At 63.7% G+C, this 52,933-nt stretch carries 65 protein-coding genes (1 of these 65 cut by a window edge); 12 read left to right on the plus strand and 53 right to left on the minus strand.

From position 1 onward, the window contains the following. Positions 1–91: 91 nt before the first annotated feature. The 6 genes from V7Q53_RS06675 to V7Q53_RS06700 are packed head-to-tail and all read right to left on the minus strand — an operon-like array spanning position 92 to position 7,064. Positions 92–1,585 (minus strand): class I adenylate-forming enzyme family protein, encoded by a 1,494-nt coding sequence (locus tag V7Q53_RS06675; protein ID WP_333827695.1) that lies wholly within the window; start codon positions 1,583–1,585, stop codon positions 92–94. A gap of 35 nt (positions 1,586–1,620) precedes the next feature. Continuing rightward, entirely contained in the window at positions 1,621–2,076 is a 456-nt protein-coding gene (locus V7Q53_RS06680; RefSeq protein ID WP_333827698.1) for a MaoC family dehydratase, read from the minus strand. Beyond that, positions 2,070–3,098 carry an NAD(P)H-quinone oxidoreductase gene (locus tag V7Q53_RS06685; protein ID WP_333827700.1) on the minus strand — a complete coding sequence of 343 codons (1,029 nt, stop codon included), beginning with the start codon at positions 3,096–3,098 and terminating at the stop codon, positions 2,070–2,072. The genes V7Q53_RS06680 and V7Q53_RS06685 overlap by 7 nt, the downstream gene beginning before the upstream one ends. A 6-nt stretch (positions 3,099–3,104) precedes the next feature. Continuing rightward, positions 3,105–4,088, minus strand: a complete 984-nt coding sequence (locus V7Q53_RS06690; RefSeq protein ID WP_333827702.1) for a fumarylacetoacetate hydrolase family protein — start codon at positions 4,086–4,088, stop codon at positions 3,105–3,107. A gap of 20 nt (positions 4,089–4,108) precedes the next feature. Beyond that, on the minus strand, positions 4,109–6,088 hold the full coding sequence (locus V7Q53_RS06695) for a TRAP transporter permease (RefSeq protein WP_333827704.1): 1,980 nt from the start codon (positions 6,086–6,088) through the stop codon (positions 4,109–4,111). A 37-nt stretch (positions 6,089–6,125) separates the two neighbouring features. Then, positions 6,126–7,064, minus strand: a complete 939-nt coding sequence (locus V7Q53_RS06700) for a DUF6282 family protein (protein ID WP_333827706.1) — start codon at positions 7,062–7,064, stop codon at positions 6,126–6,128. A gap of 116 nt (positions 7,065–7,180) precedes the next feature. Here V7Q53_RS06700 and V7Q53_RS06705 point away from each other — a divergent pair, with 116 nt between their 5' ends. Further along, positions 7,181–7,963 (plus strand): DNA-binding transcriptional regulator, encoded by a 783-nt coding sequence (locus V7Q53_RS06705; protein WP_333827708.1) that lies wholly within the window; start codon positions 7,181–7,183, stop codon positions 7,961–7,963. Positions 7,964–8,081: 118 nt separating this feature from the next. Next, positions 8,082–8,336, plus strand: a complete 255-nt coding sequence (locus V7Q53_RS06710) for a hypothetical protein (protein WP_333827710.1) — start codon at positions 8,082–8,084, stop codon at positions 8,334–8,336. Positions 8,337–8,597: 261 nt separating this feature from the next. Here the strand turns inward: V7Q53_RS06710 and V7Q53_RS06715 are convergent, their stop codons facing one another. Together V7Q53_RS06715 and V7Q53_RS06720 are read right to left on the minus strand one after the other, a co-directional pair. Continuing rightward, positions 8,598–10,217, minus strand: a complete 1,620-nt coding sequence (locus tag V7Q53_RS06715; protein ID WP_333827712.1) for a phage portal protein family protein — start codon at positions 10,215–10,217, stop codon at positions 8,598–8,600. Continuing rightward, entirely contained in the window at positions 10,217–11,623 is a 1,407-nt protein-coding gene (locus V7Q53_RS06720) for a terminase large subunit domain-containing protein (RefSeq protein WP_333827715.1), read from the minus strand. Before V7Q53_RS06720 ends, V7Q53_RS06715 begins: the two co-directional genes overlap by 1 nt. Before the next feature lie 98 nt (positions 11,624–11,721). Between V7Q53_RS06720 and V7Q53_RS06725 the strand changes: the two genes are divergently transcribed. After that, positions 11,722–12,189, plus strand: coding sequence for a hypothetical protein (locus V7Q53_RS06725; protein ID WP_333827717.1), 468 nt, complete (start codon positions 11,722–11,724; stop codon positions 12,187–12,189). A gap of 11 nt (positions 12,190–12,200) precedes the next feature. Here the strand turns inward: V7Q53_RS06725 and V7Q53_RS06730 are convergent, their stop codons facing one another. The 22 genes from V7Q53_RS06730 to V7Q53_RS06835 all read right to left on the minus strand — a co-directional run bounded on the left by V7Q53_RS06730 (position 12,201) and on the right by V7Q53_RS06835 (position 23,386). Beyond that, on the minus strand, positions 12,201–12,740 hold the full coding sequence (locus tag V7Q53_RS06730; RefSeq protein ID WP_333827719.1) for a phage protein Gp27 family protein: 540 nt from the start codon (positions 12,738–12,740) through the stop codon (positions 12,201–12,203). Positions 12,741–12,742: 2 nt separating this feature from the next. After that, positions 12,743–13,045, minus strand: coding sequence for a VpaChn25_0724 family phage protein (locus V7Q53_RS06735; protein ID WP_333827721.1), 303 nt, complete (start codon positions 13,043–13,045; stop codon positions 12,743–12,745). After that, the gene (locus tag V7Q53_RS06740) at positions 13,042–13,383 is read right to left on the minus strand and encodes a DUF2730 family protein (RefSeq protein ID WP_333827723.1); all 342 of its coding nucleotides are present in this window, start codon (positions 13,381–13,383) and stop codon (positions 13,042–13,044) included. Before V7Q53_RS06740 ends, V7Q53_RS06735 begins: the two co-directional genes overlap by 4 nt. After that, complete coding sequence (locus tag V7Q53_RS06745) at positions 13,380–13,895, minus strand: hypothetical protein (RefSeq protein WP_333827725.1); 516 nt, start codon at positions 13,893–13,895, stop codon at positions 13,380–13,382. The genes V7Q53_RS06740 and V7Q53_RS06745 overlap by 4 nt, the downstream gene beginning before the upstream one ends. Beyond that, entirely contained in the window at positions 13,895–14,800 is a 906-nt protein-coding gene (locus tag V7Q53_RS06750) for a glycoside hydrolase family protein (RefSeq protein ID WP_333827727.1), read from the minus strand. The genes V7Q53_RS06745 and V7Q53_RS06750 overlap by 1 nt, the downstream gene beginning before the upstream one ends. A gap of 78 nt (positions 14,801–14,878) precedes the next feature. Beyond that, positions 14,879–15,247 (minus strand): helix-turn-helix domain-containing protein, encoded by a 369-nt coding sequence (locus V7Q53_RS06755; RefSeq protein ID WP_333827729.1) that lies wholly within the window; start codon positions 15,245–15,247, stop codon positions 14,879–14,881. Next, on the minus strand, positions 15,244–15,513 hold the full coding sequence (locus V7Q53_RS06760) for a hypothetical protein (RefSeq protein ID WP_333827731.1): 270 nt from the start codon (positions 15,511–15,513) through the stop codon (positions 15,244–15,246). Before V7Q53_RS06760 ends, V7Q53_RS06755 begins: the two co-directional genes overlap by 4 nt. Then, on the minus strand, positions 15,510–15,944 hold the full coding sequence (locus V7Q53_RS06765; protein ID WP_333827732.1) for a gp16 family protein: 435 nt from the start codon (positions 15,942–15,944) through the stop codon (positions 15,510–15,512). Before V7Q53_RS06765 ends, V7Q53_RS06760 begins: the two co-directional genes overlap by 4 nt. 1 nt (position 15,945) lies before the next feature. Beyond that, positions 15,946–16,275: a hypothetical protein gene (locus tag V7Q53_RS06770; protein WP_333827733.1), complete on the minus strand. Its 330-nt coding sequence runs from the start codon at positions 16,273–16,275 to the stop codon at positions 15,946–15,948. Positions 16,276–16,286: 11 nt separating this feature from the next. After that, entirely contained in the window at positions 16,287–16,937 is a 651-nt protein-coding gene (locus tag V7Q53_RS06775; protein ID WP_333827734.1) for a DUF3164 family protein, read from the minus strand. Next, positions 16,930–17,160 (minus strand): hypothetical protein, encoded by a 231-nt coding sequence (locus V7Q53_RS06780; RefSeq protein ID WP_333827735.1) that lies wholly within the window; start codon positions 17,158–17,160, stop codon positions 16,930–16,932. The genes V7Q53_RS06775 and V7Q53_RS06780 overlap by 8 nt, the downstream gene beginning before the upstream one ends. Then, positions 17,157–17,372, minus strand: coding sequence for a hypothetical protein (locus tag V7Q53_RS06785; protein ID WP_333827736.1), 216 nt, complete (start codon positions 17,370–17,372; stop codon positions 17,157–17,159). The genes V7Q53_RS06780 and V7Q53_RS06785 overlap by 4 nt, the downstream gene beginning before the upstream one ends. Further along, complete coding sequence (locus tag V7Q53_RS06790; protein ID WP_333827737.1) at positions 17,362–17,745, minus strand: hypothetical protein; 384 nt, start codon at positions 17,743–17,745, stop codon at positions 17,362–17,364. The genes V7Q53_RS06785 and V7Q53_RS06790 overlap by 11 nt, the downstream gene beginning before the upstream one ends. Beyond that, positions 17,742–18,233 (minus strand): hypothetical protein, encoded by a 492-nt coding sequence (locus V7Q53_RS06795; protein WP_333827739.1) that lies wholly within the window; start codon positions 18,231–18,233, stop codon positions 17,742–17,744. The genes V7Q53_RS06790 and V7Q53_RS06795 overlap by 4 nt, the downstream gene beginning before the upstream one ends. A 59-nt stretch (positions 18,234–18,292) precedes the next feature. Beyond that, positions 18,293–19,048, minus strand: a complete 756-nt coding sequence (locus tag V7Q53_RS06800) for an ATP-binding protein (RefSeq protein ID WP_333827741.1) — start codon at positions 19,046–19,048, stop codon at positions 18,293–18,295. A gap of 62 nt (positions 19,049–19,110) precedes the next feature. Then, on the minus strand, positions 19,111–21,213 hold the full coding sequence (locus V7Q53_RS06805; protein ID WP_333827743.1) for a transposase domain-containing protein: 2,103 nt from the start codon (positions 21,211–21,213) through the stop codon (positions 19,111–19,113). Next, a complete protein-coding gene (locus V7Q53_RS06810; protein ID WP_333827745.1) occupies positions 21,210–22,046 on the minus strand; it encodes a ParB N-terminal domain-containing protein in 837 nt (278 codons plus the stop codon). Before V7Q53_RS06810 ends, V7Q53_RS06805 begins: the two co-directional genes overlap by 4 nt. Then, positions 22,043–22,237, minus strand: coding sequence for a hypothetical protein (locus tag V7Q53_RS06815; RefSeq protein WP_333827748.1), 195 nt, complete (start codon positions 22,235–22,237; stop codon positions 22,043–22,045). Before V7Q53_RS06815 ends, V7Q53_RS06810 begins: the two co-directional genes overlap by 4 nt. Further along, positions 22,230–22,460, minus strand: a complete 231-nt coding sequence (locus tag V7Q53_RS06820) for a hypothetical protein (protein WP_333827750.1) — start codon at positions 22,458–22,460, stop codon at positions 22,230–22,232. The genes V7Q53_RS06815 and V7Q53_RS06820 overlap by 8 nt, the downstream gene beginning before the upstream one ends. 2 nt (positions 22,461–22,462) lie before the next feature. Then, entirely contained in the window at positions 22,463–22,810 is a 348-nt protein-coding gene (locus V7Q53_RS06825) for a hypothetical protein (protein WP_333827752.1), read from the minus strand. Then, positions 22,807–22,929, minus strand: a complete 123-nt coding sequence (locus V7Q53_RS06830) for a hypothetical protein (protein WP_333827754.1) — start codon at positions 22,927–22,929, stop codon at positions 22,807–22,809. Before V7Q53_RS06830 ends, V7Q53_RS06825 begins: the two co-directional genes overlap by 4 nt. A gap of 154 nt (positions 22,930–23,083) precedes the next feature. Further along, positions 23,084–23,386 (minus strand): hypothetical protein, encoded by a 303-nt coding sequence (locus V7Q53_RS06835; RefSeq protein WP_333827755.1) that lies wholly within the window; start codon positions 23,384–23,386, stop codon positions 23,084–23,086. Positions 23,387–23,417: 31 nt separating this feature from the next. On the opposite strand from V7Q53_RS06835, the gene V7Q53_RS06840 reads away from it, so the two are divergent. The 6 genes from V7Q53_RS06840 to V7Q53_RS06865 all read left to right on the plus strand — a co-directional run bounded on the left by V7Q53_RS06840 (position 23,418) and on the right by V7Q53_RS06865 (position 27,801). Then, on the plus strand, positions 23,418–24,089 hold the full coding sequence (locus V7Q53_RS06840) for a S24 family peptidase (protein WP_333827756.1): 672 nt from the start codon (positions 23,418–23,420) through the stop codon (positions 24,087–24,089). Positions 24,090–24,099: 10 nt separating this feature from the next. Further along, the gene (locus tag V7Q53_RS06845; protein WP_333827757.1) at positions 24,100–24,612 is read left to right on the plus strand and encodes a PH domain-containing protein; all 513 of its coding nucleotides are present in this window, start codon (positions 24,100–24,102) and stop codon (positions 24,610–24,612) included. A gap of 557 nt (positions 24,613–25,169) precedes the next feature. Beyond that, entirely contained in the window at positions 25,170–25,673 is a 504-nt protein-coding gene (locus tag V7Q53_RS06850; RefSeq protein ID WP_333827758.1) for a YbjN domain-containing protein, read from the plus strand. Positions 25,674–25,700: 27 nt separating this feature from the next. Next, on the plus strand, positions 25,701–26,513 hold the full coding sequence (proC, locus tag V7Q53_RS06855; protein WP_333827759.1) for a pyrroline-5-carboxylate reductase: 813 nt from the start codon (positions 25,701–25,703) through the stop codon (positions 26,511–26,513). Further along, on the plus strand, positions 26,510–26,845 hold the full coding sequence (locus V7Q53_RS06860) for a tRNA-binding protein (RefSeq protein ID WP_333827760.1): 336 nt from the start codon (positions 26,510–26,512) through the stop codon (positions 26,843–26,845). The genes proC and V7Q53_RS06860 overlap by 4 nt, the downstream gene beginning before the upstream one ends. Continuing rightward, on the plus strand, positions 26,845–27,801 hold the full coding sequence (locus V7Q53_RS06865; protein WP_333827761.1) for a 2-hydroxyacid dehydrogenase: 957 nt from the start codon (positions 26,845–26,847) through the stop codon (positions 27,799–27,801). The genes V7Q53_RS06860 and V7Q53_RS06865 overlap by 1 nt, the downstream gene beginning before the upstream one ends. A 192-nt stretch (positions 27,802–27,993) precedes the next feature. On the opposite strand, the gene V7Q53_RS06870 is transcribed toward V7Q53_RS06865, so the two are convergent. Beyond that, on the minus strand, positions 27,994–29,043 hold the full coding sequence (locus V7Q53_RS06870) for an aldo/keto reductase (protein ID WP_333827762.1): 1,050 nt from the start codon (positions 29,041–29,043) through the stop codon (positions 27,994–27,996). A 438-nt stretch (positions 29,044–29,481) separates the two neighbouring features. On the opposite strand from V7Q53_RS06870, the gene alr reads away from it, so the two are divergent. Genes alr through V7Q53_RS06885 form a run of 3 tightly spaced genes read left to right on the plus strand, consistent with a single transcriptional unit; the run spans position 29,482 to position 32,047 of the window. Continuing rightward, positions 29,482–30,525: an alanine racemase gene (gene alr, locus V7Q53_RS06875; protein ID WP_333827763.1), complete on the plus strand. Its 1,044-nt coding sequence runs from the start codon at positions 29,482–29,484 to the stop codon at positions 30,523–30,525. Continuing rightward, positions 30,522–31,310: an MlaE family ABC transporter permease gene (locus V7Q53_RS06880; protein ID WP_442954421.1), complete on the plus strand. Its 789-nt coding sequence runs from the start codon at positions 30,522–30,524 to the stop codon at positions 31,308–31,310. Before alr ends, V7Q53_RS06880 begins: the two co-directional genes overlap by 4 nt. Next, the gene (locus V7Q53_RS06885) at positions 31,307–32,047 is read left to right on the plus strand and encodes an ABC transporter ATP-binding protein (protein WP_333827764.1); all 741 of its coding nucleotides are present in this window, start codon (positions 31,307–31,309) and stop codon (positions 32,045–32,047) included. The genes V7Q53_RS06880 and V7Q53_RS06885 overlap by 4 nt, the downstream gene beginning before the upstream one ends. A 47-nt stretch (positions 32,048–32,094) precedes the next feature. Here the strand turns inward: V7Q53_RS06885 and V7Q53_RS06890 are convergent, their stop codons facing one another. From V7Q53_RS06890 to V7Q53_RS06995, 22 genes are all read right to left on the minus strand, one after another. Further along, the gene (locus tag V7Q53_RS06890) at positions 32,095–33,063 is read right to left on the minus strand and encodes a FliM/FliN family flagellar motor switch protein (protein WP_333827765.1); all 969 of its coding nucleotides are present in this window, start codon (positions 33,061–33,063) and stop codon (positions 32,095–32,097) included. Between the two features lie 129 nt (positions 33,064–33,192). Next, on the minus strand, positions 33,193–34,866 hold the full coding sequence (locus tag V7Q53_RS06895) for a ribonuclease J (protein ID WP_333827766.1): 1,674 nt from the start codon (positions 34,864–34,866) through the stop codon (positions 33,193–33,195). Further along, positions 34,867–35,637, minus strand: a complete 771-nt coding sequence (locus V7Q53_RS06900; RefSeq protein ID WP_333827767.1) for a type III pantothenate kinase — start codon at positions 35,635–35,637, stop codon at positions 34,867–34,869. Between the two features lie 24 nt (positions 35,638–35,661). Beyond that, positions 35,662–36,411, minus strand: a complete 750-nt coding sequence (locus V7Q53_RS06905; protein ID WP_333827769.1) for a biotin--[acetyl-CoA-carboxylase] ligase — start codon at positions 36,409–36,411, stop codon at positions 35,662–35,664. 129 nt (positions 36,412–36,540) lie between these two features. Next, on the minus strand, positions 36,541–37,980 hold the full coding sequence (gene nuoN / locus V7Q53_RS06910) for an NADH-quinone oxidoreductase subunit NuoN (RefSeq protein WP_333827770.1): 1,440 nt from the start codon (positions 37,978–37,980) through the stop codon (positions 36,541–36,543). Positions 37,981–37,993: 13 nt separating this feature from the next. Continuing rightward, positions 37,994–39,535 carry an NADH-quinone oxidoreductase subunit M gene (locus tag V7Q53_RS06915; protein ID WP_333827772.1) on the minus strand — a complete coding sequence of 514 codons (1,542 nt, stop codon included), beginning with the start codon at positions 39,533–39,535 and terminating at the stop codon, positions 37,994–37,996. Then, complete coding sequence (gene nuoL, locus V7Q53_RS06920; protein WP_333827774.1) at positions 39,535–41,499, minus strand: NADH-quinone oxidoreductase subunit L; 1,965 nt, start codon at positions 41,497–41,499, stop codon at positions 39,535–39,537. The genes V7Q53_RS06915 and nuoL overlap by 1 nt, the downstream gene beginning before the upstream one ends. A gap of 5 nt (positions 41,500–41,504) precedes the next feature. Continuing rightward, complete coding sequence (nuoK, locus tag V7Q53_RS06925) at positions 41,505–41,810, minus strand: NADH-quinone oxidoreductase subunit NuoK (protein ID WP_333827777.1); 306 nt, start codon at positions 41,808–41,810, stop codon at positions 41,505–41,507. 71 nt (positions 41,811–41,881) lie between these two features. Continuing rightward, positions 41,882–42,496 carry an NADH-quinone oxidoreductase subunit J gene (locus tag V7Q53_RS06930; RefSeq protein ID WP_333827778.1) on the minus strand — a complete coding sequence of 205 codons (615 nt, stop codon included), beginning with the start codon at positions 42,494–42,496 and terminating at the stop codon, positions 41,882–41,884. Next, the gene (locus V7Q53_RS06935; protein ID WP_333827779.1) at positions 42,493–42,951 is read right to left on the minus strand and encodes a carboxymuconolactone decarboxylase family protein; all 459 of its coding nucleotides are present in this window, start codon (positions 42,949–42,951) and stop codon (positions 42,493–42,495) included. Before V7Q53_RS06935 ends, V7Q53_RS06930 begins: the two co-directional genes overlap by 4 nt. A gap of 6 nt (positions 42,952–42,957) precedes the next feature. Next, entirely contained in the window at positions 42,958–43,449 is a 492-nt protein-coding gene (nuoI, locus tag V7Q53_RS06940) for an NADH-quinone oxidoreductase subunit NuoI (RefSeq protein ID WP_442954422.1), read from the minus strand. A gap of 1 nt (position 43,450) precedes the next feature. After that, positions 43,451–44,488, minus strand: coding sequence for an NADH-quinone oxidoreductase subunit NuoH (gene nuoH / locus V7Q53_RS06945; protein WP_333827783.1), 1,038 nt, complete (start codon positions 44,486–44,488; stop codon positions 43,451–43,453). A gap of 13 nt (positions 44,489–44,501) precedes the next feature. Further along, positions 44,502–44,933, minus strand: coding sequence for a hypothetical protein (locus V7Q53_RS06950; RefSeq protein WP_333827784.1), 432 nt, complete (start codon positions 44,931–44,933; stop codon positions 44,502–44,504). A 3-nt stretch (positions 44,934–44,936) separates the two neighbouring features. Then, positions 44,937–46,943 carry an NADH-quinone oxidoreductase subunit NuoG gene (nuoG, locus tag V7Q53_RS06955; RefSeq protein ID WP_333827785.1) on the minus strand — a complete coding sequence of 669 codons (2,007 nt, stop codon included), beginning with the start codon at positions 46,941–46,943 and terminating at the stop codon, positions 44,937–44,939. 3 nt (positions 46,944–46,946) lie between these two features. Further along, entirely contained in the window at positions 46,947–47,399 is a 453-nt protein-coding gene (locus tag V7Q53_RS06960; protein ID WP_333827786.1) for a DUF5333 domain-containing protein, read from the minus strand. Between the two features lie 5 nt (positions 47,400–47,404). Then, entirely contained in the window at positions 47,405–47,773 is a 369-nt protein-coding gene (locus V7Q53_RS06965; protein WP_333827788.1) for a hypothetical protein, read from the minus strand. After that, positions 47,770–48,147, minus strand: a complete 378-nt coding sequence (locus V7Q53_RS06970) for a hypothetical protein (RefSeq protein WP_333827790.1) — start codon at positions 48,145–48,147, stop codon at positions 47,770–47,772. The genes V7Q53_RS06965 and V7Q53_RS06970 overlap by 4 nt, the downstream gene beginning before the upstream one ends. A 2-nt stretch (positions 48,148–48,149) precedes the next feature. Further along, positions 48,150–49,445: an NADH-quinone oxidoreductase subunit NuoF gene (gene nuoF, locus V7Q53_RS06975; RefSeq protein WP_333827791.1), complete on the minus strand. Its 1,296-nt coding sequence runs from the start codon at positions 49,443–49,445 to the stop codon at positions 48,150–48,152. A gap of 10 nt (positions 49,446–49,455) precedes the next feature. After that, positions 49,456–49,692 (minus strand): DUF5337 domain-containing protein, encoded by a 237-nt coding sequence (locus V7Q53_RS06980; RefSeq protein ID WP_333827793.1) that lies wholly within the window; start codon positions 49,690–49,692, stop codon positions 49,456–49,458. A gap of 11 nt (positions 49,693–49,703) precedes the next feature. Next, on the minus strand, positions 49,704–50,876 hold the full coding sequence (locus V7Q53_RS06985) for an NADH-quinone oxidoreductase subunit E (protein ID WP_333827794.1): 1,173 nt from the start codon (positions 50,874–50,876) through the stop codon (positions 49,704–49,706). Between the two features lie 12 nt (positions 50,877–50,888). Next, the gene (locus tag V7Q53_RS06990) at positions 50,889–51,827 is read right to left on the minus strand and encodes a hypothetical protein (protein ID WP_333827795.1); all 939 of its coding nucleotides are present in this window, start codon (positions 51,825–51,827) and stop codon (positions 50,889–50,891) included. Beyond that, a protein-coding gene (locus tag V7Q53_RS06995; protein ID WP_333827797.1) for an NADH-quinone oxidoreductase subunit D crosses the window boundary here: on the minus strand, positions 51,824–52,933 show its 3' portion. It continues 114 nt past the right edge of the window; the window shows 1,110 of its 1,224 coding nt (coding positions 115–1,224); its start codon lies beyond the right edge, outside the window; the stop codon is at positions 51,824–51,826. The genes V7Q53_RS06990 and V7Q53_RS06995 overlap by 4 nt, the downstream gene beginning before the upstream one ends.

Raw genomic sequence — 52,933 nt, forward strand, 5'->3', positions numbered from 1 at the left:
AGCGCGGTGGCCCGCCCGATGCCACTTCCCCCGCCCGTCACCAGCGCGACCTCAGGGAAGATGTCTCCTTGTGTCGTGGTCACGGTTGCATTCATGGTCTTTCCTCCCGATAGGCGTTGCGCAGTTCGGCCTTGGTCACCTTGCCCAGAGTGTTGCGCGGCAGCGATGTACGCAAGACCACAGCCGAGACATGCTGCATCCGCCCCAGCCTTGCATTGACCCAGACCATCAGCGCCGCCGGGTCCGGAGCGGGGCCGGGATGAGGCACCACCAGCGCCAGCGGCGTCTCGCCCCAGCGCGCGCTTGGCACGGCGATCACCGCCACCTCGGCGACGGCAGGATGTTCCAGAAGCTTCTCTTCGATATCGCTGGCATAGATGTTGAACCCGCCCGAGATGATCACATCCTTCTTGCGATCCAGCAGGATCAGGAAACCGTCCTCATCGAACCGCCCGATATCGCCGGTACGGTGGAACAGCACGCCCGCCGCGTCACGCCAGTAAAAGCCCTGCGTGGCCTCAGGGTTGCGGAAGTAGCCTGACATCATCATCTCCGAGCGCCCGACAATCTCGCCCGGCTGGCCCGGCGGCACATCGGCGCCGTTTTCGTCAATCACCCGGATCTCGTTGCCGGGGGCCGGTCTGCCCACGGTATGGGCCTTGTCCGGGTGGGCGGCGGCATCCAGAATGCAGGTACAGCCCCCCTCGGTAAGCCCGTATATCTCATAGAATTTGCCGGGCCAGCGCGCTGCGATCCCGCGTTTGAGCGCGGCTGAGAGGGGCGCGCCGGTGCATTGCTTGACCTTGAAACCCGACAGATCGCGCGTATCAAAGCCGGGCACAGCCAGCAGGCGCTGGTATTGCACCGGCACCAGCATCGTATGACTGGCGCGCTCAGCTTCGGCCAGATCCAGATACCCGGCGGCATCGAATTTCGCCATCAGGATCACCCGCCCGCCGTGATACAGCGTGGCCAGAAGTGGCATCAGCGTGGTGTTGGAATAGAGCGGTGTGGCCAGCAGCATGGTGCTGCCCGCATCCAGCCCGAACAGCCCCCGCGTGGCCTGCCGCTGGCGCATCGCGTGGGAATGGACGATGCCCTTGGGCTGGCCGGTGGTGCCCGAGCTGTAGATGATGTTGAAATCCGCATCAGGATCAACGGGTTGCGGGGCATTTTCAGGCGGATGGCCGCGCAACACTGCGGGCAGCTGCAGGGCGGTGGCATCCAGCAGAACGGTGCGGGCGGCCAGTTCCGGCGCCAGAAGTCCGGCATAGGCCGTGTCGGCAAGGATCAGCGAGGGTGCGCAATTGGCGATCATGCCCGCCAGCGCATCAGGGTGCGCCGAGACCGGCAGCGGCACCGCGCAGCCCCCCGCCGCAATCACCGCCAGATAGCCGGTGACCAGCGGCAGGCCTGATGCCCCCAGCAACGCAACCCGCCCCGGCGCATCGCCGCAGCGCGCCCGGATCGCCGCGGCGGCGGCCAGCACATCGTGGCGCAGCGCACCCCATGTCATCCGGTGCGGGCCGCAGACCAGCGCCACATCGCCGGGCCGGTCCATCCCGTGGCGAAGAAGCTGCGCCATCAGGCCTGTTTCAGCGGGGGAAGGCGCAGCATTGCTCATGGGTTCATGATCAGAAGGATGTTATGCGCCGTGACCGCCGGGCGGCCAAGGCCCTCGCATTTGATTGCGACCGAGGTTTCCAGCCGCGTGCCCTGTGCATGAGGCGTAACCGCGATCAGCGACTGTGCCAGCCGCACCCGGCTGCCGGTGCTGACCGGCTCGATGAAGCGCACCCGCTCATAGCCATAGTTCAGGCCACGCCCCCGGTGTTCCACCGCCCAGATTTCGCGCTGCAACACCGGAACCAGCGACAGCAGGTACAAGCCATGCACGAGGGTGCGACCGCCGGGCAAGGCCTTTGCGCGCTCCGGGTCGGTATGGATCCACTGATCGTCGCCGGTGATGCGGACGAAATCATCGACCACATCCTGCGTGATCTCCCGCCACCCGGAATGGCCCAGAAGCTGGCCGGTATGCACGGCCAGATCGGCGGTGCGGGTGAGCGTCAGCATGCCGCACCTGCGGGAATGGTTTCAGCCAGCGCCGGGTCAACCGCCAGCACCACCTTGCCGATCTGCGCATTGGCATCGAGCACCTCATGCGCCCCGGCCACATCCCCGAACGGGAAGACCGCATGAATGCGGGTGCGGATCGCGCCGCTTTCCAGCAGGGGCCAGACCTGCGCCACCAGTTCCGCCGCCAAAGCGCCCTTGTAGGCAGCCGGACGCGGGCGCAGGGTTGAGCCCGTCAGTGTCAGCCGACGGCGCACGATTTCGCGGATGTTCACCTCGGCGGTGGGGCCCAGATGGCTGGCGATGAACACCAGCCGCCCATCGGGGCGCAGGAGGTTAAGCTGGCGCTGGGTATAGGGCCCCGCCTGCGCATCAAGGATCACATCCGCCCCGCCGGTCAGGGCGCGCACCGCTTCATCCCAGTCGCCGCGATAGTCAAATGCGGCCTCGGCGCCGGTTTCCAGACAGACCCGGCGCTTTTCGTCGGTGCCTGCGGTGGCAATGACCCGCGCCTGACGCAGCGCGCGGGCAATCTGGATACCCGCCAGCCCCACACCGCTGGTACCCCCCTGAATCAGCAGGGTCTCACCCTCGGCCAGACGGCCCAGCCAGATGATGTTGTTCCAGGCGGTAAAGAACACCTCGGGCAGGGACGCCGCCTGCACGAAGCTGAAGCCCCTGGGCACCGGCATGCATTGCACGGCGGGAACCACGCAATACTCGGCATAGCCGCCGCCATTGGACAGCGCGCATACCGCATCGCCCGGCGCCCATTGGCTGACACCCGCGCCAATGGCTTCAACCACCCCGGCGATATCAAGCCCGGGGATCGGCGTGGTGCCGGGCGGCGGCGGATAGAGGCCACGGCGCTGCTGGATATCGGGGCGGTTCACCCCGGCGGCCAGCACCCGCACCAGCACCTCGCCCTCAGCAGGGGCCGGGCGCGCGGCCTGCTCCATGCGCAGAACCTCAGACCCGCCCGCCCCCGAAAACGCAATCCGGCGCATCATTTGTCCCGGCATCCTGCCTCATTCCTCCCAATCGTGCACCACGGGGTTGGACAGACGGCCCAGACCCTCGATCTCGATATCAATAACGCCCTTCATCTTGTGCATATTGACCGAGCGGTGGCCGTTGGGGAACTTGCCCATGCCCTTGGCCGAGGTGCCGAAACAGACCATATCGCCCGGCTCCAGCGTGAAATAGCGGCTGGCCTCAGCCACGACTTCGGCAATCTTGAAGCGGTAGCTGGCGGTGGAGTCCACGGCGAAGGGTTCGCCGTCCAGCCAGCCTTTCACTGCCAGATTATCCGGGTCGGCAACCTCGTCGGCGGTGGTGATCCAGGGGCCGGTGGGGCCAAAGGTATCGGTCGCCTTTGAGCGGGTGTGATAGACGAAATACACATCGCGGTCGTCTTCGCCATGCAGGTTGCGCCATTGCAGATGGTGCGGGCGGATCAGATCAGGCTCGCGGGTGGTGGCGATGGAATCCATGCCGAATTTCATCCCGTGCGAGGTGACGTCATTGGTGATGGTATAGCCGAAGATCGCCGCGCGCGCCTCCTCGACCGAGGCTTTGCGGCAGCGCTTGCCGATGATGCCCGCCAGTTCCAGCTCAGGGATCGTCTCGCCGTAATGCTGTTCCATGATGATCGGCTTGCCATGCCCGGTCAGGCAGGAGGGCGCCTTGAGAAAGAAATTCGGCACACCCGGATCACGATGCGCGGCCTTGCGGATGCCCATGTTGTTGAAGGCCACACCCAGAATCTTGCTGGGGCGGGGCTGGGGCGGCAGCCAGTCAGGCGTGGCGATCACGGCGTCAGCATCGGTCACCGACAGCGCCCTGGCGGCGCGCGCCAGTTCTTCCGCGCCCCCTTCGATCAGCGTGTTCATGCTGTCAGGCGCAGCGCCCAGACCGGCCTTGGCATAGAGGGGGGCCAGCAGCACAACGTCTTCGCCCTGCTTGACGACAAGGGCAGCTTTGCCCTGATGGTTCACGGTTCCGAACTTCACTTGAGTTCTCCTTTTGAAAGTTATGCCAGCCGCGCCGAGGCACGGTTGATCAGAAAGGCCGCCGCCAGCACCGGCAGACCAAGGACAGCCGCCGCGCCGACCAGTTGCATATCGGACAGGCCCGCCACCCCTTCGGCCGGAAGTGCGATCAGAATCGCGGCAAGCAGCAACACAATGCGCAGCGGCAGTGCGAACCAGCGCCCCGGAAACAGCGGCCCGATCAGCGGCAGGTAGCCCTGCATGGCGCAGGCAAACAGCGCGATTCCGACCAGCGCGAAGCCGGTTGCGGTTATGATGGTCATCGCATCGCCCTGAAGCACCAGAGCCGGTTCAAAGACAAAGAAGAACGGGATGAAATAAATCACGCTGCCCAGCCGCATCGCCTCGAACCCGGTTTTCATCGGCGGTGTCCGGGCGATTGACGCAGCGGCAAAGGCCCCCAGCGCCACAGGCGGCGTGATGAAGGACAGCATCCCCCAGTAGAAGATGAACATATGCACCGCCATCGGCTCCAACCCCACGCGGATCAGCGCGGGCGCCAGCAGGATCGCCAGAAAGATATAGGCGGCGGTCGCGGTCATGCCGACGCCCAGCACCAGCCCGGTCAGCGCACCCATCAGCAGAAGCATAAAGGCATCACCACCGGCCAGCCGCAGCAGGTCATTCACCAGCGTCGCGGCAACCCCAGTCATCGACAGCGCGCCGACGATCATGCCCACTGCCGCCAGAATCGCCACCAGATTGGCGAAAAGCGAGGCCAGCGTATCAAAGAACTTGCCCACATCGCCCCAGCCCCAGCGGTGGTTCTTGTTGAAGATCTGGTTTAGGATCAGCAGGAGCGGTGTCGCGTAGTAGGGCGCCAGCGCCTCACGCTGCATGACCAGCAGCATGTAGATCAGAAGCGCGAAGGCAAAAATGTAATACCAGCCGTCCATCAGGGTCTTGCCCAGTTTCGGCAGTTCCTCTTTCGGCAGGCCCTTGAGCTTTTCGCGCCCCGCCATGGCGTCGATCTGCACAAAGAGGCCAAAGAAATACAGCACTGACGGAATGATCGCGGCCAGCGCGATTTCGGCATAAGGCACGTTCATGATGCTCGCCATCACAAAGGCCGTGGCCCCCATCACCGGCGGCATCAGCACGCCCCCCGTTGACGCGCAGGTTTCAACCGCCGCCGCCGTGGTGCCCTTGATGCCGGTGCGGCGCATGGCGGGGATGGTCATCACGCCGGTGGTCATCACATTGGTGATCACACTGCCGCTCATCGAGCCCATCAGCCCGCTGGAAAAGATCGCCACCTTGGCCGGTCCGCCCCGCACCTTGCCCAGAATGGCAAAGGCAAGGTTCATGAAGAACGCCCCCGCCCCGGTCAGTTGCAACGCTGCGCCGAACAGGATGAAACCGATGATCAGCTGCGCGAAAGTCCGCAGCGGGATGCCCAGAATGCTTTCCGACCCCATCGCATGATAGGCCGCCACATAACCGGGAGAGGAGGCGAAACCGGCAATCGCGCGGGGCAGGTATTCGGTATAAACCGGATAAAGTGAGATCACGCCGACGATCAGCGCCAGGGGCAGCCCCCCGGCGCGGCGCCCGGCCTCAAGCACCAGAACCCAGAGCGCGGCGGAAAACCAGATCGCCAGATCAGGCGGCGCCATCTCCCAGCCGCGCTGCAGGATGTTGAAGGCATTGGCGAAGAAATACCCGCAGACCACCAGCGCGGCGATGCCGAACGCCCAGTCATACCAGCCCGGGCCGCTGTGACGGCGCGCGCCATGCGAGGGATAAATCAGAAAACAGCTGAACAGCGCCAGCGCGACGATGGAATAGTAAAAGCGCAGGTCAATCAGCGTGTAGCCGACCAGAAACCCCAAGCCGAAGGTCTGGTTGATCGCCAGCAGCAGAATGATACCGGCACCGATCCGTGTAACCCATTGCGCAGGCCCGTGAAGGCCGCGCGGCCCCGCCTCGAACACGGCGGCTTCCCCGCTGGTGCTGCTCATCCGTCATCTCCCCCCTGCCCCGCGCCAAAGCGCCGGGTTATTTTCCGTCAATACCGATCAGTCGCGCCGGGTTGTCGCACATCATCGTGCGCACATCACCCTCACTGAAACCAAGCGCAAGGCACAGCTTGGCCGCCTGCCGCATCCCTTCAACCGGGGTCGGGTTATCGACCTGCCCCAGATCAGAGCCGATGGACGAATGCGCCACGCCAGCCGCAAGGATATGTTCCTTCAGCTCCTCCGGTGCGTAGACATTGAAGCGCGAGTCGACATAGAGGCAGGCGGACTGCTCGATCAGCACGCCCGCCGCAGCCATCTCGCGGATATCGTCGAGCGTGAAATGCAGGCCATACATCGGATGGTTGATCAGAAGCCTGCGCACGCCGCGGCTGCGCGCCTCCTCAAAGAGTTTCCAGATCTCCCAGACGTGCAGATGGCCCGAAGACAGGACCGCGTCAAACTCGGCCACCGAGTCCAGGATCTGCTTGACCGGATCAAGGATCGCGCCGTTGGCATCCACCGGCGTCAGCCCCGGTGACGCCTTAAGCTGGACATTCGCCGCCAGCCGCTTCTTGCGGTGCGAGCTGCGGATATGGTTGGCGGCATGCGCTGTCGGCATGAAAACCAGTTTTGTTCCCTGCTTGAGCTGGGCATCCACCACAAAGGGGTCAAAACCGCCCGTGGAATTGTTCAGCACCAGCCCGCCGAACATGGCGATGCCCCGGCCTTCCATCAGTCGCTCCATCATCGGGATGAAGGGCGCGACGGAATAATGGTGGTCCTTGAACAGGATACCCACAAAACCGGCATCTGCCGCCTGCTCGGTTGCCTGCAGATGATCAACCTGACGCGCCATGGTCGACGGGCCGGAATGCACATGCAGATCGACAGCCCCCTTCAGCAGGCGATCCACGACCGCATCATCAATTCCTGCAATCAGTTCACGGACTGCGGCGCGGTTTTCTTCGGTGCTCATGCTATGCTCCCCCTTCAGTGGCGTCCAGTTAGGCCTTGACCGGGCGCGGCGGCAACGGCTACCAGAAGCGTGTTTCGCCTGATGGAATGGCCCGGGCTGGAACACGAGGGGGGATAATGGGGATCAGAGCGGTCGAGCGCGCGCTGCGCGTGTTGCAGGAGCTGAACCTGCAACCCTACACTTCCATCGCCCATCTGCATGCCCGCACCGGCCTGCCCAAACCGACGCTGGTGCGCATGCTCAAGACCCTTGAAGACGCGGGTTATGTCGAAAATGACGCCCGGCTGGGCGGCTATCAGGTCAGCGCGCTGGTGACCTCGCTCAGTTCGGGGTTTCACAAGGAGCCCATGGTGGTCGAGGCCGGGCGCCCCTGGGCCATCGCCATCACCCGCAAGCATCAGTGGCCGGTGTCCATCTCGCTGCTGGACCGCGACGCCGTTGTGGTGCGCTTCAGCACCGTGCCCGACAGCTCGGTCTCGCCGTTCCACAAGACGATCAACATGCGCCTGCAGATGATCACCCGCGCCATGGGGCTGGCCTATCTTGCCTTCGCACCCGAGGATGAATGCGCGCTGATCATTGATATGGTGCAGAAATCTGCCGATCCAGAGAACCGGCTCGCCCATCAGCCGCAGATGCTGGAGCGCATCATCGCCAAGGTCCGTGCTGACGGGTTTGCCATCCGCTCCCCGGATGTGGAGCCGCGCAACTCCAACACCATCGCCGTGCCGATCTTCAATGAAGAGGGCCGCGTAAAGGCCAGCCTTGGCCTGACCTATTTCAAAAGCGCCTTCGATTCCGAAAGCGAGGCCTGCGCGCGCTATGTGCCGGTGCTCAGGTCCGCGTCGCGCGAAATCACCAAAGACCTTGCCCGCCTCAACAGCAACCGCCTGAGCTGAGCGCGATTGCCGCTTTGCAGAGCGGTTGATGCGTGGCCAGCCGCATGCGACACTGCCTGCGTTTGCCGCCCCAAAACGCACCCGCCGCGCGCAACCGGAACCGGAAAGGAAGCTGCCCATGGCCACCCCCTCCCCCCTTGAAATCGAAGGCCGCCTGCATGGCCAGCGCGAGGTTCTTGCCGTGGTCGTCGCGCATCTGCTGGCGCAGCCCGGTGATGACTTCCGCCGCCTGATCGAAGCGCAGCAGGTAATTGCCGATCACCAGGAAGACCCCGGCGCCGTCCTTGACCCGGCCTTTGTCTTTCAGGCCGCCGCCGCGCAGGAGGTCCGTCAGGTGCTGGACCGCGCCGAGGCGCTGCGCGCAGGCCAGTGAAGGCGGCAGAGAACCTCTGCGGGCGCCCGGCGGTTGCATTCCGGTAGGCCTGATGATGAACCGACTGATCCGGAGCACCGTCGCGCTGACCGCCCACAGCCGGGCCGCCTTTCACAGGAAACCTGCCGCTGCGATGCGGCTGGTTGGCATCACCCGGCTGCCCTCACGTCTCTCTGACCGAGGATCACGAAAGCCAACTCTCCGGCAATCACGCTGCCACAATTGCCTGGCCGGCGATCAGTTATCCCAAGCGGGGCGTCGTCACGCGCTGTCCTGTTGTTCCAGCCAGCGCAGAACAAGCGCCTCATCGCGCCGCAACCCGGCGCGCGGTCGCCGCAGCCGCTTGTCCAGCGCCGTGATCCGGGGGGCAAGGGTGCCCTCCTGCCACCCGGTAATCACCAGCGGATGCACATAGCATTTCCGGCAGACCGTGCGCGTGTTGCGCAGGGTCTTTGCCACGTCATCAAGCACCCTGTTCAGCACCACGGCCTGCTCGCGCTGCGTTGCCGGAATGCCGCCCATGCTGATCCGCTGAACCGTCTCCATCATGCCCGCCGGGATCACGCGACCGGGACTGTCAGGCATGAAGAATTCCTGCCCCTGCTCGTTGATCTCATAGAGGAAGCCGGGCCGCACCGGGCCACCCAGTGCGCGGCTTCCATCTGGCCTGCGCCAGCCTGCGGCTTCGGAGCGCTGGACGATCTCGGCCTGCGCGGGCGGCAGGTCGGTATTGGCCGCACCCCCCAGAAAAGACGGCATTGAGGGCCAGCGGATCGCGCTGGTCAGATCGATATTGCCGATCGCCTCAACGATGCGGCCGGGGATGCCGCTCACCCAGCTGAGGAATTCGTTGAACTTCGCCACCGCACCATCCCAGAGCGACTGGATCAGCGCGGCACCAGCATTCCACACGGCAGCGGCACCACCGGCAATCGCGGTGCCAATCCCGCTGGCCATGGTCTGGCCCAGAACCGCCTTTGACGTCTGCTCATCCAGATAGCGGGCAAGGTTCTCAAAAAGCTGATCGCCTGAAGCACCGCCAGCGGCATTCTGAAACTCGATTTCCATCGACTTGGGCAGCACAGCGGCAGCATCGGTGCCGATATTGGCCACGGCCAGAAACAGCTTCTCGACATCTTCGCGCGTAGCCTCAGGGCCGTAGCGGCCCAGACGCAATGGCAGGCCATAGGTTTCGGCAAAGCTGACCCAGTCCTTCAGCGCGAAAGCCTTGCACATCCAGGTGAAGGCGACCAGCCGTGCCAGCCCGCCGCGCAGGGGGATCCCGGATTTCAGGCGCGGGGTGTGGAACAGGAATTTGAAGGGCGCAAAGGGCTCACCCTCGACCAGGGCGGTATCGGTCAGCAGGCGCGGGATGCGCAGGGTCTCGCGGTCGAACCGGATGAAGCGCGGTTCAACATGCTCAAACCGCTCAGGCCACCATTCGCGTGCCGAACGGCCCCAGTCGATCTCGACGACAGACCAGCCCTTTCCCAGCCCGTCGAGCATGTCTTCAACCAGATCGGCAAAGCCCTCGTGTTCAGTGATCGCCTCGCGCACCGCATCGGCGATCTTCTGGGCCTGCGTATCGTCGCCGCCTGCCTTCACCACCGGCTCCACGCCTGAAACCGCGCGCTTGCGGGTGCCAAGGACCGAGGCGTAATGCGGGTCGCGCTCCTCCATCTCCTCGGCCAGGATGACATAGTCTGTGTGCTCGCCCTGGTCGCAGGCCGACAGGATCGACGCCAGCTTGACGGGCGTCAGACCAGAGGCGGCGCTACCCGCCCAGACCTGACGCACGCCGGTCATGCCCGGGCGCGCGGTGCCGGTCTCTACCAGCGCCTGCGTTTTGACGGGGCGCCCATAGGCATCCAGAAGGGCCATCAGATCACTCCTCGAATCGCCCGCAACCCGCGCGTGGCGCGGACAGGCCGGTCAATGTCAGACCCGCCCGAACGGACCGGGCGGTAGTCATAGGGCTGGTAGGTCAGGCGTGCGGCCGAGGCCGCCAGCGCCCCGGCCCAGAAGCGGTCGGCATGGCCGTCTGTGTCGCCATCGGCGATCAGGCGGCGCTGGCCGGTCAGGCCCACCTGGCTCTTGATCGAATGCAGATCCGCGCGCAGTGTCACGTCACCCGCCGGAATGCGCATCGTGCGATCCTCGAACCGCTCTTTCAGGGCGGTCGCCAGATCAAGCCGCGCGGCAGAGGTGAACAGCACCCCCTCCACCCGGCTTTCGCCATAGCGCCGCTTGGCATCCTCAACAGGCTTCTCACCCATGCCGGTCTGATCCATCGCCACGCGGATCACGCGGTAGCGGTTCATCACCTCATCGAGCAGCCGGTCCTGTTCGGCAAAGCTGATACGCCGCCGCGCGACAATCTCGCGGGTCCAGAGCACATCGCCCACCAGCTCGGCCACCCAGATCACGAAGAAATCGCGCCGGGCGGCGATATCGACACCCACGAAGCACGGCCCGCCCTGGTAAAGCCCCGGCAAACCGGCAGCCGGGTGTTCAACCGGCGCGATCAGATCATAGGGCAGCCAGCTCGACGCCTCGTCCAGCCACTTGAGTTCGTATTCCTGTGCCCAGGCGTCTTCGTCGGCCATGCCCCGGCGCAGCATGTCGATGTCGCGCTCAAGGCCCTGCCGCACGGCCTCATAGATGTCGATCACATGGCGCGACCACACGCTGTCCTCGGCGGTCATCAGCTCGAAGAACTTGTTGCCCTTGCCATTCGGGGTGGAGATGACGCGCAGCTTCAGGCCCGTCCTGCTGATCACCGGAAAGAGCGCGGCCCAGATGTCACGGCTCTTGGCGTGAAAGGCGAACTCATCAAGGATCACATTGGCGCTGAAGCCTCGCGCCGTGTCCGGGTTCGCGGGCAGCGCCGTGATCCGGCTGCCGTTCGGAAACTTGACCTCCAGCGCCTTGTAAATGGCATCCGGCCCCTTTTCCTGCGGGGCGCGGAACTCGCCTTCGTGGTAGGTGGGCTCGCCACCTTTTACGAGGGTGTTGTAGACCTCGTAAAAGGCCTTGGTGAAGGGCTTGATCACCTCGGTCATCATCTCGGCCGCCTGCCGCTCGCCGCGTGACAGGATCACCCAGCGCGCGCGCCGGTCCTCGGCCCAACCCTGAAAGCAATCGTCGGCGCATTCGCCCCCGGTCGAGAAGGTCTTGCCGGTCTGGCGCGCGAACATGCCGATCTTGAACCGGCTGTCATCGGCGATCCAGGCACGCTGGTAGGGCAAGAAGTTGATGACCGGCGAAACCGGATTGATGACGCTCATTCAGTCCTCGTCCCCCGGCAGCCCCTTGAGTTTCTGGCCTGTGGGTGTCGCGCGGTATACTCTAGCGACCGAATCTCATTTTCTTTTCGGAGCAGGTCATGGATTTCGATTTCGAGAGTTTGAATAGTGCCGTTGGCCTTGCCGGTGATGCTGGCACTGCGACCGGGAAGATCGCCAATGCCATCTCCACGGTTCAAGGACTTTTCAAGAAATCGGAGGCGGCTGGAAACGCCGATATCAAACTTGCTCTGAGCGATCTGACTTTGCAGGTAGCAAACGCGCAGGTGGCGAATGCGGACCTGAAACTCCAGCTTTCGGCGCTTCAGGACAAGCTTCGTGAGGCGCAGGCATTCAAATCCGATCTTGATCGCTATGCGCTCTGGGAAACGCCAGCCGGTGCGGTTGTGTATCGCCTCGAAAAGGACATACGCAACGGCGAGCCCCGTCACTACCTTTGCCCCAACTGCATTGAAACCAAACGCAAGTCGATCCTTCAGGGGCACAGTGGCTTTCGTGACTGTCCGAATTGTCAAAGGGGGTTTAGCTTCGACGAAATGAGGTTCTAATTTGGGGCTTCTCATCCGAACCCCATGATCCTGCGCGCCTTGGCTGCCGCCTCGGCATCGATATCGCCTGACGCGACCGCCGCTTCCAGTTTCTCGGATTGTGCCTTGCGCTCAGCAACGATCAGGCTTTCGCGGATCCCCGACGACGCCATCACATCCTTCAGCATGCGGCCAAGGAAGTGCAGCTCCTTCGGGTCGATATCGCCGCCCTCTTTGATCATCTGCGCCTGCATCACCTTGAAGGCGAGCGTGGTGATCATCTGAAACAGCACGTTGTGGCGCTTGGCCTCTTCGGCCAGCCCCTGTTCCTGCATCCAGTCGGCGGCCCAGGCGCTGGCCTGTTCCTGGTATTTGACGAACTCTTCGTATTCCTGACCGAAGGCATGCAGCGCGGATTTGCGGATGCGCAGATCCAGCCCTTCTTCTTCCAGCCGAAAGTTCAGAGCCTCAGCCAGTTCCTCGTAACCGCCGAAGCCGCGCGCGCGCAGCTCCTCCTGAAGCCAGCCCTTCAGTTCAGCAGGCAACAGATCGACCTTCCTGGGGGGCGGCATGCTCAGACCCCCCGGGGGCGCGGGCGCTGAATATCAGGATGCGTGGCCAGCCCTTGGGCCACTTCGGCGCCGCGATCGGTCGCTGTGGCGATGACGAAATCACCGCGATCATCAAGCGTGGCAAAGCCATTCTCTGCCAGCCAGGCCAGTTCGGTGATCACCTGCGACCGCGTCGAAGTCACGCCGACCCCGCGCAGCACATCGACAAGGATCGAGGCGTTCGAGGTGTATTCAGCACAGGCGGCCAGATGACGCAGGATCGCAAGGCGGCGGTGGCGGCGCAGGGTCACTTGATAATCGCTCATCGCTTGTTCCCGTCCAGCAGGTGGTCTTCGTGACGCGTCAGGACCGATTCCATGCGTGTCATGATCTCTTTCATGGTGCTGACATCGCCGCTCATCTGCACCATCCCCAACTGGAGCTGGTGCAGATCTTCCTTGACCGGCGTCGCGCGCAGCGCCAGCTCAACACTGGTGACGCGCTGATCCAGGGCCGTCAGACGACTTGCGTGTCCTTCGATGCGCTTGGTGTTCTCGCGCGAACCCGACGCCACCAGGTTCCAGACCGTCAGCGCGAAGTTGAGCAGGAGCGAAAGCGCGGCCACCCAGGCGACAAGGCTCGACAGGTCCAGCACCTCTGTCACTGCGCACCCCCGCGCGTCACCCGCGCCAGATCCTTGAGGGTGTGGCCGCCCATGTAGAGGGCCATGTAGATCCCCGTCAGGCTGAGCAGCGAGGTGAAGTCGGTCGGCGGCAGGGCGATGCGCCAGACCGCATTCGCCACATGCAGGATCACGATATTCCAGAGCCAGAGGAACGCCAGAAGCCACATCATGAACGGCCGCCACGCCCAGCCCCACCACGGGCCATTCTGCTCGGCCTTCAGCAGCGCATGCTGCTGTTCCAGACCCTGCGCATAAAGCGCGATCATTTCGGGCATCATGGCCTCGGTCTGACGCACCGCATCCACAATGCGCGGTGCGTCTTCTTCGGCAAGACGCTCCAGATCACCCACACCGATGCCTGCCCGCCGGGCAACGGCCTCGGCCACGCTGGTGGCAAGGTCGGCATTCTGGGCACCGAGGCGGTTTGTCAGAACCTGCCGGATCAGGGGTGCGCCGATCTGGGTGGCGACGGCAAGAAGGGCTGCGGACATCAGAGGCTCCAGAGCTTGCGCGCCAGGCGCGGCAGATAGGGGTTGATCGCGGCGGCCAGCGTGTCGCGGTATTGCCAGGCCAGCCACGCGAGCCAGATTGCGCCCAGCCCAAGCAAGACCGGCCCGACCAGCGCGACACCCGGCAGATCGGCGGCGCTGGCGATGGCATCGGTGCCGGTTTCGGCACCGCCTGCCGCTGCGGGCACTGCCGCGCTGGCGGCCTTGCGGCGGCTGTCGATCACGCGCTGCAGGGCGGAAAGGGTGGCACGGCCGACAATGCCGTCCACCGTCAGATCATGATCGCGCTGGAAATCGCGGATCGCGGCTTCCGCAAACCCGGCCGAGTTGTCGCCGACCGCATAGCCCAGGGATTTCAGTGCGTCGCGCGCGGCCGCCAGTTCGTCGCTCGAAAGGTCGATCACGATGCGGGCAACACCCGGTGCCTGTTGCCATTGCGCAAGCGTGCCATATTCACCATGCGCCAGCAGCCGGTATTCCCCTTCGCGCCGACGGGTCAGCCCGGGCAGCACCTTTCCGCCCCCCTTGTTCCACGCCAGCATCGCCTCGCGCACGCCGGAGGCCTTGTCACGCCAGCGCACAACCCAGGTGGCGCGGTGGATGGCGCCGGTGTTGTAGTCAAAGCTCACGCCCGCGTCGAATTCGTGCTGCTTTGCGCCGGTCATCGCGCGCTTCACGCGCGGCTCATAATTCTGACGGAGGGCTTGCTGCAAAAGGCGCGTGGCCTCGGCATGCGTGATCACCATGCCCGCATGCGGGCGCACGACCCCCGAACCGGCGGTCAGCCCCGCACCGATCGTCCAGACCCCCGCCGGACAGCGATAGGCCTTCAGCACCACGCCTTCGTCGTGCTCCAGCTTCGTGACACCCTTGCTGCTTGTCTGCATGACCCGCGCCCCCATTATGACGCGCCAAGGGTCGCGCGGATGGGCGCGGGCTTATAGGCACAACGGATTGTGGGGAGGTCAGATCAGGCGGGGCTGGCGGGGATCAGCGGTCTGGTGGGTGCGGCCCTTGAGCCAGCCGCGCACGGCAACATCGCTGGCATGCAGTCTGCGCGCAATTTTTGTCGCGGACAAGCCCTGTGCGTGCAGCACCTGCGCCAGCCAGGGCTTGGCGGTCGGCACCCGCTTGGGCAGGCGATCTGCGGCATCGCCAAGGGCACGGGCGGCTTCAAGGCCCAGCAAACCGGCGAGCGCGGATCCTTCCACAGCACGGCGCGGGATATACAACTCGCCGCCGCCATAGGTCAGGAAAAAGGTGATCGCACCCTCGACACCGAGGATGCGAACATAGGGTTCAAGATGGGCGGGCGGGCGCGGCAGGTCCGTCATGACGTCCCGCCACGGTTGCGGGCCTTGCGCCCCGTGCGGATATCCGGGCCAGAGGCCTTGCGCACAGTGACCACGGTCGACACGCCCGCATCATGGATCATCCGGTAAGCCATGCCCTCAATGATGATTGCGCTGGCCCCCTGCGAAGCAGCCTGATCGACCTTCCGCCCGATATCGCGGCGGCAGGTCTCGACATCGAGCTTCAGAACGCGCTCCAGATAACGCAGGACAGCATGATCGGTGACGCGGGTTCGGGGGTGTTTCATGGCTCCAGCCCCACCCCATGACGGCGGCACATGGCCTTGAGAGCGTCAATCACATCCGCGATCTGACCCCACTCCCGCAGCATGTCCACATCGGCAGGCACGCTGCCCCAGACCTTGCCGAACCGCACGCGGATGAAGGCGTTCAAACCGGCACGGCCCGGCTCGCGCAAGGCGCCCGCCGCGCCCAGCAGCGACCACAGCTTGTGGACATAGCGCAGATCGGCGCGTGGCGCGGGCGCGTGACGCCCCTTCGGCGCAGGCTTGAAGCCACGGTTCTCCAGGGCCTTCAACACCCCTTTCAACTCCGCCTCGCTCATGGCCGAAAGGCTGTCTTTGCCGGTCACCTGGCGCTGAAGATCGCGCCGGGTGTCCTCGTCGATCCCAAGCTGGCGACAGCCGACATGCACTTTGCGGATCAGCGCGGCGCTCATGTCAGTGGGCCTTTCCGGTCGAGCCGAAGTGATGCTCCGCAAGGGCCTCATCAGGATCAGCCGGGGCGCGGCTGGCAAGGATCCGCGCTTGGATTTCCCCGCGCAGATGCGCCTCAACTGACAGCGCAGCCGTCGCGGCAAGATCCATGACGGAAATGGCGAACCGGCGGCTCCCCACCGTCAGATCGAGGGTGTCGCCGTCGCCACTGGTGCGCACATGGCACAAGGTGCCGAGGATCTCGAACCGGCACAGATCGTGCAGGACATGCGGCCCGGGAGTGCCGGTGGTCTCATAAACGGGGACTTCAATGAGGGCGACCTGTTCAGGCATTCTCTCTCTCCTCAAGCTTTTGCAAGATCGATGGTCACCGCTTCCCAGCCCGCCTCCAGCGTGGGCCGGTGATAGAGGCGGACATAGGTTTTCGAGCCGACGACACGCATGGCATCGCGGATCGCGCGCATTGCCTCCTGCCAGCGCGGATCCTCGATCTCGAGCCGCAAAAGCATGAAGACTTCCGAGCGGTTGATCTGACCGGCCTTGTCGGTATTGAAGGCGCGCGTGACGATCGCGCGGATCTCCGGGCGGCTGTCAGCCGACCATTCCGTCAGGCACTCGTCGGTCAGTTCCTTGGCGATCTGCAGCTGGGGGCCGAAGTCAATGTGATCGGCCACTTGCACCTGGACCTTCCACAACCCGTCATAGGTCATGAAGGTCTTGTTGCCCTTGGCGCCACCCTTCGCGGCCCCGTATTCCTGCGCGAGCAGGGCCTCGAAATCACCGAGGTCCTCGAACGTGTGGGCTTTGAACCGGGCCACCTGCTCAGATAGCGCGAGGCCGTAACCGGCGATCTTGCGCACCGTTTCGTCTTCCAGCACGGCGGAAGGATCGATCAGTTCCACAGGCACCAGCTTGCCCTTGGCATCCGGCATGTAGGATTTGCCCGCGACAGTCACACGGCCATCGGGGATAGGGGCGGGAGAATGCTCAGTCATCAGCAGGTCCTCTCAGGGGTTTGATGGTCGTTTCAACCTGCGCGGGTTCATCCGCGCCGGGATGGATGGCGCGCAGGCCAAGGGCAGCAAGCGCCCCAGCCATCGCCTCGATTTCGTCACGGCTGACCATGGTCGCGCCACGCGGGCCAAGGGCATCGACCTTGCCCATGCCGCGCGCAGCGAGGGTCATCATTTCGGGAAGGGTCCAGCGGGGCGTCGTCATTCACCGATCCCCGTAGCTGGATGGCGAAGCGGAAACCGGGCATAGACCGTCTCGTCTTTTCCGCCCATGTCGATGCCAATGAACACCACATTTTCCAGAGAAATACGCGGAGGAACCGGAAAGCCTGCCGCGCGCGCCTGTCGCGCCTCCTCGACCCGCTGGCGTTGAAGCTCTGTTTTGCCGTAGCGGCGACTCTTGAACTCAACCTTCATCACTCTCCCCCTTCACAAACCGTGGGCAGCGGTGGCAGGCGCGGTACATCCGCACCCGCAGGGCATTGGTGTTCTGAAAAGCCCGCGCCTTGGTCATCCAGACCCGGCACTCATGCAGAGGCACTACACCCAGCGCCGGGCAGGACGCGGTCCCGGCCAGCAGATGGCCGCGCACCAGCTCTTCAATGGCGCGCATGTCGCCGGGGTAGCTGGCACGCAAGACGCCGCTGATCAGCGCCCCCGATCGGCCAAGCCGCCGCGCGATCTTCGCCTGACTGGTTGCGTCGCAGGCCAGCGCCAGCGCCTCGATCCAGTCGGGCAGCGGGGCACCCCAATGTGCCCGGGCGATCTGACAGAAATGGCCCCCGCTCATGCCTGATCCCCCGGCAAGTGGGTGAACTCAGAAAGGTTGTCATCCCAGACGGCGCGCACCCGGCGCTCGCGAGGGGGCTTTGGCCCGGTGTCCCTAACCAGCCGGTAGATGGCCTCGCGGCGGGGTGGCGCAGCCTTGCGCGCTACCCGCAGATATCCGGCGCGAACGAGCATCTGGCAGAACGACTGAGCATCGCTGGCCGCGATCTTCACAACATCCGTCGTCGCATGGGCGGCGATATCGGTGGGTGAAAACGCATTGCGCAAACCACGCATGGCGCGCCACATATTCCCTTCGGCAGTTTGCGCGCGCGGCATCGCTGGAGGTTCATCCAGCGTGCGGCAGACCCGAAACATCAGTTTGTTCGTTCCTGCCTTTCCCAGTTCCTCAACCGCACCGGCCCGGATCCAGCCGCGCACCAGCTTTGTGGTTCGCTCGAGCGGGACACCCGCTTCAGCAGACAATGCGGTATAGCTGAACTGCGCCATCCGACGCGCGGCATTCCATGCTGCCTGATCGCTGGCCAGGCGCTGTGCGTGGACCCCCATCAGCCCAGCCCCACAACTTCGGAGCGGCGCGGCACCGGCGCTGCCCCGGTAAAGAATGCCCGCTGATCGAAGTCACCCTTACCCATGCGCTCCACTCCCAGCACCTGGGCGCGTTCAGCCAGCTGGGCGAGGTTCACGCACACGCGCCGGGTTGAGCCATGCGACATCCGCAAAAGATCGGATTTCAGGGCATCGTCAATCGCCAGCCCCGGCGCATAGATCGCAGCAAGATGGTTGAGGTCCGACATGTCAGCGGGCTGAGCCGCAACCCAGTCAAGCATGCGGCCATGGACGCGCTCCCATTCCTTCAGCTTCTGGGGCAGAAGTTCCTCACCGATCAGGATCACGGGCGCCTGCGAACCCTCATAGATATCGCGCACGATTTCGACCATTTTGCGGGCTACGACATGGTCGGCCTCGTCGATGATCAGGGGAACGCCCTGCACGGCCAGCTCCGCCGCGATGCGATCGACCATGTCAGCGGTATTACCTTTTGCAGGCAGGCCCAGCTCGGCCAGTATTGCGCTACAGACTGTTTTCTTGGTCCATGCGCTCTTGCATTGCACCAGAACCGCCTGAAACTTGTTCGCAGCATAGATCGCGGCAGTGCTTTTGCCGAAGCCTGACCAGCCATAGAAACATGCCATTCCCGGAAGGCCGATTGCCCGGTTCTGCACCCGGTCGATCAGCGCCGTCAGTGCGGCCACGTTCCGAAGCGGTGCTACACTGTTGTAAAGCCTTTGTTCGTCTGCCATTCTAAACTCCTATCTACCGCTCTTCCCGCCGGTGGGTGTTGCAACCACCCCCGGCGGTTTCCTCATCCGAAATACGCGTCCCCAAAATCGGTCCAGAGCGTGCGCTCTGCCCGGTATTCGGGGGTGGATTGGTAAACCTTCAGCCAGCGCAGCTGCTCGTCAGTGATTGCGCCGCCTTCAGTCGCCTGGCGTTGCTCCAGCTCCAGCGCGCGCCGAAACCGCTCGCGCGGGGTTTCAGAGGCTGGCGGCGGATTTCGGCGCGCGGCCAGATCGGCCACCACGGTTGCCTGCGCGGCCTCAAAACCTTGCTGGGGCGGGGGCGCGGCAGGTCGCGTTGCGGCCTTGAACATCGGCCGCACAACCTTTGCCTCGGGGGTATGTGTCGCCTTGGGCGCGACCGCATCCAGATCGACACCCAATTCGCGGGCCGACAAGGTCTTGTGCGCCTTCAGCGCTGCCCGCTCCGCCTTCAGCCAGTCGCCGCGCGCCTTGGCATGTAGGCGCGCCTCTTCGACCGACAGGAACCCGGCTTTCTGGCGGCATTCGGCAGCACCGAGATAGCGATTGTCGCTGGCGTAAACATGGACCCCGGTGTGCAGATCGGCAGGATCAAAGCGCACGATCACCCTCTCGCCCGCAATCTCGTGCATCCAGTCCGCCCAGTACTCGTTCCCCATCAGTTTGACGCGGCCCGTGCGGGCGTCGGCCTTCAGACCTTCCGCACCAAGCAACCACAACCGTTGCTGCGCCTCTGTCGCTTTACGGATTGGCGAACGCTCGTAGCTCTCGTTGAATACCTCGGCAAAGGACCGCCCCCATGCCACTTCGGACCGGCGCCCCTGGCGCAGATTGTGCTCCTCGATCCCTTCAGCCACCACGCGCAGGAACTCTTCAAACGGCACTGCGCGGCTGCCATAATCCTCGGGCTTGGCTTCGGGCTTGTTCCCTGTCCAGGCCCCGTCAAAGCGCGGATCCTTGGCGATCGCATCGCACATGTCGCGGAATGCCCGCTCGATCGGCTTGGATTGCCCCGCATAGGGGGTGGCCCAGTGGATCTCGCATCCAAGACCCACGAACAGGCCGGGAATATCGTCTTCACGGACCTTGAAACGGAACCGGGTCTTGGCTCCGCCGGTGAGCAGCTTGGCGGCGAATTCGCGCCCGTTGTCGAGAACGACATGCTCGGGAATTCCCCAGTCGCTGATCATGTCGCCAGCGCACAACAGGACAGCGTTGGAATTCGCAGTCAGATCCAGGCGCCAGGACAAGATGCGGCCGGAATAGACATCCTGAAATGCCACCATCTGCGGGCGCACCGGCTGGCTGAAGCCGGGCCAGCTAACGAATACGTCGAAGCGGTGGAAGTCACCGTTGACGACTTCAAGCGCATGCAGCGCCGTCTTGTCGCGCACCTGCGGCGGATACATCCGCTTGAGCGCTTCCAGCCCCTTGCGTGCCAGAACCTGCACCGGCTGGCTGACCCGCGCATCCAGATAGCGCCGCATCGTGCGTTCGGGGGCCAACGTCCAGACCTTCTCACGGGCAACACGCGCCGCGCGCCGGTAGCAGCTGGAAAAGGATGGCCCGGCAAGGCGCAGGTAATCCGATTTCAGCCAGTCGAAGGCCTCTTCATCGAAATCCGCCCGCACAACCTTCCGCTGAACGGCACGATGGCGCGGTGCCAGATGCGGCAGGCGATCATCGCGGCGCACCCCTTCGATCAGGCCCATCCAGTTCCAGAGTGTGCGTGCGCCGACACCTTCGGTTTGCGCCACTTCGCGCACCGCCAGATCGCGCGAAAGATGCGGCTCAAGGGCCTCGACCGATTGCACGCAGCGCAACCGTGCGCGCGCCCGGTCCTGCACTGCCTCGGGCAAGCCTTCGAACCATGCCCACAGCGCGCCCCGGTCGATCACGGGTGCCGGTGCTGGCATCTGTGCCTCGGCAAGCAAAGCCTTGCGTGCGGCCAGCGGCAGAGCCGACCAATGATATTCCCATCCCCCGCCACGACCCGAACGCCGCCGCGCCAGAGACGGGTTCGCGCGCAGGTTTACCCGAGAGATCCAGCGTTCAATGTTTTGACGGGTGCTGGGCATGTCTGGAAAACGCGCTTCTGCCAGCTCATTCGCGGTCCACCAGATCCGGGCGGGGGATAGCGTGGTCATTCTTGCGCACCCTCGTACAGCAGCGCGGCCAGCGCCTCTCCGTGATCACGCACGAACCGGCGGCGGGCCTCTTTGGGTGCGCGCGACCATGCGGATTTCAACGCTTTGAGGGCGGTTTCAACGGGGTCTTCAAGCGGGGCGGCAAAGCCTTTTTCTGCCTGAAACGACCGGCGCGCCTGCGAGGCCGATTTTGCATTTCCGCTTGCCAGTCGAAACACGACTTCGGCTCTCTCGTCGGAGTCGGCTATTTTTCCGATGGCCTCGATATCGGCAAGCTTGACCTTGACCGGCGCAGCGCGCAGTCGGGCAACTTCGGCGCGTGTGATCGCGCGGCCTGCTGCTGCGATCTTGCGGACTTGTCGAGGCGTGATAGCACGCTTTTCGGCGATGGTTTCAGCAAAGGAATTAAGTTCCGTTGCTAAACCTTGCCTTGCCAACCCTCCTGCAACACCGCGCGCGGTCTCGGGATGCAGCTTCTCATAGGCGGCACTGTAGGCCGCGAGAAACACCGCATCATCCAGTGGTGACAGGCTCGCCCCGGCAAGGTTCTGACTGCTTTCCAGCGCCGCCGCTTCGTCATCGGTGCAGCTCACGGCGACCACAGGGATTGCCTCGTGCCCCATTCTCTCCATGGCAGCGACGCGGTGAGCGCCATCAATCAGGATGAAACCCTTGCGCGTCTTACGCACCAGAACCGGCACGGTAAAACCGTGTTCTTTGATCACCTGCATAAGCACGCTTACCGTCGCCTCGGAAACCGGGCGCAGGCGATCCAGCAGGACCGTAATATCCCTAATGGGCAGTTCCGTTGTCGTCGGGTGAAAGGTAATCATTTCCGCGCGGCCCTCTTGAGATCGTCGACGCGGAAATTCAGGGAACTCAGGCTCTCGTCGATCATCGCAAGAACGAACTCAACCTCGCCATCTGTTGTCGCGTGATCAGCCAGCGCACTTGCCCGCGACGACAACTCCAGCGCCTTGGTGTGGATGATCTGCGACAACTCACGCAGGGTAACGTCAGCCATTTTTCGGCCCCTTCGTCATCTTGTAGAAAAACACCCGCTTGCCGCCCACGATCACCGACCAGCATTCGATCTCCGCGCCGTGATGGCGCAGCTCTGATACGCAGGCGCTGACCGCCATCACCCGCCCCTTGCGAACAATCTCGCGCGTGGTGTGCGGCTTACCATCCGCCAGGACAGCCAGCACACGTTGCAGGCGCGGCGATGAAAGGGGGGCGGCGTGCATGGTCACACCCGTGCCGCGCGGCGGGGCTTGCGCCCGTCCTGTTCACCGGCAAAAGCAATCTCGGCCATGTGATCCGAACGCCCGCGACACGGTGTGCACATGCGGTTGTGAATGCCCTCGGAAAAGAAGGTCTGACCGCAGCACATGCAGGGGCGCGGGCCGCGCCTGGCTTTCCTGTCGGCCTCTGCCTGCAAGGCGTCGCGCCGCTCTTCCGCAAGATCCCGGTTGAGATGCACCCCGGGAAGATGGGCACCGTCGGGCGCACAGATCACATACCCGGCCCGCGTGATGTATTCGATGCGATAGCGCGCATGGCGAGGGGCGGGCAGGTTCCAGTCACGATCGCTCATTGCAGCACCGTTCCGGCCACCAATGCCAGCCACAGGAGCCCGAACAGGCAGAACGCACCGATCAGGTCGCCCAGCCAATGGTCATCGAGCGCCCTCAGCGCCCGCACGAAAAGCTTCATGCGTCACCTCCATCATCAAGGATTGCGTTGATCAGGTTGTCGGCTAGCACTGGGATTGCCGCCCGAGACCTGTGCCGCGCTGGCGAACCTTCCGGATCAGGGATGGATACCGATGCAGCCAGGATGGCTTGGAATGAGCAGGAGCTGACCAGCATCACGCGACCCTCCGCTTTGCGGCAGGGCGCGGAACGTCACGCGGCCATTCAAGATCGGGTGGCCAGTTGTCAGAGAACCATGCCAGCACACGAGCGGCGCGGCGCAGCGTGCAGCCAGAGCCTTTCTTGAGCTCAGGAAAGAATTTCCCGTCAGTCGCCGCATAGGTCGACACCGTTGAAAGCGTCAGTCCACGGTGCGCCGCAAAAGTCTCTGCTAAGGTAACCAGCGTTTCGGTTTTCATCCGGCTTTCCGAGTTGGAGAATTCTCCGATAATAAAGACGGAGAAAACACCGATTGTCAACTGGTCCGCTCTTCGGTATTTTCTCCGATTCGTGGAACATGCAGAAAGAACCTTCGCAGAGCACGTAGCCCAGCGCCTTAAGGCGCTGGATACAAACGCATTTGCGTTCGAGCGCGCGAACGGCCTCCCGTCCGACGCGATCCGCAGCATCCTGAGAGGTGAAAAGAAGTCAGGAACGACGCTCAACAAAGCGCGGGAGATATGCGACGCCCTTGGGCTCGAATTCTACATCGGGCCACCTCGTGACACCGGCACCATCCATGCTGTCGAGATTGAAGGCGGAGATTTCGCTGCCATCCCCCGTCTAAAAGCTGAGCTGTCAGCCGGTGATGGTACCTTTGACAACCACAACAGCATCTCCGAGCTGATAGCCTTTCGCCTCGATTGGCTGGCACGCCTTGGCGTCTCTCCTGGCAACTGTTGCCTTGTAACCGTGCGCGGTGACAGTATGCGGCCGAACCTGCACTCAGGTGATCTCGCTTTAATCGATACGGCGCGCACCAACATGCGCAATGGTCATGTCTATGCCTTCAATGACATAGATGGCCAAACGCGCGTTAAGCGCCTGGAGCGTCCGGAAGGAGAAACCTTATTGCTTCGCTCCGACAACCCCGAGTTCTCGACCGAGATCCGGCGCGGTGTTGATATGAACCGAATTTCAATCCTCGGCCAGGTGGTTTGGTCAGGTCATACTTGGAAATAGAGGTGTAGCAATGGCTGACAAATCTTTTGAAATAGAAGAGAAGGCGAAAAGCCTCTCGCTCGTAAACCGGCTTTTTGCGCGGAAATCTCTGAAGGGTCTCGCATCAGCTTTGGCTGACGACGAACCAGTCGTTGCTTTGGCTGTCGGTACGTACGGAAACTGGGCGGGTTTGCTATGCTGTACTGACCGGCAACTGCTCATCCTCCAGAAGCGCATGCTCGGCGGGGCGCGCGTTGAACGCTTCCCGTTCGAAAAGATTTCTTCGGTGGAACACGGCGCGCTGCTTGGGTTCGGAAAGCTTACGATCAATGCCGGGGGCCACCGCAGCACGATTACCCAAATCGCTACCGCCGAGCTGAACCCTTTTCTGGAAGCACTGGAAGCTCAGCGCGCACGCTATGCGCACGCCACCCCTTCATCGGCCACATACGTTGAGCAACTCGAACGCCTGGCCAAGCTGCACGACGCCGGGGCGTTATCCGCAGAAGAGTTTGTTGCTGCGAAGTCCCGCCTGCTCGTATGAAATTGCGTGCATGTTCAATGGCGCAATCCCGAACCGGGAAGCCACGCTTTTTCCAAATTTTACAGTGCCTTAAGCCGAACCTGCACGGCGTATCCTGAACTTGCACGCAAACGTGCATGTTCCAATTTCATTTACCCCCACGAGCTTCCGTGAAAACCCCTTTAAATACAGGCTTTAAGGGCGCTTTCAGCCCGATGGCCAGAAGTCCTCGTTGAAGCCTTTGGAGCACTGATCAGGCTTTTCTGCAACTTTGCCCGCAGCCAGAGCGCCACTGCACCATACGGCTCAAAGCCCCTTATTCCATTGGCCTATCCGCGATCTTCCGCCCTAGTCCCGCCTCTTCCGGCATCACTGCAGATATTGGTGTCAACGCACACAGGTGACGGTCACGCCTGACAGCCACAGGGGTTGTCCACAGATATTTTCCTTTACAGGCTTTCTCTTTTCCCACACCATATCTAGTAAGGCACACACATACTTACGCCGCCCCTTGTTAATACATCAGCTTCTTGCGGGCAGCGTCGCGCAAATGGCTAGATCGGAGAAAGGCCCGGGCCATGCCCCTGTCCATCGAACAGTTCCTGACTGATGAAATCCATCCGATCGATATTGTCGAAACCCTTGCCGAGCATCGCGCCTGGGAGTTTGACCGGGTCGGCGAGGATCAGATCGCCATGGCGGTTGAAGGCCAGTGGCGCAGCTATTCGCTGACGCTGGCATGGTCCGGCATCGACGAGACTTTGCGCCTGATCTGCACCTTCGAGATGGAGCCACCCGAAGCGCGTCTGCCCGAAATCTATGAGGTCATCAACGCCGCCAATGACCTCAGCTGGTCCGGCAGCTTCACCTATTGGGCAACGCAGCGGCTGATGGTCTGGCGCTACGGGCTGCTGCTGAGCGGCGAGCAGATGGCCGCCCCCGAACAGATCGACCAGATGATCCGCGCCGCCGTCGCCAGTTGTGAGCGCTTCTATCCGGCGTTTCAACTGGTTGCATGGGCCGACCGCAAACCGGAGGATGCGCTGAAGCTGGCCATTGCACAGGGCTACGGGCGCGCCTAATCTGCCCCCGAACCGATGGGGGATGCGATGGAATTGAGCGAACTGAACACCCGCGGGCTGGTGCTGCTGGGCTGCGGTAAGATGGGCTCGGCGCTGCTGGAGGGCTGGCTGAAGGGCTTTCTGCAGCCACAATCGGTGCATGTGATCGAACCCCACCCCTCGGACTGGCTGCGCGCCACGGGCGTTCATCTGAATGGCGATATCCCCGATGCGCCCGCGATGGTGGTGCTGGCGGTCAAGCCGCAGATGATGGGCGCCGCGCTGCCGCAACTGGCGGCCATGGGCGGGGGGCGCACGGTGTTCCTGTCCATCGCGGCGGGGATCGGGCTGGCGCGGCTGGGGGAAGCCCTTGGCGCCGATACGCCCGTTATCCGCGCCATGCCCAACACCCCCGCCGCAGTGGGGCGCGGGATTACCGCGCTGATCGGCAATGCCCATGTCACCCCCGCCATGCTGGACATGGCACAGGCCCTTGTAGAGGCGGTGGGGCAATCGGTGCTGCTTGACGATGAAGGGCAGATGGATGCTGTCACCGCCGTTTCCGGGTCCGGCCCGGCCTATGTTTTCCATCTGATCGAAGCGCTGACCGCCGCCGGTGCCGCGCAGGGCCTGCCGCCGGAAATGGCGCTGAAACTGGCGCGCGCCACGGTGGCGGGCGCAGGCGCGCTGGCCGAGCAATCGGGCGAAGAGCCGGGGCAGTTGCGGGTCAATGTCACCAGCCCCGGCGGCACCACCGCCGCCGCGCTTTCGGTGCTGATGGACGCGCAAACCGGCTTCCCGCCCTTGCTGAAGCGCGCCGTCAAGGCCGCCGCCAACCGTTCGAAGGAGCTTGGCCAGTGACCATCAGCTTCGATGACTTCCTCAAGGTCGATATCCGCGCAGGCACGGTGATACAGGCAGAGCCCTTCCCCGAGGCGCGCAAACCGGCACTGAAGCTGCGCATCGATTTCGGGCCTGAGATCGGCGAAAAGAAATCCTCGGCGCAGATCGTCGCGCATTATGCGCCCGAGGCGCTGATCGGGCGGCAGGTGCTGGCGGTGGTCAATTTCCCGCCGCGTCAGATCGGACCGTTCATGTCGGAAGTGCTGGTGCTGGGGCTGAGCGATGATCAGGGCCATATCGTACTGCTGTCTCCCGAACGCGCGGTGCCGGACGGCGCGAGGATGCATTGATGAAACTGCTGATCACCCGCCCCCTGCCCGAGGCTGTTTTGGCCCCCGCCCGCGCCGCGTTCAATCTGACAATGCGCGACAGCACCGCACCGATGAGCGAGGCCGAAATGACTGCCGCGCTGGCAGAGCAGGATATCATCCTGCCCACGCTGGGCGACCGTTTCAGCAGTGACATTTTCGCCGCCGTCCCTGCCCCGCGCGCCCGGCTGCTTGCCAATTTCGGCGTGGGCTACAACCATATCGACGTGGCCGCCGCCCATGCCGCCGGCCTCAGGGTCACCAACACTCCCGGCGCGGTCACCGATGCCACCGCCGATATCGCGCTGACCCTGATGCTGATGAGCGCGCGCCGCGCCGGTGAGGGTGAGCGGCTGGTGCGCGCCGGCCGGTGGGAGGGCTGGCACCCCACGCAGATGCTGGGGTTGCATATGAGCGGCAAGGTGCTGGGCATCATCGGCATGGGCCGGATCGGCCAGGCGATCGCGAAGCGCGCGCATTTCGGCTTTGGCATGCAGGTGGTCTATCACACCCGCACCCCGCGCCCGTTGCCCGCCCTGCCTGAGGCGCGCGCCCTGCCCGGCCTTCACGATGTCATGAAAGCCGCCGATATCGTGGTGATCGCGGCCCCCGCCAGCGCTGAAACCCGCCATATGATCGACGCCAGCGCGCTGGCCGCCATGCAGCCGCATGCGCATCTGGTCAATATCGCGCGCGGCGATATCATCGACGAACAAGCGCTGATCGCCGCGTTGCAGGCAGGACAGATCGCCGGTGCCGGGCTGGATGTCTATGAGCACGAACCCGATGTGCCCGAGGCCTTGCGCGCGCTGGAGAATGTGGTTCTGCTGCCCCACCTCGGCACCGCCGCACTGGAGGTGCGGGTGCAGATGGGGCTGATGGCGCTGGAAAACGCGCTGGCCCTGCGCGATGGTCGCCCCCTGCCCAACCCGGTCTGAAACCTGCGCATCCTTCCTGACCGGATTGACACAGAAGAAGGGGGCGCTGCCCCCGTCACCCTGCGGGCGACTCCCCCGGGATACTTAGTGACAGAAAATGAAATACGGCGGCTCGTCCCATTTTCTGTCTGAAAATATCCTCGTGGGGAGCCGCGCAGCGGCGTGGGGGGCAGACAGCCCCCCTGCCCGGCCTCAATAGGGCATTGGCATCGCTTTATGCAGGGCGTCGATCGCCTCGATCAGGCCTGCCGGAAGCGTCAGCTCTGCGGCGGGCAACTCACGCGCCAGTTGCTCGGCAGTGGTGGCACCGATGATCGGAATGGTGGTGAAGGGCCGGGTCCGGCACCATGCGATTGCCATCTGCACCGGGTCCAGATCCCAGTCACGCGCCAGCCCCAGATAGCCCGCCACAGCTTCGAAAACGCGCGGCGTGATCCGCCCGCCCAGATCTTCCCGCCCAGCCCGGCGCGAGCCCTCGGGGATGACATCGCCCGCGTATTTCCCGGTCAGCAGCCCTGCCGCCAGTGGCGAGAACGCCAGCAGCGGAACATCCTCCAGCGCGCAAAGCTCGGCCAGATCGGTATCGAAATGGCGGCACAGCAGCGAATATTCGTTTTGCAGCGTGGCGGGGCGCGGCAGGCCATGCGCCTCGGCCAGCGCGATCCAGCTGGCCATGCCCCATGCGGTCTCATTCGACAGGGCGAAATGGCGGATCTTGCCCTCGGTGACCAGTCGCCCGGCCTCGGTCAGCACCTCCAGCATATTCGCCCGGACATCTGCGCGCGCATCCGCACCCGGCGGGGCATAGCGCCAGTTCTGCCGGAAATGATAGGAGCTGCGGTTGGGCCAGTGCAGTTGGTAGATGTCGATCACATCGGTCCCCAGCCGCCGGAGCGAGCCTTCGACCGCCGCGCGCAGCCGCGCCGCGCCGATCTCGGGCGCGCCGCCGGCGATGGCCTCGCTGCCCTTTCCCGTGACCTTGGTCGCAATCACCAGCCGCTCCCGGCTGCCGCCAGCGGCCAGCCAGGCGCCGATAACCGCCTCGGTGCGCCCCATCGTCTCGGCGCTCACAGGGTTGACCGGATACATCTCAGCCGAATCAAGGAAATTCACGCCGTGATCCAGCGCCAGGTCGATCTGGCGATGCGCATCGGCCTGAGGCGTCTGGTTGCCCCATGTCATGGTGCCCAGACAGAATTCGGAAACGGTCAGATCAGTGGTGCCGAGAGGGAGATGTTTCATAAAAATGCCCGCGTTGCCTGAGTGGACACTAGCGGCATCAGGCGGAAAGACAAGAGCGGGAGGCGGGATGAACCCGCCCGCGCCCTGCCCGCTGGCGCCCCTCAACGCGCGGCACCGGAGCGCCCGGAAAGCGCAGGGTCACTGCGCCCCGGCGGTCACCTGCCATGCCTCAGATCATCGCCCAATCGGCAAAGTGCCCCTGACGTCGCGGCAGTGCGGGCGGCGGCGGCGGTGTGGTTTTTGCCTGTTTCTTCATCGGTCTCACCCATTCTCATACACAAGGAATACACACAGACCCGGCTTGCCGAAGGCGCCGGTGCATCAACATTGCCGCCCAATGCGGACAATTTGCGACGAATTGCGGACAATACCGGACAGGCACACGAAGCCGCGTATTCGTGCTTGACTTGCCGCCCCTGCAAAGGTGAAACGCTGGGCATGGTAGCCGCACGCCTGACCATCGACCTCAACGCCATCGCAGCCAACTGGCAGCGGCTGGCCCGGCTTTCGCGCAGCGAAACCGGAGCCACCGTCAAGGCCGATGGCTACGGGCTGGGCGCGGCACAGGTCTCGCGCAGGCTGGCGCAGGCCGGGGCGCGCAAGTTCTTCGTGGCGCTGACGGAAGAAGGCGCGGCGATCCGTCAGGCGCTTGGCAACGGGCCGGAGATCTATGTCTATTCCGGGCATATGGCGGGGGACGCGCAGAGCATCCGCAACCTTGGCCTGATCCCGCTGATCAATTCCGCCGAGCAACTGGCGCGCCATTTCGAATCATTGCCCGGCCACCCCTTCGGCATCCAGCTGAACACCGGCATGAACCGGCTGGGGATGGAGCCGCGCGAATGGGCTGCCGTGCGCGATATTGCGCTGCAGGCCGGGCCCGCGCTGATCATGTCGCATCTCGCCTGCGCCGATGAGCCCGACCACCTGATGAACACCCAGCAGGCCGACACCTTCCGCACCATGACCGAGGGCTGCGCCGTCCCGCGCTCGCTGGCGGCAACCGGCGGCGTGCTCCTGGGCCCGGCCTTTCACTTCGATCTGACGCGCCCGGGCGTGGGCCTCTACGGAGGCGCGCCCTTCATGGATGCCTATCCGGTGGTGGAACTGGCGCTGCCCGTCATCCAGACCCGCGATCTGGAACCGGGTGAGCCGGTTGGCTACAACTGTACCTGGGTCGCCGGGCGGCCCACCCGGCTGGCGACGGTCGCCGCCGGATATGCCGACGGCATCCTGCGCAGCCTGTCCAACAACACAACCCTCTGGGCGGGTGACACCCCCTGCCCGGTGGTCGGTCGCGTGTCGATGGACCTGATCACCGTCGATGTCAGCGCCTTGTCCGACGTGCCGGAAACGCTGGAGCTTCTGGGCGCGCATCAGGGTGTGGATGAACTGGCGCGCGATGCGGGCACCATCGGTTACGAAATCCTGACCGGCCTTGGTGCGCGTTACCGCCGCCGGTATGAGGGGTTGCGCACGTGACCGGCGCCGCCCTCAGCCTGTTGGGCGCGACGGGGCGCGCGGTCTCGGACCTGCTGGGAGGAATCGGCCGCTTTGTGGCCTTTGCCGCCATCGCCGTCTCGCATCTGTTCCGCCCGCCCTGGTACGGGCGCGAATTTGCGCTGCAACTGGTACAGATCGGCTGGCTGTCGCTGCCGGTGGTGGGGCTGACCGCGCTGTTCACCGGGGGCGCGCTGGCCCTTCAGATCTATGCGGGAAGCGCGCGTTTTTCGGCGGAATTCACCGTGCCCTCCATCACCGCGATCGGCATGGTGCGCGAGCTGGGGCCGGTGCTGGGCGGGCTGATGGTGGCCGCGCGGGTGGCCTCAAGCATCGCGGCCGAGATCGGCACCATGAAAGTGTCCGAGCAGATCGACGCGCTGCGCACATTGGCGACCGAGCCGATGAAATACCTGACCCTGCCGCGCCTTCTGGCCGCCACGCTTGCGATGCCGGTGCTGGTGGCGGTGGGCGATGCGATCGGCATTCTGGGCGGCTATGCGGTGGGCGTGACGCGGCTGGGCTTTGACGGGCCAACCTATCTGCGCAACACCATGGATTTTCTTCAGTTCTGGGATGTCGCCTCCGGCATGGTGAAGGGCGCTGCTTTCGGCTTTCTGGTGGCACTGTCGGGCTGCTATTTCGGCATGCACAGCGGGCGCGGCGCGCAAGGGGTGGGTGAGGCCACGAAATCAGCGGTGGTGGTGGCCTCGGTTCTGATCCTGTCAGCCAACTACCTTCTGACAGAAGCGTTTTTTCCGGCATGATCCGCGTTTCCGATCTGCGCAAGGCTTTTGGCAGCAAGGTGGTGCTGGACGGAATCACCTTTGAGCTGGACAAGGGCGAAAGCCTTGTGGTGATCGGCGGTTCGGGCACCGGCAAGTCGGTTCTGCTCAAATGCCTGCTGGGGCTGGAGCGGGCCGATCAGGGCGTGATCGAGATCGCGGGGCGCAGCCGGCCACGGCCCCAGGATCTGGCGGCCCATGTCGGCATGCTGTTTCAGGGCGGCGCGCTGTTCGATTCGCTGCCGGTGTGGCAGAATGTGGCCTTCAGGTTGCAGCGTGGCCCGGCGCGGCTGGACAAGGTGCAGGCCCGGGCGCTGGCCAGCGAAAAGCTGGCGCGCGTGGGGCTGGCACCCGAGGTGGGCGACCTTTACCCGGCTGAACTGTCGGGCGGGATGCAGAAGCGCGTGGGGCTTGCGCGCGCGATTGCCGGTGATCCGCCGATCCTGTTTTTCGACGAACCGACCGCCGGGCTGGACCCGATCATGGCTGCCGTGATCAATGCCCTGATCCGCGAGATTGTCACGGAAATGGGCGCGACTGCGATCACCATCACCCATGACATGCGCACCCTGCGCGACGTGGCTGACCGGGTGGCGATGCTGCATGAGGGGCGGTTCTACTGGCAGGGAAGCGCGCACGAGGCGCTGGAAACCGACGATCCGGTGATGCAGCAGTTCACACAGGGCCGCACGGTGGGGCCAATCCCGACGCTGCGCTGAAAGGCTGGCAGCGGGGTTGCGCGGGCCGGGCAGGCTGACTGCGGCGCTCATCCGTCATCCTCCTGCGACCAGTCAAGCACCGGCAGCCCCCCGCCAGTATCTTCCTGCCCCGCCTCCGCATCAGCGCCCGCCGCCTCCGCATCGGGCAAAGCGGTCAGCCGCAGGGCGCGCATGCCCCGGTATTGCCCCAGCCGCCCCAGCGCCAGAACCCTGCGATCCAGCGCTTCCAGCTGCACCTCCTCAAGCTGGGACAGGGGCAATGTCAGCTGGCTGTCAACCTTCAGTGCCATCAGCTCGCACAGCGGCAACCGTATCCGGCCCAGCACGGCGCCAAGCGACGCGGGGGCAACCATCACCGAGGCCTCAAGCGCGCGCTCCCATTGCGTATCCGGCATCGGGGTATCGTCGACCGGCATCTCGAAACCGGAAAAATCGGGCATCTCGGGCACCGGCTCGGGCAGCGCGATGGAGACCTGGCCTTTGCGCACCACGCCATCGGCCAGCAGTTCAACCTCCATCACGCTCAGCGCAAAGGGCACATCTTCCAGCATGACGTCCAGAAGCCGCAGGTCATCGGTCAGACGGTCTTGCCGGAAACCGGGGGTGAAAGGGTCTGCCGGAGTCGGATTGGCGTCAACCTCGGCAAGCAGGGCATCAACCAGATCGGCCATCAGCGCGGCATCGGTCGTGGTGGCGCGGCGCACGGCGGCGGCCTTACCGGACAGCGTGCCGATGGTCATCACCTCGATCACCGATGAAAAGGCCACCGAATCAAAGATGATCAGCCCCGGCGGCCCCTCACCCGCCCGCAAAAGCGCGGTGAATCCCTCGGTTTCCGGCAAATCGACCAGTTCAGCCAGCGCCACACTGCGGCGGGAGCGGACAGTGGCCCGCGCGACCAGATCCGCCACCCGGCTGGCAGCCCGGATGAACGAGCGTGGCAGCAGGCGCCCCCCCTCCTCCTCCTGCTGCTCCGCCTCTTCAAAAGCGGGCGGGGAGAAGGCAAAAGCAGGCATCTCTGCCCTTGGGAGGAGTTTGCGCCTGAGAACGGATTCCCTGATATCTTCGAGCATATGCCTGCGATCCTGCCAATAAAGGCAAAATCGCAGGCAGGGATTAAGAAACCCTTGCTCCGGTCAGAAAAATCAGTTGTCGGACAGGCGGCTGACAACCACCGTCACTTCGGGCTTCTTGCCGATTTCATCGACACAGCAAGCCCGCACGCGCCGCTTGATCGTCTCGATCAGCTTGTCGTCATTGTCCAGCAGCTTGCGGTTCGCGCGGTCCAGCTCTTCGGCCAGCTCTTCCTCGATCACCTCGTTGAGGGCGCGGCGCGAACGGCCCTGCCGGGCAAGACCCTGGGCATCGGCCCAGGCATCGCCCAGCGGCATGCCGTCTTCGTCGATGATCAGCGTGACCAGCACCAGGCCGTTCAGCGCCATGCGGATGCGCTCACGCACCACACCCTCCATCGCGCCGTAAACCGCTGTGCCGTCAAGATAAAGCCGCCCGTTCTGCACCTGATCCACAACCACGGGCACATCGCCCGTCAGGTCCAGCATGGTGCCATTGGGCGCCACGGCAGAAGCGATGCCACGCTCGGCGGCGATCTTGGCGTGACGGCGCAGGTGGCGGTGCTCGCCATGCATCGGCACCAGCATCTGTGGCTTGAGCAGATCATGCATCCGCTCCAGATCAGGGCGGTTGGCATGGCCGGAAACGTGATAGGCGCCGGTGGAATTATCGACGACATCCACACCGCGCTCAGAGAGCGCATTCACCACGCGCAGAACCTCACGTTCATTGCCGGGAATGGTCATCGCCGAAAAGAGGAAAGTATCGCCCTCTTTCAGCGTGAGCCCCATATAGGTGCCCCGCGCCAGTTGCGCCGAAGCCGCACGGCGCTCACCCTGACTGCCGGTAGCAATCACCATGACGTTCTGGCGCGGCAGGGCGGCGGCCTCTTCGGGGGTGACGGTCGCGGGGAAATCCGTGAGCAGCTTGGCCTCGGTCGCGGTGCGCACCATGTTGTGCATCGCGCGGCCCAACAGGCAGACCGAGCGCCCGGCATCGCGCGCGGCAAAGGCCAGCGTGCGCAGCCGCGCCACGTTGGAGGCAAAGGTAGTTGCAACAACCATGCCCGGTGCGTTGCGCACCAGTTCGGTGATCGCAGCGGGCAGCGTGCTTTCCGAGCGCCCGGGATGCGGGGTGAAAACATTGGTCGAATCGCAGACCAGCGCCTTGATCCCCTCCGCACCGAGGCGCGCGAAGACATCCTCATCAAAGGGCGCGCCGATACCGGGCGCGACATCCAGTTTGAAATCGCCGGTATGCAGAATCCGGCCCGCCGGGGTTTCGATCAGCAGCGCCGAAGCCTCGGGCAGCGAATGCGACACCGGAACAAACTGGACCGAGAACGGCCCGGCTTCGATCACCTCGGGCATCGGCGCCACAGTTTTCACGGGGTCCGCGGATTGCCCGGCCTCGATCATCTTCTTGGTCGCAATACGCGCGGTGAAATCGCGGGCATAGACGGGCGCCTTCAGCCGCTGCCACAGATGGCTGAGCGCGCTGACATGGTCTTCATGGGCATGGGTGATGAAAATCGCCTCAAGCCGGTCGCGGCGCTCTTCCAGCCAGGTGATGTCGGGCAGGATCAGATCCACACCGGGCGTGCCATCCATATCGGGGAAGGTGACGCCAAGATCAACGAGGATCAGCCGCTCCTTGCCCTTCGGGCCGTAGCCGTACACATAGGCATTCATGCCCACCTCGCCGGCGCCGCCCAGGGGCAGATAGATCAGTCGTTCAGCCTTCATTCACAGGTTCCCGTTATGCTTATGGATGACCTGCAGACCATGCATGGTCAGATCATCGCGAATTTCGTCAAACAGCGCCTCGCCTGAGGCAAATAAGGGTGCAAGCCCGCCGGTGCCAATCACCTTCATCGGACGCTCGCGTTCGGTTTTGATGCGATCACATATCCCATTCACAAGGCCGACATAACCCCAGAATACACCCGCCTGCATGCACGCAACCGTGTTCTTGCCGATCACATTCTCGGGCCGGGCGATATCGACATGCGGCAGGGCGGCGGCGGCCATGTGCAACGCTTCCAGCGACAGGTTGACGCCAGGCGCGATGACCCCGCCGATATAGGCGCCGTCGCTGTCGACCACATCAAAGGTCGTGGCGGTGCCGAAATCGACCACGATCAGGTCACCACCGAACAGATCAAACCCGGCGACCGTATTGACCAGCCGGTCCGGCCCCACGCCTGTGCCCGGATCCACGCGCACATCGACCGGCAGAAGGCACTCGGGCTTGCCCACCACCAGCGGGCGGCAATCAAAATAGCGGTTGCACAGCACCCGCAGGTTGAACACCACGCGCGGCACGGTTGAGGAGATGATCACCTCGGTGATATCCGCCTCGATCTTTTGCAGGTTCATCAGCGTGGACAGCCAGACATAATACTGATCAGCCGTGCGCTGATGCTCGGTGGCCGTGCGCCAGGTGGCGATGAAACGCGCGCCGTTCCAGATGGAAAAGACGGTATTGGTATTGCCGCAATCAATGCACAGAAGCATGGCATCCTCCGTTGTCAGGACTGGTCAGGGAAAGAAGACATCCGCCGCCGGGATGGACAGAAGGCCCGTGGCGGTTTCCAGCACAAGCGCCCCGCTGTCATCGATCGAGGCGAAGCGGCCTTCAAAGGTTTCCGTCATGGTACGGGCGATGACCGCCTCCCCCAGCCGCGCGACGCGCGCAAGAAAAGCCGCCCGGACCGGCGCGAAACCATAGGTCTGAAAGCGGTTTTCCCAGGTGGCGTAGGCGGGGCCGAGGTGGTCAAGCAGGGTTTCCGGCGTGACGACAAGGCCGGTCTCTGCGCGCAGCGAAACAGGGGGGAAGCGCGCCTCAGGATCGGCCGGCGGGGCCGCGCGCAGGTTCACCCCGATGCCGATCACCAGCCCGCCACCGGGGCCGCTTTCCAGCAGGATGCCCGACAGCTTGCCGCCGTTGAGCAGCACATCATTGGGCCATTTCAGCGCAAAACCCTGTTCCAGCCCGCTCAGCGCAACCAGCGCATCGTGAAGGGCCAGCGCCGCGAGGAACGAGCGCAGCGCCAGCCGCGCGGGCGGCTCATCAAGGCGCAGCGCGAGGGTGGCGGCGAAATTGCCGCCCGGCTCAACCCACTCCCGCCCACGCCTGCCGCGCCCTGCGGTCTGGCGATGCGCCATGATCCAGCAAGGGCCGGAAAGCGCGGGCAATTGCCGCAACGCCTCGGCATTGGTGCTGTCAACCTCGGGTAGGAGGATGCGGGCATAGCCTTGCGGCCAGTCCGGGGCGGGGCGGTCAGCCATGGCAGCTGCCCGGCCGGTCGCTTGCGCAAATGCAGGAAGCGGGGGTTTCACACCCCCGCACCCCCGTGGCGTATTTCCGGCAAGATGAAAGCGCGGCCCCGGGCAGGACAGGGCCGGAACGCGCCGTCATCAACGCACGAGCGCCTGCGCCGCGATCGCCGCCGCGCCATCGACGCCGAACAGGTTGATCACCCCCAGCACCATCGCCGCCGCCGAGGCCAGCAAAAGCCCGCGCTGGACGGTGCCGATATCGGTGTCGAGCGGTTGCCCCTCCTGCCCGAAATACATGTAATAGACGATGCGCAGATAATAGAATGCGCCGATCACCGAGGCGATCACGCCTGCCACCGCCAGCCAGACCAGCCCGGCACCCACAGCCGCCGTCAGCACCGAGAATTTGGCCCAGAAACCCACCAGTGGCGGAACCCCGGCCAGCGAGAACATCAGGATCAGGAGCGCAAGCGCTGCGCCGGGTTGGGCTTTGGACAGCATATGCAGATCGTCGATCTGGGTCACGGCCCTGCCCTCACGCCGCATCGACAGGATGAAGGCGAAGACGCCGATGTTCATGACGACATAGATGGCCATGTAGAGCAGCATCGCCTGCACACCGGCGGCATTACCCGCCGCCAGACCGACCAGCGCGAAGCCCATATGCGAGATCGAGGAATAGGCCATCAGCCGTTTGATGTTGCGCTGGCTGATCGCGCCGATCGCGCCCACGAACATTGATGCCACGGCCAGGAAGGCAAGGATCTGCGACCAGTCGCCAGGCGCGGCGCCGAAGGCGTCATGCAGCAGCCGGGCGAGCAGCGCCATCGCCGCGACCTTGGGTGCAGTCGAGAAAAAGGCGGTGACTGGCGTGGGTGCGCCCTCATAGACATCGGGCGTCCACATATGGAACGGCACGGCAGAGACTTTGAACGCCAGCCCCGCCAGCATGAAGGCCAGCCCCATCAGCACGCCGACCGACATCTGGCCGCCCTGAATGGTGGAGGCGATCCCCTCGAACCGGGTGGTGCCCGCATAGCCATAAACCAGCGAGGCACCGTACAGCAGCAAGCCCGAGGCCAGCGCGCCGAGCATGAAATACTTCAGCCCCGCCTCGGTCGAGCGCAGGCTGTCGCGCCGGATCGCGGCCAGAACGTAAAGCGCCAGCGATTGCAGCTCCAGCCCCATGTAAAGGGTGATCAGATCCCCGGCCGAGACCATGACCATCATACCCACCGTCGCCAGCGCGATCAGCACCGGGTATTCGAACGGCACCAGATTCTGGCGCTGCATATATTCCTGCCCCATCACCAGCACCGCCGCACCCGAAAGCAGGATGGCGATCTTGGCAAAACGGGCGAAGGCGTCATTCACCATCAGCCCGCCGAAGGCCGGTTGCGCCTCGTTCGGGCCAAGCGCGATCAGCCCGGCCAGCAGTACGAACACCGCCGCCGTCGCCCAGATCAACAGGCCTGTCGAGCGGTTCTTGCCGAACCAAACGCCGAAAAGAAGCGCCGCCATCGCGTAAATTGCCAGCAGGATTTCTGGCAGGGCAATGGAAAGATCAACCGAGGTCATGGCAACGCGCCTTTCAGTTCTGGGCCGGCATGCTGGGGCCCTGATGGGCGACCAGTGCGGCATCGTATTGGGTGACAAGCGCCTCTACCGACGGGCCGATCAGATCAAGCACCAGCGCCGGATAGACACCCAGAAGCAAGGTCATCACCACCAGCGGCGCGAACATCGCCTTTTCGCGGCGGTCCATGTCCTTGAGGTTCTTCAGGCTGTCCTTGATCAGCGGACCGAACACAACCCGGCGATAAAGCCAGAGCGCGTAACCCGCCGACAGGATCACCCCGAAGGCCGCGAACAGCGCCACCCAGGTATTGACCTGGAAGACCGCCATGAAGGTCAGGAATTCGCCGACAAAGCCCGAGGTGCCGGGCAGGCCGACATTGGCCATGGTGAAGAGCATGAACACCATCGCATAGGCCGGCATCCGGTTCACAAGGCCGCCATAGGCATCAATCTCGCGGGTATGCATGCGGTCATAGATCACGCCCACCGCAAGGAACAACGCACCCGAGATAAAGCCGTGGCTGATCATCTGGAAGATCGCACCATCAAGCCCCTGCCGGGTGGCCGCAAAGATGCCCATGGTGACAAAGCCCATATGCGCGACCGAGGAATAGGCGACAAGTTTCTTCATATCCTCCTGCACCAGCGCGACGAGCGAGGCATAGACGATGGCAATCGCCGACATCCACAGCACCAGCGGCGCCAGCAGATCACTGGCCACCGGGAACATCGGCAGCGAGAAGCGCAGGAAGCCATAGCCGCCCATTTTCAGCAGCACCGCCGCCAGAATGACCGAACCTGCGGTGGGGGCCTGAACGTGGGCATCCGGCAACCAGGTATGCACCGGCCACATCGGCATCTTCACCGCGAAGGAGGCGAAGAAGGCCAGCCACAGCAGCGTCTGCATCCCGCCGACAACCTGCCAGCCCATCAGCGAGACCGGTCCGGTTGAGAACTGATACGTCAGCAGCGTGGGAATATCGGTGGTGCCCGCATCAACGAACATCGCGATCATCGCCACCAGCATCAGCACCGAGCCGATGAAGGTGTAGAGGAAGAACTTGAACGCCGCGTAAATGCGCTCTTTCCCGCCCCAGATGCCGATGATCAGGAACATCGGGATCAGGCCTGCCTCAAAGAACAGGTAGAACAGCACCAGATCCAGCGCCACGAACACCCCGATCATCAGGGTCTCCAGCAGCAGGAAGGCGATCATGTATTCCTTGACCCGGTGCTTGACGTTCCAGCAGGCGCCGATGGTGATCGGCATCAGGAAGGTGGTCAGCATCACGAACAGAACCGAGATGCCATCGACACCCAGCTTGTAGTTCAGGCCAAGGATCCAGCTGCGCTCTTCGACATGCTGAAAGCCGGTATCCTGCGGGTCAAAGGTGAACAGAAGGATCAGCGAGATCAGGAAGGTGGCCGAGGTTGCCACCAGCGCCAGCCATTTGGCATTGCGCTGCGCGGCCTCATCCTCGCCACGCAGGAACAGCGCAAGGATCAGCGCCGCCACCGCCGGGGTGAAGGTGATGATGGACAGAAGGTTCAACATCAGTGCGCCCCTCCGGTGAGCGTAACATAGGTAACCAGCAGCGCGATGCCGATCACCATCGCGAAGGCGTAATGGAAGACATAGCCGGACTGCACGCGCGCATAGACCCGGTTGATGAAGGGAATGACACCCATCGTCAGCCCGTTGATACCGCCGTCGATCGTGGCACCGTCACCCTTCTTCCAGAGGAAGCGGCCCAGAAACAGGGCGGGCCTGATGATGATCGCGTCATAGATCTCGTCGAAATACCATTTGTTGAGCAGGAAGCGGTACAGGATCGGCTGGTTCGCCGCCAGCTTGCCCGGCAGATCGGTGCGCTTCATGTAGAACAGATAGGCCAGTGCGAGCCCGCCCAGCATGGCGACAAAGGGCGACAGCTTGACCCAGACCGGCACATAATGCGCGTCATGGATCAGGTGGTTGCCCTCCAGCATGAAGATCGACGCCCCGAAATAGGCGCGCACGCTTTCGGTTGAGCCAAAGAACGGGCCATACCAGATCACCCCGGCAAAGACCGCACCCACGGCCAGCACACCCAGCGGGATCAGCATCACCAGCGGGCTTTCGTGCGCATGGTCATGCGTATGGTGATCGCCGCGCGGCTTGCCGAAGAAGGTCAGGAACATCAGGCGCCAGGAATAGAACGAGGTCATCGCCGCACCCGCCACGAGGATCCAGAAGGCATAGCCCTTCCCCGAGGCAAAGGCGCTCTCGATGATCGCATCCTTGGAGACGAACCCGGCCAGCCCGTAATGGGTCAGCGGAATGCCGACGCCGGTGATGGCCAGCGTGCCGATCATCATCGCCCAGTAGGTATAGGGAAGCTTGTGTCGCAACCCGCCGTAATTGCGCATGTCCTGTTCATGATGCATCCCGTGGATGACCGAACCCGCGCCAAGGAACAGCATGGCCTTGAAGAAGGCATGCGTCAGCAGGTGGAACATCGCCACCGAATACACGCCAATCCCGGCAGCCACGAACATGTAGCCAAGCTGCGAACAGGTCGAATAGGCGATCACGCGCTTGATATCGTTCTGAACCAGACCCACGGTTGCCGCGAAGAAGGCGGTGAAGGCACCGATGATCACGATGAAATTGCGCGCCTCTTCGGCGTATTCCATCAGCGGCGAGAAGCGCACCACAAGGAACACCCCGGCGGTAACCATGGTGGCGGCGTGGATCAGCGCAGAAACGGGCGTCGGCCCTTCCATCGCGTCCGGCAACCAGGTGTGCAGAAACAACTGCGCCGATTTGCCCATCGCACCGATGAACAGGAAGAAGCAGATCATGTTGACAGCGTTCCAGTCCGTCCACAGGAAATGCACCGTGGTCTGCGACAGCGCTTCGCCCTGCGCGAAGATATCGTCAAAACGGATGGAATCGGTCAGCAGATAGATCGCCATGATGCCGATGATGAAGCCGAAATCGCCCACCCGGTTGACGACGAACGCCTTGATCGCGGCGGCATTGGCGCTGGCCTTGCGGTAGTAGAAACCGATCAGCAGATACGAGGCCACGCCGACCCCTTCCCAGCCAAAGAAAATCTGCACAAGGTTGTCGGCAGTGACCAGCATCAGCATGGCGAAGGTGAAGAACGACAGGTAGGCGAAGAAGCGCGCCTTGTAGTTCTCGCCTTCCTTCCAGTTGTCGTCATGCGCCATGTAGCCGAACGAATACAGATGCACGAGCGCCGAAACCGTGGTCACCACGATCAGCATCACCGTGGTCAGCCGGTCCAGCCGGAAGGCCCAGTCGCCGACCAGCGTGCCGCTGTCGATGAAACGCAGGATCTGGATGGATTGGGCGGTGCCGTCATAGGTCAGGAACAAAACCCACGACAGCAGCGCCGACAGAAACAACAGGCCCGTGGCGATGATCTGGGCGGCCTTCTCGCCCAGCAGCCGCCAGCCGAACCCGCAGATAAGCGCACCGATCAGCGGAGCAAAAAGAAGCGTCGTCGCCATGGAAATCAGCCTTTCATCACGTTGACGTCTTCAACGTCGATCGTGCCGCGGTTCCGGAAGAAGCAGACCAGAATGGCCAGACCGATCGCAGCCTCGGCGGCGGCAACGGTCAGCACGAACATGGTAAAGACCTGACCCACCAGATCACCCAAATGGCTGGAGAATGCCACCAGGTTGATATTGACCGACAGCAGGATCAGTTCGATCGACATCAGGATCACGATGACATTCTTCCGGTTCAGGAAGATGCCGAAGATCCCGATGACGAACAGCGCCGCCGCCACCGTCAGGTAATGCTCAAGTCCCACCATTTGGTCCCTCGTTTATCGTTCCGGCCTTCAAGAGCCGGTAAATTTGTGGCCGGTATCTGGCCGGGCGTCGTTCAGAGGCCCTGCCCCGGCTTCACGTCTTTCAGTTCCATCGCCTTGGCCGGATCGCGCCACATCTGTTGCAGCACATCCTGCCGCTTCACGTTCACGCGGTGGCGCATGGTCAGCACGATGGCGCCGATCATGGCGACCAGCAGCACCAGCCCGGAAAGCTGGAACAGGATGAAATACTGGTCATACAGGATCAGCCCCAGCGCGCGGGTGTTTTCCACCTGCGCCATATCCGGCGTGACAGCCTGCCGCAGCCCCATCGCGCCCTCGGCCTGCACCCAGCTTCCGTAAAGCAGGGAAAGCTGCATCAGGATCACCAGCCCCACCAATGAGGCCAGCGGGAAATAGCGCGCCATCTCGGCCTTCAGCGCCGCGAAATCGATGTCGAGCATCATCACCACGAAGAGGAACAGCACCGCCACCGCGCCGACATAGACGATGATCAGCAGCATCGCCAGAAACTCAGCCCCCAGCAGCACGAACAGCCCCGCCGATGACAGGAAGGCCAGGATCAGCCACAGCACCGAATGCACCGGGTTGCGGGCGACAACCACAAGAAGGCCCGCGATCACCACCACGCTGGCGAAGGCATAGAAAGCAAAATCGGCAACGCTCATGCGTTTTTCTCCTTGGTCTCGGCGATCGCGCTCTGTGCAAGCTCAAGCGCTTTCTGCATGGCGGGCAGCCCCCCGAACATGCTCATCTGCCAGATCACCTCGGCGATCTCGCGCTCAGTTGCACCCGCTTCCAGCAGATGGCGCACGGTCAGTTTGATCTGCGGCTCGGCCTGCGCGCCCAGCACGGTCAGTGCGCCCAGCGTCAGCATCAGCCGCGTCTTGGCATCAAGCCCCTCGCGGTTGAAGGTCTTGCCGAACCACAGCTCCATCAGATCGGCTGACATGGTGGGCAGGCCGGCCGGAAAGGCGCCGGTGAAGCCCTCAGGAAAGCCTCCCTGAAACCCCTTGTCAAAGCCGGGCATCTGCGCCTTCTCCAGCGCCGGATTGAAGGCGCGCAGCATCTCCTGGCTGGAGGCCATCATTTGCTGAAGCATCTTGGCGAAGGCGTCATTCATGGCAGCTCACCGATAAGGGGCGTCAATTTCAAGGTTGCGGGCGATCTCGGATTCCCAGCGGTCGCCGTTATCAAGCAGCCTTTGCTTGTCATAAAACAGCTCTTCGCGGGTCTCGGTGGCGAATTCGAAATTCGGCCCCTCGACAATCGCATCGACCGGGCAGGCCTCCTGACAGAAACCGCAATAGATGCATTTCGTCATGTCGATGTCGTAGCGCGTGGTACGGCGGCTGCCGTCGTCACGCGGTTCGGCGTCAATGGTGATCGCCTGCGCCGGGCAGATTGCCTCGCACAGCTTGCAGGCGATGCACCGCTCTTCGCCGTTGGCATAGCGCCGCAGCGCATGCTCCCCCCGGAAGCGGGGCGAAAGCGGGCCCTTTTCATGCGGATAGTTCAGCGTGGCCTTGGGCGCGAGGAAGTATTTCATCCCCAGCCCGAAGCCCTTGATGAAATCCACCATCAGGAAGTATTTGACCGCGCGGGTGACGTCGATCCCCATCTCAGCCTCCAATCGCCCAGCGGGCATAGGCGCCGCCGAACAGTTCGAATTTCGCAAAGAACGCCACCAGAACCACCCAGCCCAGCGAGAGCGGCAGGAACACCTTCCAGCCGATGCGCATCAGCTGGTCGTAGCGGTAGCGCGGGACAATGGCTTTCACCATCGCAAACAGGAAGAAGAAGAACGCCATCTTGCCGACCATCCACCAAGGACCATCCGGCAGGAAAGGCACGGGCGAAAGCCAGCCGCCAAAGAACAGCAGCGACATCAGCGCGCACATCAGGAAGATGGCGATGTATTCACCGGCCATGAACAGCAGGTAGGGCGTGGAGGAATATTCAACCATGAAGCCCGCCACCAGCTCTGACTCCGCCTCGGGCAGGTCAAACGGCGGGCGGTTGGTTTCGGCCAGCGCCGAGATGAAGAACAGCACAACCATCGGGAAATGCGGCAGCCAGTACCAGCCCAGCAGGCCCCAGCCGGTATCCTGCGCGGCAACGATCGCGCCGAAGTTCATGCTGCCGGTGGCGATGATCACACCGATGATGATCAGGCCCAGCGACACCTCATAGCTGATCATCTGCGCCGCCGAGCGCAGACTGCCCAGAAACGCGTATTTGGAGTTTGACGCCCAGCCGCCCATGATCACGCCGTATACTTCCAGCGACGAGATCGCGAAAACGAACAGGATGGCCACGTTGATATCGGCCAGCACCCAGCCGGCATTGAACGGGATCACCGCCCAGGCCAGCACCGCCAGCACGAAGCTGAGCATCGGCGCCAGGAAATAGACCGGGCGGTCAACACCGGCCGGAATCACCACCTCCTTGACGACATATTTCAGTGCATCGGCCACCGATTGCAGCAGGCCCCAGGGCCCCACCACATTGGGCCCGCGGCGCATCTGCACCGCAGCCCAGACCTTGCGGTCCCCGTAGACCAGAAACAGCAGGCTGATCATCACGAAGGCGATGACCAGAAGTGACTGTGCGGCGATCAGCACTGTGATGCCCAGCCCGGTTTCAAGAAAATCTGCCATCTTGCCTTAATCCTCAGACCGTCGGTATTCCCTGCTCGGTGCAATCGGCGACGGTCACTTCTGCGTCGATCGTCCGAAAACCCCGGGGCAGTGCCGGCGAGACGGTATAAACCGCATCTGCCTGCCAGATTCCACCCTGTTCAGCGACATTCGTGCGCACATGGCGCGCAAATCCGTATCCGCGGATGACCGCGTATTGTGCAGCGGCGCAGCGGGCGTAGGCGATCACATCCTCCGCCCCGCGCGCGCCTTCCATGGTGACCAGAAAGTTCACCATATCCGCATCCAGCAGTCGGGTCCGCACGTCGCGATACACCGCATTCTCCGGCGCGCCAAGCACTGCCTCGTCCCCGGTGAGCGGCGCGGCATCCGTGCCGCAGCCCGCCAGCGCCAGCCCCCCGAGGGCCAGCACCGAAATCACCGCGTGAGAGGCGCGTGGGCTCATTGCTCACTCCGCCGCCAGCCGGGTCTGGCCCTGCTTGTTCATGGCCGAGAGTTCGGCCATCAGGCCGGAGGCCCGCGCGATGGGGTTGGTAAGGTAGAAATCGCGCAGCGGATAGCGGAAATCGGCAGCACCCGGCGCTTCAACACTCAGCGGCTGCCAGGGATTTTCCGGCACCTCGTCGATCAGCTCCAGATGCGGCACCGCCCCGGTCAGGTTCCGGCGCAGGGCGCCAAGCGAGTCGAAGGGCAGCGTCGCACCCAGTTCGGCGGAAAGCGCGCGCAGGATCGCCCAGTTCTCTTTCGCCTCACCCGGCGCAAACCCGGCGCGGAACGCGAGCTGCGGCCGCCCCTCGGTATTGACGAAAATGCCGTTCTCTTCGGTATAGGTCGCGCCCGGCAGGATGATATCGGCGCGGTGCGCGCCCCGGTCACCGTGGCTGCCCTGATAGATCACGAAAGGCCCGGCCTCGATATCAATCTCGTCGGCGCCCAGATTATAGATCACCTCGGCACCCTCGATGGCTGCCGCGATACCGCCCTCGGTCACGCAGCCCGCATCCATCGCACCGACGCGGCTGGCGGCGGTATGAAGCACCATGAAGCCCCCGCCCAGGCCCTGCGCCAGCTTCATCGCATGGGCCAGAACGGCGGTGCCATCGGCCTCGCTCAGCGCACCCTGCCCCAGAATCACCAGCGCGCCGGGGGTGGATTGCGCATCGCCGGCGGCACGCACCAGCGCAGCGCGGTCGGTGCCCAGTTCATGCACCTCATAGGTCAGGTCAACCGCGGGGCCGACCCGGTGCACCTCGGCCCCGTTCAGCCAGGCCTTGCGGATGCGCGCGTTCAGCACAGGCGCCTCGTCGCGCGGGTTGGTGCCGATCAGGTAAATGACCTTCGCGCTGTCGATATCGGCAATCGCGGCGGTGCCGACATAACCCGCACGGTTGCCGATCGGCAGGCGCGCGCCATCGGTGCGGCATTCGAGATTCCCGCCCTGCCCCTCAATCAGCAGCTTGAGCGCCCAGGCGGCCTCGACCGGGGCCAGATCGCCGACCAGCCCGGTAACCTTCCTGCCCTTCATGGCCGCCGCCGCCGCTGCCAGCGCCTCAGGCCAGCCTGCTTTGCGCAGCTTGCCGTTCTCGCGGATATAGGGCGTATCCAGCCGCTGACGGCGCAACCCGTCCCAGATGAAGCGCGTCTTGTCGGAAATCCATTCCTCATTCACGCCGTCATGGTTGCGCGGCACAATGCGCATGACTTCGCGCCCCTTGGTATCCACCCGGATCGACGAGCCAAGCGCATCCATCACGTCGATGCTTTCGGTTTTCGTCAGCTCCCACGGGCGGGCGGTGAAAGCATAGGGTTTCGACACCAGCGCGCCCACCGGGCACAGGTCGATAATATTGCCCTGCAGGTTCGATTGCAGCGTCTGGTTCAGATACGAGGTGATCTCGGCATCCTCGCCGCGCCCGGTCTGGCCCATCTGGGTGATGCCCGCCACCTCGGTGGTGAAGCGCACGCAGCGGGTGCAGGAGATGCAGCGCGTCATGTGGGTTTCGACAAGCGGGCCAAGGTTCAGATCCTCGGAGGCGCGCTTGGGCTCGCGGAAGCGCGAGAAATCAACGCCGTAAGCCATCGCCTGATCCTGCAGGTCGCATTCGCCGCCCTGATCGCAGATCGGGCAGTCCAGCGGGTGGTTGATGAGCAGAAACTCCATCACCCCCTCGCGCGCCTTCTTGACCATGGGCGAGTTGGTGCGCACCTGCGGCGGTTCGCCATTGGGACCGGGGCGCAGATCCTTGACCTGCATCGCGCAGCTTGCGGCGGGCTTGGGCGGGCCGCCGACCACTTCGACCAGACACATCCGGCAGTTGCCCGCAATCGACAACCGCTCATGATAGCAGAAGCGCGGCACCTCGATCCCGGCCTCCTCGCAGGCCTGAATCAGGGTCATCGCGGGGTGAACCTCGATCTCGCGGCCGTCAATGATGATCTTGCGAAGCTCTGACATGGCTTACCTTGCTCTCAGTAGTGCGCCCGATGGGGTGCCGGCCGCAATTTCGGCAAGGCCCAAAGCGCAGATTGTATCGGGCTGCTCCACCTGGGCGCCCTGCTGGTTATAATAGGCGATGACGATGGCGCGCAGTTCCGCCTTGTTCGCTTCATCGCGCAGGAAAGCCCTGATCTCGCTGCGGGAAAACCCCAGCGAGCGGGCATGGTTGTAAAGCGACAGCGCCACGCTGTTGGCACGGAGCATCCGCGCGTCGATTGTCGGACAGGTGTCACGGATGCCATGGGCGATGCCCAGAACATAAAGCCCGTTGAATATCTCAGGATCGGCGCGCAGGGCCGCGTTGACATCGGCCTGGCTGCGCCCCTCGTCCTGCGCGGCGGCCAGACCCGCCGATGCAACCATGACCGCCACCGCAGTCACACCCGCACAGAGCGTCCCGGCCAGAAATGACATCTGCCTCACCATTCGCGACAATCCCCCGCAAAGGAAATACCGCCGCGGCGCATCAGGCTGCCGCGGCTGCGTGTGTTGAATTCGCGCCCGCCCTCTTCGCAGATCTGCCGTGCCAGACGCGCGGCGCTATCCTGATCGGCCTCCGTCACTGGCCGCCCCTCACGCGAGACGATGGTGATGACCGATTCGGCAGGGCGCCAGTCGTCGCCGATACCCTGCCCGGTTGCACCGGCCTCATAGTTGAAAAAGCCAAACTCCTCACCCTCAAACAACACATGACGGCTGGCCGGGATGCCGCCATCGGCATCCGGCCCCGGGGCGCAGGCCCCCAGCAGCGCAAGCGCCGCCACCGGTATGAGCGCGTGTCGGATCAACCGCAGGCCCCCGCAAAGCTCAGCCCGCCGCCGGGCAGAAATACGCCGCGATCCTGATCATACCAGCGCCGCTGGGTGCGTTCGCACAAAAGCCGCGCAACGCGCTGCACATCGCCGCGGTCCATCTCGGAAACCGGCGCGCCATTGCGCGTCATGACCGTGATGACCAGCCCGCTGCGCACCCCGGCGCCGATGCCACCGCTGCTGCCCGTTGACAGCTCAGGATAGCGAAGCGCCGCGCCCTCATACTGATGATAGCCGAACACATCGCCGCCCACTGTGACGCTGCGCGTGGAATCAACCTGCGCAGCGCAACCCGCCATGACGGCCGCCGCCAGCACCAGACCTGTGATTACCCCTGTGTTCGCCATCATCCCTACTCCGCTGCCACAGCCGAAACCCGGCCCCGCTTCTGTGCATCAATCCGCTCTTCGATTTCGTCGCGGAAGTTGCGGATCAGGCCCTGAATCGGCCAGGCCGCCGCATCGCCGAGCGCACAGATCGTGTGCCCTTCGACCTGCTTGGACACATCCCACAGCATATCGATCTCTTCCTTGCGGGCCTCGCCGCGCACCAGCCGGTCCATGACCCGCATCATCCAGCCCGTCCCCTCACGACACGGCGTACACTGGCCGCAGCTTTCGTGCTTGTAGAATACCGACAGCCGCCAGATCGCCTTGATGATATCGGTGGATTTGTCCATCACGATCACCGCCGCCGTACCAAGGCCTGACCCCTGCTCGCGCAGATAGTCGAAATCCATGATCGCGTCGCGCATCTTCTCGCCGCGGATCAGCGGCACGGATGAGCCGCCGGGAATGACCGCCTTCAGATTGTCCCAGCCGCCCCGGATGCCGCCGCAATGCTTCTCGATCAGTTCTTCAAAGCTGATCGACATCGCCTCTTCGACGACACAGGGGTTGTTCACATGGCCCGAGATGGCGAACAGCTTGGTGCCCGCGTTGTTCTGGCGGCCGAAACCGGCAAACCACGCCCCGCCGCGCCGCAGGATGGTGGGCACAACGGCGATGGATTCAACATTGTTCACGGTCGTCGGGCAGCCATAAAGCCCCGCGCCCGCCGGGAAAGGCGGTTTCATGCGCGGCATACCCTTGCGGCCCTCAAGGCTTTCTAGGAGCGCGGTTTCCTCGCCGCAGATATAGGCCCCGGCGCCGTGGTGCAGATAAAGGTCAAAATCCCAGCCTGATTTCGCAGCGTTCTTGCCCAGAAGCCCGGCCTCATAGGCCTCGTCGATGGCGGCCTGAAGCGCCTCGCGCTCGCGGATATATTCGCCCCGGATGTAGATGTAGCAGGCATGCGCGTTCATCGCGAAGCTGGCGATCAGGCAGCCTTCGATCAGCGTGTGCGGATCATGGCGCATGATCTCGCGGTCCTTGCAGGTGCCGGGCTCAGATTCGTCAGCGTTCACAACCAGATAGGCCGGTCGACCATCGCTTTCCTTGGGCATGAATGACCATTTCAGCCCGGTCGGAAAGCCAGCACCGCCCCGCCCGCGCAGGCCCGAGGCCTTCATCTCGTTCACAATCCAGTCGCGGCCCTTCTGGATGATCCCGGCAGTGCCGTCCCATGCCCCACGCGCCATCGCGCCTTTCAGCGAACGGTTCTTCATCCCGTAGATATTGGTGAAGATGCGGTCCTGATCCTTCAGCATCGGCAGTTCCTCAGTTGTCGCCGCTCTGGTCGCGCCGTGCGCGCCAGAGGCGGTAAGATACGATCAGCGCCCAGACAAAGGCCGCCAGCGCCAGAAAATCGAACAGGAAGGCATAGCGTGCCTGCCATCCGTAAAAACCACCCGCCCAGCTGGCGAACATCCACAGAACCATCGTGCCCACCAGAACACTGGCGACAATCCGCACCTGGCGGCGATGGGTCTGTTCCTGTTCCCCGTTTCTGGTCATTGGTGCCCTCTTCAGTCTTGCCGTGACGAGAATTCGGTCCCGCCACCAGCCGCCAGAACCCGGGCGTGTTCGACCCAGCCGTCACGGGCGATCCGGCCCTTGAAATTCAGCGCGCCGTCAACCCAGGCCACTTCCGCATCGGTCCAGGCGGCGATCTGGCGGAAATGCCAGATCCCCAGCGCGTTCAGCTTCTGCTCCAGCTTGGGGCCGACGCCCTTGAGCTTTTGCAGGTTGTCGGGCGTGCCCTCTGCGCTCGCCAGAAGCCTGGGCGCCTGCCCTTCCGGGCTGGCGGCGGCGGCCTCTTCGCCTGATTTCGCAGGCTCAACGACGGGTGCCGAGGCAACCTCGGGCGCCGGGTGGCCCTTGGGCTTGGCGCGCGCTTCCTGCTCGGTCACGCCGGTTTCATCAACCGGCTGGCCCGCCGAAGGCTTGGGCTCAGGCGCGACGCCCTTGCGGGTAGATTTCGGCTTCGCGGGCTTGCCGCTGTCCAGCCAGGGGGTGAGAATCGGCACTTCAGTGCCGTCAATCCGCTTGATCGTATCGCCCAGCGACAGCGCCAGCGCGACCGAGGCGTTATGCGCCTCGTCGCGCGCGCCCTCAAGGCTGCTCAGCCCGGCCTTGGGCTCCGAGGTGAAACGCCCGTTCTGCGGCCCCGGCACGGGCACCCGGCCCGCTGCCAGCTCATCAAGGATCCGGTTGAACTTCTCGGCGGTCAGGTCTTCGTAATAATCCTTGCCGATCTGGACCACCGGCGCGTTGGAACAGGCGCCAAGGCATTCCAGCTCTTCCCAGCTGAACTTGCCATCCGCCGAAAGGGCATGCGGCGCGGGGGCGATGCGTTCGCGGCAGATGCCGATCAGGTCTTCGGCGCCGCAGATCAGGCACGAGGTGGTGCCGCAAACCTGAATATGCGCGACCGAGCCGACCGGCTGAAGCTGGAACATGAAGTAGAATGTCGCCACTTCCAGCGCCCGGATATAGGCCATGCCCAGCATCCCGGCGATATGTTCGATCGCCGGGCGCGTCAGCCAGCCCTCCTGCTCCTGCGCACGCCAGAGAAGCGGAATGATGGCCGAAGCCTGCCGCCCTTCCGGGTATTTCGTGATCTGCGCCTGCGCCCACTCCAGATTGGCGGGTGTGAAGGCGAAGCTTTCAGGCTGGGTATGGTGCAAACGGCGAAGCATCGGTTCTTCCGGTCAGGGTGTACAATTGGTCAGCGTCAGAATGTCTCCGGCGCGCGTGAATTCGGGGCCGGGGTCGTCAAGCGTGGCACCGACAAGGCGAAACAGCTCGGCGCGCGCCTCTTCCGGCCAGTCAGGGACAAAACTGAAGATCAGTGTCATCTGCTCGGCGATGAAATCGGCAATCGCGGTCTCGGCAGCGGCGCGCTCATCGATGGCGATGGTGCAGCCCACGGTCTCGGCGTAAAGCGCGGTCATGGCGCGGATGCCGTCAAGGCCAAAGTGCTGCGTCAGCACCTCAAGCGGCTCTGCATCGGGCGACAATTGCTGCATGGCGTGGAAATCCAGCAATGCCTGCTCAGTCAGCGCCGCATCCCCGTCCGCCTCCATTGTGCAAACCGTCTCGCTCAGGCGCAGCGTGCCGCCATCCTCGCTCAGCGTCACAGCGCCCGCCTGCAGCAGCACCGCCACCGTGTCACGGGTTGTGATCATGTCCAGCCCCAGCGCAGGCAGCGTTTCCCCGGCCTCCTGCTCGCTCAGGGCGCAGTCATTGTCGCGCAACGCGCCGATCAGCGCAGCCCCCTCGGCGCCGGTGATCTGCGGCGACCACGGCTCCATCACCGGGGCGGCATCGAAGGCCCCGGTGATCAGGGTCAGCGACTGCGCGGCATCGGCAGCGCAAAGCGCATCGGACAGAACCAGCGCCTCGCCATCTTCGGACAGGGTAACCAGCCCGGCCGGATACAGCACCGAAATCGCTGCATCCACCTCGTCGATGCTCAGACCCATGCCCGGCAGAATTGCGTCGGCCTCATCCCCCGTCATCGCGCAGCCATTGTCGCGCATCGCCTCAACCAGCAGCGCCGCCCGCTCGGGCGTATCGGCCCAGACGGGTGCGGCCAGCGTCAGCGAGAACGCGACCAGAGAGGCAAAGGCGACGGGGGCGGCTTTCACCTGTCAACCTCCCCGAAGACGATATCCATGGTGCCGATGATCGCCGCGACATCAGCCAGCAGGTGGCCCTTGGCGACATGATCCATCGACTGCAGATGCAGATAGCCCGGCGCGCGGATCTTGGCGCGGTAGGGCCGGTTGGTGCCATCGGCGACCAGATAGACGCCGAATTCACCCTTGGGGGCCTCGACGGCGGCGTAAACCTCACCGGCGGGAACGTGGAAACCCTCGGTGTAAAGCTTGAAGTGATGGATCAGCGCTTCCATCGAGGTTTTCATCTCGGCACGCCGGGGCGGTGTGATCTTGCCGCGCGCCAGAACATCGCCCTGCCCGTCGGGCGCGCGCAGCTTGGTGATCGCCTGCTGGATGATGCGGATCGATTCGCGCATCTCGGCCATGCGGCACAGATATCGGTCGTAGCAGTCGCCGTTCTTGCCGATCGGAATCTGGAAATCAAATTCGTCATAGCATTCATAGGGCTGCGCGCGGCGCAGATCCCATGCAAGGCCCGAGCCGCGCACCATCACGCCGGAATAGCCCCATTGCTGGATCTCTTCTTCCGAGATGATGCCGATATCGGCGTTGCGCTGTTTGAAAATGCGGTTCTCGGTCAGCAGCCCGTCGATATCATCCAGCGCACGAGGGAACTGCTCGGCCCATTCCTCGATATCATTGATCAGGTCAGGCGGCAGGTCCTGATGGACGCCGCCGGGCCGGAAATAAGCCGCATGAAACCGCGCACCCGATGCCCGCTCATAGAAAATGACCAGCTTCTCACGCTCCTCAAAACCCCAGAGCGGCGGGGTCAGCGCGCCCACGTCCATCGCCTGCGTGGTGACGTTGAGAAGGTGGTTCAGAATGCGCCCGATTTCCGAGAACAGAACCCGGATCAGGCTGGCGCGGCGCGGCACCTGCACGCCGGTCAGCCGCTCGATGGCCAGACACCATGCATGCTCCTGATTCATCGGCGCGACATAATCAAGCCGGTCGAAATAGGGCAGATTCTGAAGGTAAGTCCGGCTTTCCATAAGCTTTTCGGTGCCGCGATGCAGCAGGCCGATATGCGGATCGCAGCGTTCGACAATCTCGCCATCCAGCTCCAGCAC

Origin of the sequence: Pararhodobacter sp. (assembly GCF_036802785.1) — a bacterium.
Classification (GTDB): domain Bacteria; phylum Pseudomonadota; class Alphaproteobacteria; order Rhodobacterales; family Rhodobacteraceae; genus Pararhodobacter.

What these genes read in the sequence shown, in the direction of transcription:
- V7Q53_RS06915 (WP_333827772.1), bottom strand. Translation starts at nt 39,535, where the DNA reads ATGTTGAACCTTCTGTCCATCATCACCTTCACCCCGGCGGTGGCGGCG.
- V7Q53_RS06715 (WP_333827712.1), bottom strand. Translation starts at nt 10,217, where the DNA reads ATGGCCCTTCTGGATGCCTATGGGCGCCCCGTCAAAACGCAGGCGCTG.
- nuoF (WP_333827791.1), bottom strand. Translation starts at nt 49,445, where the DNA reads ATGCTGAAGGATCAGGACCGCATCTTCACCAATATCTACGGGATGAAG.
- V7Q53_RS06675 (WP_333827695.1), bottom strand. Translation starts at nt 1,585, where the DNA reads ATGGCGCAGCTTCTTCGCCACGGGATGGACCGGCCCGGCGATGTGGCG.
- V7Q53_RS06685 (WP_333827700.1), bottom strand. Translation starts at nt 3,098, where the DNA reads ATGCCGGGACAAATGATGCGCCGGATTGCGTTTTCGGGGGCGGGCGGG.
- V7Q53_RS06805 (WP_333827743.1), bottom strand. Translation starts at nt 21,213, where the DNA reads ATGACCACGCTATCCCCCGCCCGGATCTGGTGGACCGCGAATGAGCTG.
- V7Q53_RS06705 (WP_333827708.1), top strand. Translation starts at nt 7,181, where the DNA reads ATGGGGATCAGAGCGGTCGAGCGCGCGCTGCGCGTGTTGCAGGAGCTG.
- V7Q53_RS06820 (WP_333827750.1), bottom strand. Translation starts at nt 22,460, where the DNA reads ATGCACGCCGCCCCCCTTTCATCGCCGCGCCTGCAACGTGTGCTGGCT.
- V7Q53_RS06755 (WP_333827729.1), bottom strand. Translation starts at nt 15,247, where the DNA reads ATGACGGACCTGCCGCGCCCGCCCGCCCATCTTGAACCCTATGTTCGC.
- nuoL (WP_333827774.1), bottom strand. Translation starts at nt 41,499, where the DNA reads ATGGCGACGACGCTTCTTTTTGCTCCGCTGATCGGTGCGCTTATCTGC.
- V7Q53_RS06830 (WP_333827754.1), bottom strand. Translation starts at nt 22,929, where the DNA reads ATGAAGCTTTTCGTGCGGGCGCTGAGGGCGCTCGATGACCATTGGCTG.
- V7Q53_RS06970 (WP_333827790.1), bottom strand. Translation starts at nt 48,147, where the DNA reads ATGATGGCGAACACAGGGGTAATCACAGGTCTGGTGCTGGCGGCGGCC.
- V7Q53_RS06745 (WP_333827725.1), bottom strand. Translation starts at nt 13,895, where the DNA reads ATGTCCGCAGCCCTTCTTGCCGTCGCCACCCAGATCGGCGCACCCCTG.
- V7Q53_RS06790 (WP_333827737.1), bottom strand. Translation starts at nt 17,745, where the DNA reads ATGAGCGGGGGCCATTTCTGTCAGATCGCCCGGGCACATTGGGGTGCC.
- V7Q53_RS06895 (WP_333827766.1), bottom strand. Translation starts at nt 34,866, where the DNA reads ATGAAGGCTGAACGACTGATCTATCTGCCCCTGGGCGGCGCCGGCGAG.
- nuoK (WP_333827777.1), bottom strand. Translation starts at nt 41,810, where the DNA reads ATGGTGGGACTTGAGCATTACCTGACGGTGGCGGCGGCGCTGTTCGTC.
- V7Q53_RS06865 (WP_333827761.1), top strand. Translation starts at nt 26,845, where the DNA reads ATGAAACTGCTGATCACCCGCCCCCTGCCCGAGGCTGTTTTGGCCCCC.
- V7Q53_RS06750 (WP_333827727.1), bottom strand. Translation starts at nt 14,800, where the DNA reads ATGCAGACAAGCAGCAAGGGTGTCACGAAGCTGGAGCACGACGAAGGC.
- V7Q53_RS06680 (WP_333827698.1), bottom strand. Translation starts at nt 2,076, where the DNA reads ATGCTGACGCTCACCCGCACCGCCGATCTGGCCGTGCATACCGGCCAG.
- V7Q53_RS06930 (WP_333827778.1), bottom strand. Translation starts at nt 42,496, where the DNA reads ATGAGCGTTGCCGATTTTGCTTTCTATGCCTTCGCCAGCGTGGTGGTG.
- V7Q53_RS06935 (WP_333827779.1), bottom strand. Translation starts at nt 42,951, where the DNA reads ATGAATGACGCCTTCGCCAAGATGCTTCAGCAAATGATGGCCTCCAGC.
- V7Q53_RS06780 (WP_333827735.1), bottom strand. Translation starts at nt 17,160, where the DNA reads ATGACGACGCCCCGCTGGACCCTTCCCGAAATGATGACCCTCGCTGCG.
- V7Q53_RS06825 (WP_333827752.1), bottom strand. Translation starts at nt 22,810, where the DNA reads ATGAGCGATCGTGACTGGAACCTGCCCGCCCCTCGCCATGCGCGCTAT.
- alr (WP_333827763.1), top strand. Translation starts at nt 29,482, where the DNA reads ATGGTAGCCGCACGCCTGACCATCGACCTCAACGCCATCGCAGCCAAC.
- V7Q53_RS06980 (WP_333827793.1), bottom strand. Translation starts at nt 49,692, where the DNA reads ATGACCAGAAACGGGGAACAGGAACAGACCCATCGCCGCCAGGTGCGG.
- V7Q53_RS06760 (WP_333827731.1), bottom strand. Translation starts at nt 15,513, where the DNA reads ATGAAACACCCCCGAACCCGCGTCACCGATCATGCTGTCCTGCGTTAT.
- V7Q53_RS06950 (WP_333827784.1), bottom strand. Translation starts at nt 44,933, where the DNA reads ATGAGCCCACGCGCCTCTCACGCGGTGATTTCGGTGCTGGCCCTCGGG.
- V7Q53_RS06960 (WP_333827786.1), bottom strand. Translation starts at nt 47,399, where the DNA reads ATGTCATTTCTGGCCGGGACGCTCTGTGCGGGTGTGACTGCGGTGGCG.
- V7Q53_RS06730 (WP_333827719.1), bottom strand. Translation starts at nt 12,740, where the DNA reads ATGCCGCCCCCCAGGAAGGTCGATCTGTTGCCTGCTGAACTGAAGGGC.
- V7Q53_RS06870 (WP_333827762.1), bottom strand. Translation starts at nt 29,043, where the DNA reads ATGAAACATCTCCCTCTCGGCACCACTGATCTGACCGTTTCCGAATTC.
- V7Q53_RS06775 (WP_333827734.1), bottom strand. Translation starts at nt 16,937, where the DNA reads ATGACTGAGCATTCTCCCGCCCCTATCCCCGATGGCCGTGTGACTGTC.
- V7Q53_RS06795 (WP_333827739.1), bottom strand. Translation starts at nt 18,233, where the DNA reads ATGGCGCAGTTCAGCTATACCGCATTGTCTGCTGAAGCGGGTGTCCCG.
- V7Q53_RS06695 (WP_333827704.1), bottom strand. Translation starts at nt 6,088, where the DNA reads ATGAGCAGCACCAGCGGGGAAGCCGCCGTGTTCGAGGCGGGGCCGCGC.
- V7Q53_RS06985 (WP_333827794.1), bottom strand. Translation starts at nt 50,876, where the DNA reads ATGCTTCGCCGTTTGCACCATACCCAGCCTGAAAGCTTCGCCTTCACA.
- V7Q53_RS06700 (WP_333827706.1), bottom strand. Translation starts at nt 7,064, where the DNA reads ATGAGCACCGAAGAAAACCGCGCCGCAGTCCGTGAACTGATTGCAGGA.
- nuoI (WP_442954422.1), bottom strand. Translation starts at nt 43,449, where the DNA reads ATGGGGATCGACGTCACCCGCGCGGTCAAATACTTCCTGATGGTGGAT.
- V7Q53_RS06710 (WP_333827710.1), top strand. Translation starts at nt 8,082, where the DNA reads ATGGCCACCCCCTCCCCCCTTGAAATCGAAGGCCGCCTGCATGGCCAG.
- V7Q53_RS06900 (WP_333827767.1), bottom strand. Translation starts at nt 35,637, where the DNA reads ATGCTTCTGTGCATTGATTGCGGCAATACCAATACCGTCTTTTCCATC.
- V7Q53_RS06885 (WP_333827764.1), top strand. Translation starts at nt 31,307, where the DNA reads ATGATCCGCGTTTCCGATCTGCGCAAGGCTTTTGGCAGCAAGGTGGTG.
- V7Q53_RS06770 (WP_333827733.1), bottom strand. Translation starts at nt 16,275, where the DNA reads ATGCCTGAACAGGTCGCCCTCATTGAAGTCCCCGTTTATGAGACCACC.
- V7Q53_RS06845 (WP_333827757.1), top strand. Translation starts at nt 24,100, where the DNA reads ATGGCTGACAAATCTTTTGAAATAGAAGAGAAGGCGAAAAGCCTCTCG.
- V7Q53_RS06735 (WP_333827721.1), bottom strand. Translation starts at nt 13,045, where the DNA reads ATGAGCGATTATCAAGTGACCCTGCGCCGCCACCGCCGCCTTGCGATC.
- nuoG (WP_333827785.1), bottom strand. Translation starts at nt 46,943, where the DNA reads ATGTCAGAGCTTCGCAAGATCATCATTGACGGCCGCGAGATCGAGGTT.
- V7Q53_RS06810 (WP_333827745.1), bottom strand. Translation starts at nt 22,046, where the DNA reads ATGATTACCTTTCACCCGACGACAACGGAACTGCCCATTAGGGATATT.
- V7Q53_RS06905 (WP_333827769.1), bottom strand. Translation starts at nt 36,411, where the DNA reads ATGGCTGACCGCCCCGCCCCGGACTGGCCGCAAGGCTATGCCCGCATC.
- V7Q53_RS06800 (WP_333827741.1), bottom strand. Translation starts at nt 19,048, where the DNA reads ATGGCAGACGAACAAAGGCTTTACAACAGTGTAGCACCGCTTCGGAAC.
- V7Q53_RS06815 (WP_333827748.1), bottom strand. Translation starts at nt 22,237, where the DNA reads ATGGCTGACGTTACCCTGCGTGAGTTGTCGCAGATCATCCACACCAAG.
- nuoH (WP_333827783.1), bottom strand. Translation starts at nt 44,488, where the DNA reads ATGGCAGATTTTCTTGAAACCGGGCTGGGCATCACAGTGCTGATCGCC.
- nuoN (WP_333827770.1), bottom strand. Translation starts at nt 37,980, where the DNA reads ATGACCTCGGTTGATCTTTCCATTGCCCTGCCAGAAATCCTGCTGGCA.
- proC (WP_333827759.1), top strand. Translation starts at nt 25,701, where the DNA reads ATGGAATTGAGCGAACTGAACACCCGCGGGCTGGTGCTGCTGGGCTGC.
- V7Q53_RS06890 (WP_333827765.1), bottom strand. Translation starts at nt 33,063, where the DNA reads ATGCCTGCTTTTGCCTTCTCCCCGCCCGCTTTTGAAGAGGCGGAGCAG.
- V7Q53_RS06725 (WP_333827717.1), top strand. Translation starts at nt 11,722, where the DNA reads ATGGATTTCGATTTCGAGAGTTTGAATAGTGCCGTTGGCCTTGCCGGT.
- V7Q53_RS06765 (WP_333827732.1), bottom strand. Translation starts at nt 15,944, where the DNA reads ATGAGCGCCGCGCTGATCCGCAAAGTGCATGTCGGCTGTCGCCAGCTT.
- V7Q53_RS06850 (WP_333827758.1), top strand. Translation starts at nt 25,170, where the DNA reads ATGCCCCTGTCCATCGAACAGTTCCTGACTGATGAAATCCATCCGATC.
- V7Q53_RS06720 (WP_333827715.1), bottom strand. Translation starts at nt 11,623, where the DNA reads ATGAGCGTCATCAATCCGGTTTCGCCGGTCATCAACTTCTTGCCCTAC.
- V7Q53_RS06785 (WP_333827736.1), bottom strand. Translation starts at nt 17,372, where the DNA reads ATGAAGGTTGAGTTCAAGAGTCGCCGCTACGGCAAAACAGAGCTTCAA.